At 71.1% G+C, this 57671-nt stretch carries 54 protein-coding genes, 2 tRNA genes and 2 pseudogenes (1 of these 58 running past the window's edge); 39 read left to right on the top strand and 19 right to left on the bottom strand.

Annotation, left to right across the window (positions count from 1 at the left end):
- A protein-coding gene (locus LX12_RS11275) for a 6-phosphofructokinase (RefSeq protein ID WP_253654660.1) crosses the window boundary here: on the top strand, positions 1-634 show its 3' portion. Its footprint begins 398 nt before the window's first position; 634 of the gene's 1032 nt are visible here — the last part of the coding sequence; its start codon lies off the left edge, out of view; the stop codon is at positions 632-634.
- Positions 635-642: 8 nt separating this feature from the next.
- Here LX12_RS11275 and LX12_RS11270 read toward each other — a convergent pair whose 3' ends face one another.
- Together LX12_RS11270 and LX12_RS11265 are read right to left on the bottom strand one after the other, a co-directional pair.
- Positions 643-855 carry a PspC domain-containing protein gene (locus LX12_RS11270; RefSeq protein WP_253654659.1) on the bottom strand — a complete coding sequence of 71 codons (213 nt, stop codon included), beginning with the start codon at positions 853-855 and terminating at the stop codon, positions 643-645.
- A gap of 106 nt (positions 856-961) precedes the next feature.
- Positions 962-3166 carry a S53 family peptidase gene (locus LX12_RS11265; RefSeq protein WP_253654658.1) on the bottom strand — a complete coding sequence of 735 codons (2205 nt, stop codon included), beginning with the start codon at positions 3164-3166 and terminating at the stop codon, positions 962-964.
- 155 nt (positions 3167-3321) lie between these two features.
- Between LX12_RS11265 and gatB the strand changes: the two genes are divergently transcribed.
- From gatB to LX12_RS11250, 3 genes are all read left to right on the top strand, one after another.
- The gene (gene gatB / locus LX12_RS11260) at positions 3322-4824 is read left to right on the top strand and encodes an Asp-tRNA(Asn)/Glu-tRNA(Gln) amidotransferase subunit GatB (RefSeq protein ID WP_253654657.1); all 1503 of its coding nucleotides are present in this window, start codon (positions 3322-3324) and stop codon (positions 4822-4824) included.
- Between the two features lie 119 nt (positions 4825-4943).
- The gene (locus tag LX12_RS11255; RefSeq protein WP_253654656.1) at positions 4944-5318 is read left to right on the top strand and encodes a DUF485 domain-containing protein; all 375 of its coding nucleotides are present in this window, start codon (positions 4944-4946) and stop codon (positions 5316-5318) included.
- Positions 5315-6952, top strand: a complete 1638-nt coding sequence (locus LX12_RS11250; RefSeq protein ID WP_253654655.1) for a monocarboxylic acid transporter — start codon at positions 5315-5317, stop codon at positions 6950-6952. Before LX12_RS11255 ends, LX12_RS11250 begins: the two co-directional genes overlap by 4 nt.
- 253 nt (positions 6953-7205) lie before the next feature.
- Here LX12_RS11250 and LX12_RS11245 read toward each other — a convergent pair whose 3' ends face one another.
- Positions 7206-8342: a PQQ-dependent sugar dehydrogenase gene (locus tag LX12_RS11245; protein ID WP_253654654.1), complete on the bottom strand. Its 1137-nt coding sequence runs from the start codon at positions 8340-8342 to the stop codon at positions 7206-7208.
- Between the two features lie 78 nt (positions 8343-8420).
- Here LX12_RS11245 and LX12_RS22245 point away from each other — a divergent pair, with 78 nt between their 5' ends.
- Positions 8421-9587, top strand: coding sequence for a DoxX family protein (locus LX12_RS22245; protein ID WP_253654653.1), 1167 nt, complete (start codon positions 8421-8423; stop codon positions 9585-9587).
- 30 nt (positions 9588-9617) lie between these two features.
- On the top strand, positions 9618-10310 hold the full coding sequence (locus tag LX12_RS11235) for a hypothetical protein (protein WP_253654652.1): 693 nt from the start codon (positions 9618-9620) through the stop codon (positions 10308-10310).
- Between the two features lie 28 nt (positions 10311-10338).
- Here LX12_RS11235 and LX12_RS11230 read toward each other — a convergent pair whose 3' ends face one another.
- The gene (locus tag LX12_RS11230) at positions 10339-11160 is read right to left on the bottom strand and encodes a crotonase/enoyl-CoA hydratase family protein (protein WP_253654651.1); all 822 of its coding nucleotides are present in this window, start codon (positions 11158-11160) and stop codon (positions 10339-10341) included.
- A 43-nt stretch (positions 11161-11203) separates the two neighbouring features.
- A complete protein-coding gene (locus tag LX12_RS11225) occupies positions 11204-12874 on the bottom strand; it encodes a GMC oxidoreductase (protein ID WP_253654650.1) in 1671 nt (556 codons plus the stop codon).
- Between the two features lie 189 nt (positions 12875-13063).
- On the opposite strand from LX12_RS11225, the gene LX12_RS11220 reads away from it, so the two are divergent.
- On the top strand, positions 13064-14422 hold the full coding sequence (locus LX12_RS11220; RefSeq protein WP_253654649.1) for an LLM class flavin-dependent oxidoreductase: 1359 nt from the start codon (positions 13064-13066) through the stop codon (positions 14420-14422).
- Between the two features lie 10 nt (positions 14423-14432).
- Here the strand turns inward: LX12_RS11220 and ilvD are convergent, their stop codons facing one another.
- The gene (ilvD, locus tag LX12_RS11215; protein ID WP_253654648.1) at positions 14433-16280 is read right to left on the bottom strand and encodes a dihydroxy-acid dehydratase; all 1848 of its coding nucleotides are present in this window, start codon (positions 16278-16280) and stop codon (positions 14433-14435) included.
- Positions 16281-16401: 121 nt separating this feature from the next.
- Positions 16402-16890 carry a PH domain-containing protein gene (locus LX12_RS11210; protein WP_253654647.1) on the bottom strand — a complete coding sequence of 163 codons (489 nt, stop codon included), beginning with the start codon at positions 16888-16890 and terminating at the stop codon, positions 16402-16404.
- 254 nt (positions 16891-17144) lie between these two features.
- Between LX12_RS11210 and LX12_RS11205 the strand changes: the two genes are divergently transcribed.
- The 3 genes from LX12_RS11205 to ilvC are packed head-to-tail and all read left to right on the top strand — an operon-like array spanning position 17145 to position 20614.
- Complete coding sequence (locus LX12_RS11205; protein WP_253654646.1) at positions 17145-19070, top strand: acetolactate synthase large subunit; 1926 nt, start codon at positions 17145-17147, stop codon at positions 19068-19070.
- On the top strand, positions 19067-19567 hold the full coding sequence (ilvN, locus tag LX12_RS11200; RefSeq protein ID WP_253654645.1) for an acetolactate synthase small subunit: 501 nt from the start codon (positions 19067-19069) through the stop codon (positions 19565-19567). Before LX12_RS11205 ends, ilvN begins: the two co-directional genes overlap by 4 nt.
- 45 nt (positions 19568-19612) lie before the next feature.
- Positions 19613-20614, top strand: coding sequence for a ketol-acid reductoisomerase (ilvC, locus tag LX12_RS11195; protein WP_253655083.1), 1002 nt, complete (start codon positions 19613-19615; stop codon positions 20612-20614).
- Between the two features lie 335 nt (positions 20615-20949).
- Here ilvC and LX12_RS22345 read toward each other — a convergent pair.
- A pseudogene (locus LX12_RS22345) lies at positions 20950-21111 on the bottom strand (autoinducer binding domain-containing protein); the annotation flags it as partial.
- An 87-nt stretch (positions 21112-21198) separates the two neighbouring features.
- Entirely contained in the window at positions 21199-21858 is a 660-nt protein-coding gene (locus LX12_RS11190; protein ID WP_253654644.1) for a chymotrypsin family serine protease, read from the bottom strand.
- Between the two features lie 222 nt (positions 21859-22080).
- On the opposite strand from LX12_RS11190, the gene serA reads away from it, so the two are divergent.
- The 3 genes from serA to LX12_RS11175 are packed head-to-tail and all read left to right on the top strand — an operon-like array spanning position 22081 to position 25543.
- Positions 22081-23676 carry a phosphoglycerate dehydrogenase gene (gene serA / locus LX12_RS11185; protein WP_253654643.1) on the top strand — a complete coding sequence of 532 codons (1596 nt, stop codon included), beginning with the start codon at positions 22081-22083 and terminating at the stop codon, positions 23674-23676.
- On the top strand, positions 23673-24680 hold the full coding sequence (locus tag LX12_RS11180; protein WP_253654642.1) for a 3-isopropylmalate dehydrogenase: 1008 nt from the start codon (positions 23673-23675) through the stop codon (positions 24678-24680). The genes serA and LX12_RS11180 overlap by 4 nt, the downstream gene beginning before the upstream one ends.
- 35 nt (positions 24681-24715) lie before the next feature.
- A complete protein-coding gene (locus tag LX12_RS11175) occupies positions 24716-25543 on the top strand; it encodes a class I SAM-dependent methyltransferase (RefSeq protein WP_253654641.1) in 828 nt (275 codons plus the stop codon).
- Here the strand turns inward: LX12_RS11175 and LX12_RS11170 are convergent.
- Positions 25469-26755: an MFS transporter gene (locus tag LX12_RS11170; protein WP_253654640.1), complete on the bottom strand. Its 1287-nt coding sequence runs from the start codon at positions 26753-26755 to the stop codon at positions 25469-25471. The genes LX12_RS11175 and LX12_RS11170 overlap by 75 nt on opposite strands.
- Positions 26756-26863: 108 nt before the next feature.
- Between LX12_RS11170 and LX12_RS11165 the strand changes: the two genes are divergently transcribed.
- The 5 genes from LX12_RS11165 to LX12_RS11145 all read left to right on the top strand — a co-directional run bounded on the left by LX12_RS11165 (position 26864) and on the right by LX12_RS11145 (position 30311).
- Complete coding sequence (locus tag LX12_RS11165) at positions 26864-27637, top strand: fumarylacetoacetate hydrolase family protein (RefSeq protein ID WP_253654639.1); 774 nt, start codon at positions 26864-26866, stop codon at positions 27635-27637.
- Between the two features lies 1 nt (position 27638).
- Entirely contained in the window at positions 27639-28469 is an 831-nt protein-coding gene (locus LX12_RS11160; protein ID WP_253654638.1) for an alpha/beta fold hydrolase, read from the top strand.
- A 5-nt stretch (positions 28470-28474) separates the two neighbouring features.
- Positions 28475-29962, top strand: coding sequence for a glutamate--tRNA ligase (gltX, locus tag LX12_RS11155; protein ID WP_253654637.1), 1488 nt, complete (start codon positions 28475-28477; stop codon positions 29960-29962).
- An 88-nt stretch (positions 29963-30050) separates the two neighbouring features.
- Positions 30051-30122, top strand: a tRNA-Gln gene (locus LX12_RS11150).
- Positions 30123-30238: 116 nt separating this feature from the next.
- Positions 30239-30311, top strand: a tRNA-Glu gene (locus tag LX12_RS11145).
- Positions 30312-30365: 54 nt separating this feature from the next.
- Here LX12_RS11145 and LX12_RS11140 read toward each other — a convergent pair.
- The 3 genes from LX12_RS11140 to LX12_RS11130 form a co-directional block, all read right to left on the bottom strand.
- Positions 30366-30551, bottom strand: a complete 186-nt coding sequence (locus LX12_RS11140) for an Lsr2 dimerization domain-containing protein (RefSeq protein ID WP_253654636.1) — start codon at positions 30549-30551, stop codon at positions 30366-30368.
- A gap of 106 nt (positions 30552-30657) precedes the next feature.
- Positions 30658-31155: a pyridoxamine 5'-phosphate oxidase family protein gene (locus LX12_RS11135; protein WP_253654635.1), complete on the bottom strand. Its 498-nt coding sequence runs from the start codon at positions 31153-31155 to the stop codon at positions 30658-30660.
- A gap of 44 nt (positions 31156-31199) precedes the next feature.
- Positions 31200-31907, bottom strand: a complete 708-nt coding sequence (locus tag LX12_RS11130; protein ID WP_253655082.1) for an IclR family transcriptional regulator — start codon at positions 31905-31907, stop codon at positions 31200-31202.
- 136 nt (positions 31908-32043) lie between these two features.
- Between LX12_RS11130 and leuC the strand changes: the two genes are divergently transcribed.
- The 3 genes from leuC (at position 32044) to LX12_RS11115 (ending at position 34943) form a co-directional block, all read left to right on the top strand.
- A complete protein-coding gene (gene leuC, locus LX12_RS11125) occupies positions 32044-33486 on the top strand; it encodes a 3-isopropylmalate dehydratase large subunit (protein WP_253654634.1) in 1443 nt (480 codons plus the stop codon).
- Between the two features lie 38 nt (positions 33487-33524).
- Complete coding sequence (gene leuD / locus LX12_RS11120; protein WP_253654633.1) at positions 33525-34112, top strand: 3-isopropylmalate dehydratase small subunit; 588 nt, start codon at positions 33525-33527, stop codon at positions 34110-34112.
- Positions 34113-34280: 168 nt separating this feature from the next.
- Positions 34281-34943, top strand: a complete 663-nt coding sequence (locus LX12_RS11115; protein ID WP_253654632.1) for an HU family DNA-binding protein — start codon at positions 34281-34283, stop codon at positions 34941-34943.
- Between the two features lie 214 nt (positions 34944-35157).
- On the opposite strand, the gene LX12_RS11110 is transcribed toward LX12_RS11115, so the two are convergent.
- The 3 genes from LX12_RS11110 to cofC form a co-directional block, all read right to left on the bottom strand.
- Positions 35158-36054 (bottom strand): NUDIX hydrolase, encoded by an 897-nt coding sequence (locus LX12_RS11110; protein WP_253655081.1) that lies wholly within the window; start codon positions 36052-36054, stop codon positions 35158-35160.
- A 12-nt stretch (positions 36055-36066) separates the two neighbouring features.
- Positions 36067-38211, bottom strand: a complete 2145-nt coding sequence (locus tag LX12_RS11105; RefSeq protein ID WP_372505010.1) for an RNA degradosome polyphosphate kinase — start codon at positions 38209-38211, stop codon at positions 36067-36069.
- 121 nt (positions 38212-38332) lie between these two features.
- The gene (gene cofC / locus LX12_RS11100) at positions 38333-39019 is read right to left on the bottom strand and encodes a 2-phospho-L-lactate guanylyltransferase (protein WP_253654630.1); all 687 of its coding nucleotides are present in this window, start codon (positions 39017-39019) and stop codon (positions 38333-38335) included.
- A 155-nt stretch (positions 39020-39174) separates the two neighbouring features.
- On the opposite strand from cofC, the gene LX12_RS11095 reads away from it, so the two are divergent.
- Complete coding sequence (locus LX12_RS11095; protein ID WP_308214009.1) at positions 39175-40173, top strand: NAD(P)H-dependent glycerol-3-phosphate dehydrogenase; 999 nt, start codon at positions 39175-39177, stop codon at positions 40171-40173.
- Here LX12_RS11095 and LX12_RS11090 read toward each other — a convergent pair whose 3' ends face one another.
- Positions 40174-40689: a DUF3515 domain-containing protein gene (locus tag LX12_RS11090; RefSeq protein WP_253654629.1), complete on the bottom strand. Its 516-nt coding sequence runs from the start codon at positions 40687-40689 to the stop codon at positions 40174-40176.
- Positions 40690-40816: 127 nt separating this feature from the next.
- On the opposite strand from LX12_RS11090, the gene LX12_RS11085 reads away from it, so the two are divergent.
- The 3 genes from LX12_RS11085 to LX12_RS11075 are packed head-to-tail and all read left to right on the top strand — an operon-like array spanning position 40817 to position 43048.
- A complete protein-coding gene (locus tag LX12_RS11085) occupies positions 40817-41839 on the top strand; it encodes a thiamine-phosphate kinase (RefSeq protein WP_253654628.1) in 1023 nt (340 codons plus the stop codon).
- Between the two features lie 10 nt (positions 41840-41849).
- The gene (locus LX12_RS11080) at positions 41850-42374 is read left to right on the top strand and encodes a gamma carbonic anhydrase family protein (RefSeq protein ID WP_253654627.1); all 525 of its coding nucleotides are present in this window, start codon (positions 41850-41852) and stop codon (positions 42372-42374) included.
- On the top strand, positions 42371-43048 hold the full coding sequence (locus tag LX12_RS11075) for a uracil-DNA glycosylase (RefSeq protein WP_253654626.1): 678 nt from the start codon (positions 42371-42373) through the stop codon (positions 43046-43048). Before LX12_RS11080 ends, LX12_RS11075 begins: the two co-directional genes overlap by 4 nt.
- Before the next feature lie 11 nt (positions 43049-43059).
- Here the strand turns inward: LX12_RS11075 and LX12_RS11070 are convergent, their stop codons facing one another.
- Together LX12_RS11070 and rpmB are read right to left on the bottom strand one after the other, a co-directional pair.
- Entirely contained in the window at positions 43060-43854 is a 795-nt protein-coding gene (locus tag LX12_RS11070) for an enoyl-CoA hydratase-related protein (RefSeq protein ID WP_253654625.1), read from the bottom strand.
- A gap of 7 nt (positions 43855-43861) precedes the next feature.
- The gene (gene rpmB / locus LX12_RS11065; RefSeq protein ID WP_253654624.1) at positions 43862-44053 is read right to left on the bottom strand and encodes a 50S ribosomal protein L28; all 192 of its coding nucleotides are present in this window, start codon (positions 44051-44053) and stop codon (positions 43862-43864) included.
- A gap of 92 nt (positions 44054-44145) precedes the next feature.
- Between rpmB and LX12_RS11060 the strand changes: the two genes are divergently transcribed.
- From LX12_RS11060 to LX12_RS10995, 14 genes and pseudogenes are all read left to right on the top strand, one after another.
- Positions 44146-45876 (top strand): DAK2 domain-containing protein, encoded by a 1731-nt coding sequence (locus LX12_RS11060; RefSeq protein WP_253654623.1) that lies wholly within the window; start codon positions 44146-44148, stop codon positions 45874-45876.
- On the top strand, positions 45873-48164 hold the full coding sequence (locus LX12_RS11055) for an ATP-dependent DNA helicase RecG (protein WP_253654622.1): 2292 nt from the start codon (positions 45873-45875) through the stop codon (positions 48162-48164). Before LX12_RS11060 ends, LX12_RS11055 begins: the two co-directional genes overlap by 4 nt.
- A gap of 28 nt (positions 48165-48192) precedes the next feature.
- The gene (locus tag LX12_RS11050; RefSeq protein WP_301284493.1) at positions 48193-48873 is read left to right on the top strand and encodes an HNH endonuclease family protein; all 681 of its coding nucleotides are present in this window, start codon (positions 48193-48195) and stop codon (positions 48871-48873) included.
- Between the two features lie 91 nt (positions 48874-48964).
- Entirely contained in the window at positions 48965-50218 is a 1254-nt protein-coding gene (locus LX12_RS11045; protein ID WP_253655078.1) for a glutamate-5-semialdehyde dehydrogenase, read from the top strand.
- The gene (locus LX12_RS11040; RefSeq protein ID WP_253654621.1) at positions 50215-51123 is read left to right on the top strand and encodes an AAA family ATPase; all 909 of its coding nucleotides are present in this window, start codon (positions 50215-50217) and stop codon (positions 51121-51123) included. Before LX12_RS11045 ends, LX12_RS11040 begins: the two co-directional genes overlap by 4 nt.
- Entirely contained in the window at positions 51120-52574 is a 1455-nt protein-coding gene (locus LX12_RS11035; RefSeq protein WP_253654620.1) for a vWA domain-containing protein, read from the top strand. The genes LX12_RS11040 and LX12_RS11035 overlap by 4 nt, the downstream gene beginning before the upstream one ends.
- 41 nt (positions 52575-52615) lie before the next feature.
- Positions 52616-53431 carry a nicotinate-nucleotide adenylyltransferase gene (gene nadD / locus LX12_RS11030; RefSeq protein ID WP_301284492.1) on the top strand — a complete coding sequence of 272 codons (816 nt, stop codon included), beginning with the start codon at positions 52616-52618 and terminating at the stop codon, positions 53429-53431.
- Positions 53428-53790 carry a ribosome silencing factor gene (gene rsfS, locus LX12_RS11025; protein WP_253654619.1) on the top strand — a complete coding sequence of 121 codons (363 nt, stop codon included), beginning with the start codon at positions 53428-53430 and terminating at the stop codon, positions 53788-53790. The genes nadD and rsfS overlap by 4 nt, the downstream gene beginning before the upstream one ends.
- Before the next feature lie 35 nt (positions 53791-53825).
- Entirely contained in the window at positions 53826-54488 is a 663-nt protein-coding gene (locus LX12_RS11020) for a histidine phosphatase family protein (protein ID WP_253654618.1), read from the top strand.
- Between the two features lie 5 nt (positions 54489-54493).
- Positions 54494-55231 carry a diglucosylglycerate octanoyltransferase gene (gene octT, locus LX12_RS11015; RefSeq protein WP_253654617.1) on the top strand — a complete coding sequence of 246 codons (738 nt, stop codon included), beginning with the start codon at positions 54494-54496 and terminating at the stop codon, positions 55229-55231.
- Entirely contained in the window at positions 55228-56088 is an 861-nt protein-coding gene (locus LX12_RS11010) for a DegV family protein (RefSeq protein WP_253654616.1), read from the top strand. The genes octT and LX12_RS11010 overlap by 4 nt, the downstream gene beginning before the upstream one ends.
- Before the next feature lie 361 nt (positions 56089-56449).
- A pseudogene (locus tag LX12_RS22240) lies at positions 56450-56551 on the top strand (DUF2510 domain-containing protein); the annotation flags it as partial.
- Between the two features lie 171 nt (positions 56552-56722).
- Positions 56723-57289: a hypothetical protein gene (locus LX12_RS11000; protein WP_253655121.1), complete on the top strand. Its 567-nt coding sequence runs from the start codon at positions 56723-56725 to the stop codon at positions 57287-57289.
- A 122-nt stretch (positions 57290-57411) separates the two neighbouring features.
- Positions 57412-57671: leucine zipper domain-containing protein (locus LX12_RS10995; protein ID WP_253654615.1), on the top strand; the 260-nt coding region annotated here is incomplete at its 3' end.

Genomic DNA, 57671 nt, shown 5'->3' with positions numbered 1-57671 from the left:
CGCGACCGACTACACGTTCGGCTTCGACACGGCCGTCGAGATCGCCACCGAGGCCATCGACCGGTTGCGCACCACCGGCAACTCCCACAAGCGCTGCATGGTGCTCGAGGTGATGGGGCGGCACGCCGGGTGGATCGCCCTGTACTCGGGGATCGCCGGGGGCGCGCACGCGATCCTCATCCCCGAGCAGCCGGAGAGCCTCGACCAGATCTGCGCGTGGGTGAGCAGTGTGCAGAACCGCGGTCGGTCCCCGATGGTCGTCGTCGCCGAGGGATTCCGTCTGCCGGACATGGACGAGGCGCACTCGACGAAGGGACTCGACGGGTTCAACCGCCCCCGCCTCGGCGGGATCGCGGAGGTGCTGGCGCCGATGATCGAGAGCCGCACCGGGATCGAGACGCGCGCAACCGTTCTCGGTCACATCCAGCGGGGCGGGTCACCCACGGGGTTCGACCGCGTGCTCGCGACCCGGCTGGGTATGGCGGTGACCGACATGGTGGCCGACCGCGACTGGGGGAAGATGGTCGCGCTGCGCGGCACCGACATCGTCCGCGTCGCGTTCGACGAGGCGCTGGCCGCCCACAAGTCGGTCCCGATGGATCAGTACCAGGAGGTGCGGATCATCTTCGGGTGAGGAGATCCTCAGCCGCGGGGGATCACGACCCACAGCAGCAGATAGATCAGCACCTGCGGGCCGGGGAGCACGATCGACAGGACGAACAGCAGGCGCACCAGGCCGCTGCTGAGCCCGAATCGTTGCGCGAGTCCGCCGCACACGCCGCCGAACCACTTGTCGGTGGACGACCTGCGCAGTCGGCGCTGGGGGACCTGTGAGCCGTACGCGGGCTGGTTCATGACGCTCCTGAGGGGACGGTGGCCGCTTCTCGGCCGCGTCCCGCCGACGGTAGACACGCCCGCCGGCGGCGGCATCAGGGTTCACCCGGGGATCGGCCCGGAGCCGTCAGCGCACCTTCGGTGACTTCGAGTCGGGGGTGAACGGCAGCGGGGTCACGGTCCCGAGGGCCGACAGGAACGTCGGGTCGCGTGGGGTCCCGACGCCGGTCGCGGTGTCGTACCCGCGCACCGACCGCAGGCTCTGGTTCGCCGTCTCCAGGGTGCGAACGCTGTAGGTCCGGCCACCCGCCGCGGACACACCGTCGGTGAAGTTCACGCGGAACACCGCCGGGGTGCTGCCGAACTCGGCCGAGCTCGACAGGTCGGCCGCGTCGACGTCGTACAGCGTGCCCGCCGCCTGGCGGTACACGGCGTAGATCCGCGGGTTGAGGAACCCGAGATCGCGTCCCGCCCGCTGGTTCGCCACCGCCGCCATCCCCGCGATGAGCGGCGCGGCCAACGACGTGCCACCGATGCGGTACTCGTCGTAGTAGGTGCCGTCGGGGAAGCGCTGGGTCTGTCCGACGAGGAAGCCGGTGTTCGGGTCGGCGAGGGCGGAGATGTCGGGAACCGCGCGGCCGGTCGTGCCCGCGGCCCCCGACGAGCCGTCGCGGGCGGAGTCGGTGATGCCCTGCTGGTAGCTCGGCTGGGGGAAGACCGCGCTGACGCCGCCACCACCGCCACCGCCGAAGGCGGGCGCGCCGGGGTCGAGGGTCCCGGCGAAGGTGTACCGCGTCGCGGTGGGCGGAGCCGTCCCGGTGGGCGCGGGACTCAGCGTCCCCGTCGCGGCGGTGACGCCGGTCTGCCAGCCCACCTCGAACGCCCGCGTCCAACCGGGCTTGTTCACAGCGTTGTTCGGATCGTCGATGCCGTAGATCCCGCCACCGGACACCGACGACTGCGCGGGGACCGCGGCCGGCGCGCCGCCCGGGGTGAACACCGAACCGCCCGATCCGCGGACGATCGCGGCCGACGTGCCGCCGACGGCGGTGACGTTCGGGGTGTTGGCGTAGAAGTCGACGGCCGTCTTCCCCAGCGTGCTCGCGTTGTCGCCGTCGTCGCCGCTGGACACGAAGACGCCGACGCCGGTCGCCACGGCCTGCGCGAAGATCGCGTTCAGGCTGTTCACGAACCCCTGCGGGACGGTCTCGCCGGAGAACCCGTACGAGATCGACAGGATCGGGGCGAGGTGCCTGTCGACGACGAATTTCACGCTGCGGTCGAAGTCCTGACCCGCGTTGGACGACGCGACGTAGAGCAGCTTCGCGCCCGGCGCCGTCGTGTGGATCGCCTCGGCGTCGAGCGTCTGCTCCCCGAAGAAGGAGCCGGGGTCGTTCTTCGGCGTCGTCGGTCGCTGGTAGATGCCCGGCGGCACCATCTGGCTGATCTGCGGATCGGGCAGGTTGTGCAGCCGGGAGTACTGGGTGACGTCGGCGACGATCGTGGGGGACGCGTTGGCGCCGACGAAGGCGACGGTCTGTCCGGCACCGGTGTCGCCGCTGCCCAGTCCGTAGAGCCCCCGCACCTGGGCGGGTGTGTACCCGCACGGCGCGAGCGGCTTCTCGGTGCTGCCCGCGATCGGCTGCGGCAGGGTGACGGTCTTCTCGCCCCAGGAGGTGGAACACGGTGTGCCCTGCCGGAACCCGACGCCGGGGTCGGCGACCTTCGCCGGCGTGACACCCGACGGGGTCTCGTTCGGAGGCGAGGCGAGGGGCCGGGCCTGCGTGCCGTCGTCGAGGCCGACGATCGCGCTGACCACGTGGGCGAGTGACGCCGGCACCGACGGTGCGGTCTCGGGCGCGCGCAGCGTGGTGCCGAAGGCGTGGTAGCGGCCGAGCGTGGTCGAGAAGGTCCGCTGCGCCTGTGCCACCGTGCCCTCGACGGCGACGTACTGGCCGTCGTCGGAGGTCTCGACGACGCGGAGGCCACCGCGCCGCACCCAGTCCCGGACCCGCGCCACGTCGGACGGGCTCGGCGCGAACCGCTCGCGGAACTGTGCCGGGGTGAGGAACCGTCCGTACCCGACGCTGCCCGGTGTGCTCACCGCCCGGGTGAGCGCGGCGAGCCCGGCGGGGTCACGCCAGGGCAGGTAGACCCGGGCGTGCACGGTCTCGTCGACCGGGGCCGAGCCCACGAGCGCGGCGGGGTGGGCCCATCCGGGGACGCTCGTGGGCAGCGTCGTCCGGGTGTGGTCGTGTGTCGCGGCGGTGGTCACGCCGGTGGCGAGGATCGCCGCCCCGACGACCGCTGCGACGGTCCTCCCGCTCGTCATCCGCATGACGGCTGCCCGCATCGCGTCCCCCGTTCGACTCGGCCAACCCCCGCGGCCGGCGTTCGGAGAAGTCCATCACGCACGAGGTCATTTCTCTGGGTAAAGACCGGAAGGTCCGAATCGGCGCGGTGGGCGGCGGCACCTAAACTGGCGGGATGACCGCGCCCACCGCCGACCTGATGGACTACGACGACGTCGTGGCCGGGTTCGACCCCGTGATGGGCCTCGAGGTCCACGTCGAACTCGGCACGCGCACCAAGATGTTCTGCGGGTGCCCCACCGCGTTCGGGGCCGAGCCCAACACCCAGGTGTGCCCGGTCTGCATCGGCCTGCCGGGATCGCTGCCGGTCGCGAACGCCGCGGCCATCGAGTCGGCCATCCGGATCGGCCTGGCCCTGAACTGCTCCATCCGGCCGTCGAGCCAGTTCGCCCGCAAGAACTACTTCTATCCCGACCAGCCGAAGAACTACCAGATCTCGCAGTACGACGAGCCGATCGCGTACGACGGGCATCTCGACGTGGTGCTGGGCGACGGGACCACCTGGCGCGTCGAGATCGAGCGCGCGCACATGGAGGAGGACACCGGCAAGTCGCTGCACATCGGCGGCAGCGGCCGGATCCACGGCGCGAGTCACTCCCTGCTCGACTACAACCGCGCCGGTGTGCCCCTGGTCGAGATCGTCACGCGGCCCATCGAGGGCGCTGGTGAGCGTGCACCGGAGGTCGCCCGCGCGTACGTGACCGCGTTGCGGGATCTGTTGCGCGCCACCGGCGTCTCCGACGTCCGGATGGACCAGGGCTCACTGCGGTGCGACGCGAACGTGTCGCTGATGCGCAAGGACGCGACCGAGTTCGGGACCCGGACCGAGACCAAGAACGTCAACTCGCTGAAGAGCGTCGAGGTCGCCGTCCGGTACGAGATGCGGCGACAGGCGGCGATCCTGGCCGCCGGCGGCGAGATCGTCCAGGAGACGCGGCACTTCCACGAGTCCGACGGCACCACCTCGGCCGGTCGACGCAAGGAGACCGCCGAGGACTACCGCTACTTCCCCGAACCCGACCTGGCCCCCGTCCGCCCCGACGCCGACTGGATCGAGAGCCTGCGCGGGACCCTGCCGGAGCTGCCGTGGGTGCGTCGCGCGCGCATCCAGTCCGAGTGGGGCGTCTCCGACGAGGTCATGCGTGACCTCGTGAACGTCGGTGCCGTGGACCTCGTGATCGCGACCGTCGACGCCGGTGCGAGTCCCGAGGCCGCACGCGGGTGGTGGGTGAGTTTCCTCGCGCAGCAGGCCAACACGCGTGGCGTCGAACTCGACGGACTCGCCATCACACCCGGGCAGGTCGCCGAGATCGTCGCGCTCGTCGACGAGGGGAAGCTGACGACGAAGCTCGCCCAGCAGGTCGCCGTGGCAGTCCTCGACGGCGAGGGCGAGCCCGCGCAGATCGTCGCCGACCGGGGGCTGGAGGTCGTCCGCGACGACTCCGCGCTGCAGAAGGCGGTCGACGAGGCGCTCGCAGCGAACCCCGACATCGCCGAGAAGATCCGTGGCGGCAAGGTCGCCGCGGCGGGCAAGATCGTCGGTGATGTCATGAAAGCCACACGCGGACAAGCAGATCCGGCGCGAGTGAAAGAACTCGTCATCGCTGCCTGCAGCTGATCGACGGCTACCGTCCGGTAGGGCACGGCCCGAACACGAAATGTCGCATTCGTCCCCTTCGTGACCGTCGTTGCCGCTAGCGTCCGATCCGACCCACACGGTCGAATCGGAGGAGAACGATGTCCAGCGAGACGCAGTCCGCGCGCCCGACCGGCGAGCCGGACCCGCACGTCCCCCATGTCCCCACGCCCGAGGAGTTCGTCGCCGTCCAGGCGAGCCCGGAGTTCGCCGAGCTCAAGCACCGACTGCGCAGGTTCGTCTTCCCGATGGCGGTGGCCTTCCTGACCTGGTACCTCGCCTATGTGCTGCTCGGCGCCTACGCGCACGACTTCATGGCGACGCAGGTCGCCGGCACCGTCAACATCGGGCTGCTGCTGGGGCTCGCGCAGTTCGTCACGACCTTCCTCATCACGGGTCTGTACGTCCGCTACGCCAACCGGGAGATCGATCCGCGCGCGACGGCGATCCGCGAGCAGATGGAGGGCACCCGATGAGCGACACCCTGATCACCGCGGCCGGCGAGACCGTCGGCAACCCCGCGGCCAACATCGCCATCTTCGGACTGTTCGTCGTCGTCACCCTCGTGGTGGTCGTGCGCGCGAGCCGCAACAACGCCACCGCGGCGGACTTCTTCACCGGCGGTCGTGCGTTCTCCGGTCCGCAGAACGGCGTCGCGATCGCCGGCGACTACCTGTCGGCGGCCAGCTTCCTCGGCATCGCCGGGGCCATCGCGGTCTACGGCTACGACGGGTTCCTGTACTCGATCGGATTCCTCGTCGCCTGGCTGGTCGCACTGCTGCTCGTGGCCGAGATGCTCCGCAACACAGGCAAGTTCACGATGGCCGACGTGCTCAGCTTCCGACTGCGCGAGCGGCCCGTCCGCACGGCGGCGGCGGTCACGACGCTGGCGGTGTCGTTGTTCTACCTGCTCGCGCAGATGGCCGGTGCGGGCGGTCTCGTCGCGCTGCTGCTCGACATCTCCGACCGCGCCGGGCAGTCGGTCGTCATCGCCGTCGTCGGGGTGTTGATGATCGTCTACGTCCTCGTCGGCGGCATGAAGGGCACCACCTGGGTGCAGATCATCAAGGCGGCCCTGCTGATCGCGGGCGCTGCACTGATGACGGTCATGGTGCTGGTGAAGTTCGGCTTCGACTTCTCCGGGATGCTCGCCGACGCGCAGTCGATGGTCGCGGGGTCGTCGTCGGAGAAGGTCGCCGCCCGTGACGTTCTCGCGCCGGGTGCCCAGTACGGCGGGTCGTGGCAGAGTCAGCTGAACTTCGTGTCGCTGGGTCTCGCCCTGGTGCTCGGCACCGCGGGCCTGCCGCATGTGCTGATGCGGTTCTACACGGTGCCGACCGCCCGCGACGCGCGGCGCAGCGTGGTGTGGGCGATCGCGCTCATCGGCGCGTTCTACCTCTTCACGCTGGTGCTCGGGTACGGCGCCGCGGCGATCGTCGGGCCCGACCGCATCCTGGCCGCGGCCGGCGGGCAGAACGCGGCCGCGCCGCTGCTGGCGTTCGAGCTCGGCGGGGTGATCCTGCTCGGCATCATCTCGGCGGTGGCGTTCGCGACGATCCTGGCCGTGGTCGCAGGGCTGACCATCACGGCGTCCGCGTCGTTCGCCCACGACATCTACGCGTCGGTCATCAAGAAGGGGGACGTCGACGAGAAGGAACAGGTCCGGGTCTCCCGCGTCGCCGCGGTGGTGATCGGGCTGGTCGCGATCGGCCTCGGCATCCTCGCCAACGGACAGAACATCGCGTTCCTCGTCGCGCTGGCGTTCGCCGTCGCCGCGGCGGCGAACCTCCCGACGATCCTGTACTCGCTGTTCTGGCGGCGGTTCACCACCCGCGGTGCGCTGTGGAGCATGTACGGCGGTCTGATCTCGACGGTCGTGCTCATCGTGTTCTCGCCGGCCGTCACGGGGTCGTCGACGGCGATGATCACCAGCATCGACATCGCCTGGTTCCCGCTGTCCAACCCCGGCATCGTGTCCATCCCGCTCGCGTTCCTGGCCGGGGCGATCGGTACCTGGACGTCGTCGGACACCGAGGACCGTGCCCGGCAGGCCGAGATGGAGGTGCGCTCCCTCACCGGTGTCGGCGCCGAGAAGGCCATCACCCACTGACGCGACGGTCCCTCGCCGACCGTGCCGGAACACCGCGCCGACCGTGCCGAAACGCCGCGTCGACCGTGCCAAAGCACCTCGCCGACCGTGCCGATGATGGCCGCCCAGCGTGCCGAAACGCCTCGCCGACCGTGCACCAGATCCCTTCGACAAGCCGACAACTGCACGCTCGGCGAGATCGAGTGCACGCTCGACGACATCGACTGCCCGCTCGGCGGTGGGTGTGGGCAGGCTCGGCTAGGGGAGTCGCCGCTCAGACCCGGCTCTGTGAACCGTTCGGCGGGAGGAAGCGGACGACGCGGTCGTCGGTGGCGACGGGCCGTCCCGACTGCTTGTTCAGCGTCCCCACCTGGAACAGCCCCGACGGCGTCGCGTCCATCCGTCCGAGCACCCCGTAGCGGCGCTCGAGCACCGTCACCGGGGGAGTGACCGTCGGGTTCTGCCGCGTCGGCTCCCCGAGCAACTCCACCCGCTGCCGTCCGGCCTCGGACACCAGGACACTCCCGCCGGCGGCCGCGCACCCCGACACCCCCGGGCGGTCGGGCCAGGTCCACAGCGGACGCAGCCCGCCCGACGGGTCGATGATCTGGAGCCGGTCGGCGGTGGGTGCGCGGTCGGTCAGGTACAGCCGACCGCTCGACACGTTCGCGCAGATGGTGGCGTTCGTCCCCAGCCCCGACGCCAGGATGCGGGGGCGTGCCGTCGACCCGGAGTCCAGGTCCGTCACCGACAGCAACTTCCCGGCCAGCGAGCTCGGGTCGGCGGCAGCGGCCGGGTCCCCGGTACTGCCCGTCGCCACCAACAGCTCGCCCGGCGAACGGAAGCGGATCGACCCGACGTTGCCCGTCGCGGCGCGCGGGATCCCGGTGAGGATCGGCTTGGCGACGTCTCCGGGGGCGATGCGCACGACGCGGTTGTCGCCGGCCGTGGACACGAGGGCGTAGACGAGCCGGTCCTGGTCGTAGGTGGGTGACATCGCGAAGTCGAGCAGTCCGCCGTCCCCCGAGGCGTCGACGTCGAACTGCGCCACGACCTTCTTCGGGGCGTTGCGCGCGGTCAGGATGATCTTTCCGGTGGTGCGCTCGGCCACGATCGTCGACTCGCCCTGGTCGTCGCCGACCATGACCGAGCTGGTGGCGTCGAGACAGGTGGCGATGACCGCGGGGTCGGGGTCGACGCAGGGTCCGCTCGGCGGCGGGCCGTCACTCGTCGGCGGCTGCGACGGTTCGGTCGGCGACGGTGCGGCGGGGGTGAGCGTCTCGGAGCTGAACGGCCCGGCGGCTCGTTCGCGGTCTTGGGCGCCGAAGTCGGCGCAGCCCGCGGTCAGCATCAGCACCACGGCACCCACCGCGGCGAGTGTGACGCGTGCGCGTCCGGGACGGACCGGCATGCGCCCCAGGGTAGGTGATCGACGGACACTCCCTCGGCGTCCGCGTCCGGGGCCCATCCGGCGCCTAGGGTGAGCTCCGTGAGCGAACGAGAACGGGATCCCCGCGCCCAGGGCGCCAGCCCGTACGACGAGCCGACCGAGACCTTCCGTGTGCCGCGCGATCTCGCCGACCGCGACCGCTCGAGCCGCGACGAGCCGGCCTCCGGTGACGGCACCGCCGACGAGTCCGGTGTCGTCGGGTATCAGCCGTACCGTCGCCCGGGGTCCGATGCCGACTCGGACGCGGATGCCACCCCGACCGTCGCCACCCCGGCCGCCGACCGTTCCGCGTCGAGTGCCGACAGCACGGCCGCGGAGTCGGCACCCCCGACCACCGCGATCGACCGCGACGCGTTCCACCGCGAACACAACCGCCGCGCCGCGTTCGACGACGACAGCCGCACCATGGCCTACTCCGAGCGCGATCTCGGGGCCGACGACGACCTGCCCGAGCTCGCCGACGACGACCTCGCCGACCGTGACGACGATCGGTGGGCCGACGATCGGACCGAGAAGTTCGACGAGACGCCGGCGACGAGGCGGGGACTGCGCCGGGGGCGGGACCGGGATCGTGACCGTGACCGCGTCGCCCGCGTCGACGAGGACGAGTTGGCCGCGGCGCAGGCTGCCGCCCGACGCGGCACCACAGACCTCGGACTGCTCGCCCTGCGTGTCGCGGTGGGTCTCATCGCGATGGCCCACGGCGCGCAGAAGCTGTTCGGGTGGTGGAACGGTCCGCGCCTGAGCGGCTTCGAGGCGTTCCTCGCCAACAACCCCAACCCCGACATCGGGTTCCGCGGCGACGCGACGAAGCCGTTGGCCATCGTCGGTGCGCTGTCGGAGTCGCTCGGCGGACTGATGCTGGTGCTCGGGCTGCTCACCCCGATCGCCGGTGCCGCGGTGCTCGGCGTGATGATCATCGCCGCCACGTACAAGGCGACCCTCGCCGGCGGGGTGTGGTTCTTCGCGTCGGGGCAGGCCGGTCCGGGCATCGAGTACGAGGTCTTCCTCGGCATCGCGGCGGCCGTGATCATCCTCACCGGCCCCGGGCGGATCTCGCTCGACTTCGGACGGGGATGGGCGACACGACCGTTCGTCGGGTCGGTCGCGTGGTTGGTGATCGGGATCGCCGCGCCGGTGGCCATCTGGATCCTGCTCAACGGCACCAACCCGTTCCACTCGCCGGGCAACCCCACGTCTGGCTAGCCTGGCGGGGGTGAACAGCAGGCCGGGCCGATGAACGACGTCCTCCACGTCCTCGGCAACTACTGGTGGCTGGTGTTCCCGTTCAGCGGCACGATCTTCGGCGGGTTCCGTGCGATCGGTGCGGCCAACGAGCGCCGGGCGCAGCGGCGCCAGGAGCGCTACCGCCTCAAGCAGCAGGCGAAGATCGCGGCGGCGGAGGCGGCGGGCAAGACCCGGGTGGACGCGGAGGCGCAGACGCGCGCCATCACCCGGCTGATGACCGAACACGACACCGTCGACGGCCGGTGGTTCGCCTACGAGACCGACGTCGTGTCCCTGCTCGAGTTCCCGATGATGACGAACATGCGTGAGCCGCTGACCGTGGCGTTCCACCGTGCGCGTCGGGAGGCGGACTCACTGCGACCGTCGGCGGCGGCCGACATCGTCGGGGACACCGACGCGCAGACGGCCTACCGGACCGCGGTGCACGACTACGCGGTGGCGTTCGACGCGGCCGAGTCGGAGGCGAAGCGGCGTCGTCGGGGCGATTTCAGCGCCGAGGAGCAGTCGCGTCTGACCCGCGCGCAGAGCCTGCTGCGCCTGGCGATGGACACCGGCGCGACGCCGCAGGAGCGGCAGTCGGCCTACAAGCGGGCTCTCGATGAGCTCGAGGGTCTGGTCACCCTCCCCGCGGTGGTCTACGCCCAGCTCGAACGACGGGTCGCGGGCGAACTCGAACGCTGAGCGCTCATCCGTCGCGGGCGCTGAGCGCTCATTCGCCCTTGTAGACCGGCGGACGCTTCTCGAAGACGGCGGTGATGCCCTCGGTGAGATCGTGCGAGGGCAGGAACGCGGAGTTCCACGCGGCGACATAGCGCAGGCCGTCGGCGACGGGGCCGCGGCGCGGGTGGTCGAGGACGTTCTTCACGCCCTCCACCACGCGCGGCGGGTTCGCGGCGATCTCGGCAGCGGTGGCGCGCGCGGCGGCCAGCGCGGCCTCGGCGTCGTCGAGGACGTCGTTCACCAGCCCGATCCGCAGGGCTCGCTGCGCGTCGATGTCCTTGCCGGTGTAGGCCAGTTCCCGCAGGTTGCCCTCGCCGATGATGGCGGGCAGACGCTGCAGCGACCCGATGTCGGCGACGATGCCGACCTTTGCCTCGCGGACGCTGAACTGCGCGTCGGCGCTGGCGTACCGGATGTCGGCGGCGGCGATGAGGTCGACGCCGCCACCGATGCACCAGCCCTGGATCGCGGCGACGACGGGCACGCGGCTCTCGGCGACGGCGGTCACCGAGGCCTGCATCGACTCGATGAGGGTGTGGAACCGGCTGCGCGGCCCGGCGAGCGCGCGGTCGGCGAGCAGCGGCGCGAACTCGCTGCCCATCTCGGCGAGGTCGAGACCGAAGGAGAAGTGCTTGCCCGACCCGGCCAGGACCACCGCCCGCACGGAGTCGTCCGCGTTCAGCCCGGCGAAGACCTCCGGCAGCTCGCGCCAGAAGTCGCGGCCCATGGCGTTGCCCTTGGCCGGGCCGAGCAGCGTCACCTCGGCGACGTGATCGGAGATGTCGACGGAGAAGGCGCGCCAGTCGGTCATGTCGGCAGCCTAGGGCATCGACGACGAGACGCTGGGCCTCGGCTCAGCCGCCCGCGGCGATGATCGCGGCCATGTTCCGTTCGGCCAGCGCGGTGATGGTCAGCGACGGGTTCGAGGCCCCCGACGATCCCGGCAGCAGCGCACCGTCGGCGACGTAGAGGTTCCGGTAGCCCTTCACCCGACCGTGCGTGTCGGTGCCCGCGCCGAGCGAGGCGCCACCGCACATGTGCGCCCAGAAGAGGTCCGGTTCGTAGAGGACACCGTTCACGGGCAGGCCCGACCGCTCGGCGAGTCGGTGGCCGATCCGCAGCGAGTTCGCCTCGACCGCCCCGTTGCCTCCCGCCGGCCAGTGCAGCACCACGTTCTTCGAGGCGCGGTCGTAGCGGAACGCGCCGCGGGTCTCGTCGACGGAGGTGATGCCGGTCTTGAACGCCGAGACGCCGGCCGCGGCGGCCACCTGATCGAGAGGACCCAGGCTGTAGGTGTTGTTGACGACGACGCGCGCGAACGGGCCGTCGGTGTCGTAGAAGCAGGACGCGCCGACGGCCGACTGTGGGCCCTTGCGGGCGTTGCCGACGGCGACGTCGATGTTGGCGTTGCCGTTGTTGCCCCATCCCGTGCCGATGGCCTCGTTCAGGTCGGGCAGCGTGCCGGTCTCGCGCGCGGTGACCAGCAGTCGGTTGGTGCCCAGCGAGCCCGCGGCGAGGACCAGGCGGTCGGTGGTGAGCACCCGGCGTGCGAGGACGTCCCCGTACGGGCTGAGGTACTCGACCTCGACGACGTAGCGTCCCGACTTCTCGACGTGGATGCCGGTCACCTGGTGCCGTGGATGGATGGTGGCCTTGCCGGTCGCCTCCGCGCGGGGGAGGTAGGAGAACTGCAGCGAGTGCAACGAGCCGTTGGAGTTCGTCGCCGACGAGACGATGGACTCCGCCCGGGCGCGCCCGGCGATCTCGTCGCGCACGATGTCCCAGTTCCAGTTGCCCGGCACCAGATGTGGGGCGTAGCCGGCCGCGCGTGCCACGCGCTCGAAGTCGCGGACGTTGTCGAAGTGTCTGTCGGCCAACACGTCCGGCGGGATGATCGTCGCGCCCAGTCCCGCGAGGGCCTTCGGGTACCACTGCCGGTGCATCTCGTCGTAGTCGACGACGCCGCGGAACACCTCGTCGAAAGGGGTGCGTTCGGGTTCGACGGTGATCCCGATGTACACCGTCGAGCCGCCACCGACCGCCGCGGCACACATGAGCGCGGCGTTGCGGTGCCAGCTGACCTCGAACAGGCCGCCGAAGTCGTCGATACCGGCCATCGCGGCCGCGGCGAATCCGTATGCGGGGAGTGCGAGTGACGACGCCAGGGAGTGCTCGGCGATCGACCGCTGTGCGTGCCAGTACTGGCGGCCGTCGGAGCCGAACACCTCGCGCCGCGGATCGTGCGGCCAGCGCGACCCGCGCTCGAGGACCGTGGTCTGGATGCCCGCCTCGGCGAGGCGGAGTGCGCTGACCGCGCCGCCGAACCCGGAACCGACGACGATGGCCTCGGAGTGCTGCGGTGGTGCGGGCACCGGCCGGAAGATCTCCGGGACCAGCTGTTCGTACCGGCCGCGGGCAGCCGGCGCCGCGGCGGACTGACCTGCGGCTGCCGTGGCGAGCGCCGGCGGGATCGCGAGACCCGCCACGCCGACAGCGGACAACTTCATGAACGTGCGGCGATCCATGCCGTGATTTCCCCCCGAGCTGACGTGCCGGTCCCGTGGGACCCACACCGATCGCCTCCCCAGGCCGACCGATGTGCCGCACTCCCCTCCCTGGTGCGGCGCGGAGAAGTGTACGACACCCCGGGGTCGTTGGGATTGTCGTGAGCGCAAGCCTGGGTGCGCGTCCGATCCGTCCGTAGAACTGCCCGCATGCCTCGCCAACTCCACCTCGGTGGCTTCCAGATCGCCTCCCACGTCACGCATTCGCACGCCGCCTGGCGTCATCCCGGCACCGACCCGGGCTTCCTCACGCCGGAGTACTACCACCGCATCGGCCGCACCCTGGAGCGCGGCACCTTCGACTTCGTGTTCTTCGCCGACCTGCTCGCGTCGCCGACGCGTTTCGGGTCGGGGCTCGACGTGTCGATCAGTCGGGGGACACAGGCGACCGCCACGCTCGACCCCACGGTCGTCGCCGCGTCGATCTCCGCCGTCACCCGCAACCTCGGCATCGCGATCACCAAGTCCACCACCTATTTCCACCCCTACGAGGTGGCGCGGACGTTCGCGAGCCTCGACCACATCTCCCGTGGCCGCGTCGCGTGGAACATCGTCACGTCGTTGTCGCAGGCCGAGGCGGTCAACTTCGGCTTCGCCGAACACCTCCCGCACGACCAGCGGTACGTCCGCGCGACCGAGTTCGTCGAGACCGCGCTGGAGCTGTGGTCGAGCTGGGAGCGCGACGCGCTCGTCCAGGACCGGGCGTCGGGGCTGTTCGCCAATCCCGAGAAGGTCCGCCCGATCGACCACGACGGCGAGTTCTTCAGCGTCCGTGGACCGTTGAACGTCCCGCGCTCACCGCAGGGGCGTCCTGTCCTCATCCAGGCCGGGGCGTCGGACAAGGGCAAGGACTTCGCCGCGCGGTGGGCGGAGGCCATCTTCGAGATCGACCCGACGGCCGAGGGCCGGCGGGCCTACTACGACGACGTGAAGTCGCGCGCGGTGAACCTCGGGCGGCGTCCCGAGGACGTGAAGATCCTGCCGTCGTTCGTCCCGTTCGTCGGGGAGACCGAGTCGATCGCCCGCGAGAAGCAGGCCTTCCACAACGAGCTGGCCGACCCGATCTCGGGTCTGATCACGCTGTCGGTGCACACCGATCACGACTTCTCGCAGCACGACCTGGACGCCCCCGTCGAGCAGGTCGAGGTGCAGGGCACCCAGGGCCTGTTCGACGTCGCCCGCCGACTGTCCCAGCGGGACAACCTGACCCTGCGGGACATCGGGAAGCTCTACGCCCAGGGCGTGCTCCTGCCGCAGTTTGTCGGGACCGCCTCCGACATCGCCGACCAGATCGAGGCCGGCTTCACCGGGGGTGAGGCCGACGGCTACATCCTGTCCGCGGCCCAGTCACCGGGCACCTTCGACGACTTCGTCGACTACGTGGTCCCCGAGCTGCGTCGCCGCGGGCTCTTCCGCACCGAGTACACCGCGGACACGCTGCGGGGCCACCTCGACCTCGACCCCGTCGCCGACGACGAACGCGCCCGGGGACTGGTGTCCGCGGGGTGATCTCGTGCGGTCAGTCGACCCGACGGACGGCCCCGCGGTCGGCCGAGGTGGCGAGCTTCGCGTAGGCACGCAGCGCCGTGGTGACCTTCCGCTCACGGTGCTCTCGCGGCTGCCAGGGCCGTTCGGACGCCTCCATCTTCGCGCGACGCTCGGCGAGGACCTCGTCGTCGACGAGGATCTCGAGGCGACGGGTCCTCACGTCGACGAGGATCGGGTCACCGTCCTCGACGAGCGCGATGTCGCCGCCGGCCGCGGCCTCGGGTGACACGTGTCCGATGGACAGTCCCGACGACCCGCCCGAGAAGCGCCCGTCGGTGACGAGGGCACACTTCTTGCCCATGCCGGTGCCCTTCATGAAGGCGGTCGGGTGCAGCATCTCCTGCATCCCGGGGCCGCCGGCGGGTCCCTCGTAGCGCACGACGAGCACCTCGCCGGCCTGGATCGTCTTCGACAGGATGACCTGGACGGCCTCCTCCTGACTCTCGACGACGCGCGCCGGGCCCTCGAAGTGCCAGAGGTCCTCGTCGATCCCGGCGGTCTTGAGCACGGCGCCGTCGACGGCGAGATTGCCTGTCAGGACACAGAGTCCGCCCTCCGCGGTGTAGGCGTGCTCGAGGTCGCGGATGCATCCGTTGGCGGCGTCGGTGTCGAGTGAGCTCCACCGGTTCGCCGTCGAGAACGGGGTCGTCGTCCGCACCCCTCCCGGGGCCGCGTGGAACAACTCGACGGCGGCGTCGGTCGCCCTGCCCCCGCGGATGTCCCAGTCGTCGAGAAAGGCACCGAGGGTGGGGGAGTGGACGGTGGTCGCGGTGTCGTCGAGAAGGCCCGCGCGGCGCAGCTCACCCAGGATCGCCGGGATGCCGCCCGCCCGGTGCACGTCCTCCATGTGGTAGTCGGAGTTCGGGGAGACCTTCGCCAGACACGGCACCCGACGGCTGATCTCGTCGATCACCGACAGGTCGAAGTCGGCGACCTCGCCCTCCTGCGCCGCGGCGATGATGTGCAGGACGGTGTTCGTCGAGCCGCCCATGGCGACGTCGAGGGCCATCGCGTTGCGGAACGCGGTGGCGGTGGCGATGTTCCGCGGCAGCACGCTCGCGTCGTCGTCGCGATACCACTTCGTCGCCGCCTCGACGACGACGGTTCCCGCACGGGAGAACAACGCCCGGCGTGCCTCGTGGGTGGCGAGCGTGGACCCGTTGCCGGGCAACGCGAGTCCCAGGGCCTCGGTGAGGCAGTTCATCGAGTTGGCGGTGAACATGCCCGAGCACGACCCGCACGTCGGGCAGGCCGACCGCTCGACCTCGGTGAGCGCCTCGTCGTCCACGGCGTCGTTCGCCGACGCCGAGATGGTCGTGATGAGGTCCGACGACGGGTGGACCACGCCGCCGACGGCGACGGACTTGCCCGCCTCCATGGGGCCGCCGGAGACGAAGACGGTCGGGATGTTCAGCCGCATCGCGGCGTTGAGCATCCCGGGCGTGATCTTGTCGCAGTTCGAAATGCACACGAGCGCATCTGCGGTGTGCGCGTTGACCATGTATTCGACGCTGTCGCTGATGATCTCGCGACTCGGGAGCGAGTACAGCATGCCGTCGTGGCCCATCGCGATGCCGTCGTCGACGGCGATGGTGTGGAACTCCCGCGGGACGCCACACGCCGCGCGGACCGCGTCGGCGACGATCTCGCCGACGTCCTTGAGGTGCACGTGCCCGGGGACGAACTGCGTGTAGGAGTTGGCGATCGCCACGATGGGCTTGCCGAAGTCGTCGTCGGTCATCCCCGTGGCGCGCCACAGGGAGCGGGCGCCGGAGGCGTTGCGTCCGTGAGTGGTGGTGCGTGATCTCAACGGCGGCATGGTCACCCTCGATCGGTGGTCGGTGTGCGGACCGACCCGCGTCGCGCGCCGACGGCCCGAAATGGCCCGGCCAGACTACGCCCGTCGACGATGCGTCTTCCCGGGCCCGTCGGCGGTGGACTCAGTCGTCGCGGTCGGCCGGCTCGTCGTCGGAGGCGGCGGGTGCGTCGGGCTTTGCAGCATAGGGGTCGGGGATGCGACCCGCGCTGGTCCTCGACAGGCGCGGGAGGTCGCGGAACGACACCGCGGGCAGTCGGACCCGGGACCCGTCGGCGAGTTCGGCACGCACCGACCCCCAGCGGGGGAAGGACAGTCCGGTCAGCTCGGTCCACGCGAACGCCCGCGTGCGGAACGTCCCGACCGCCCGTACGCCGTCGGCGTCGGCGACGGTGCGGATCCGGTACATCCAGAACGCGACGACGAACGGCACCAGGAGCGTCCAGCCCAGGTAGGCCAGCGACGTCCCGGCGAGGACCAGTGCGGTCACCAGCATCATGATCGGTCCGAAGTAGGCGAGCCCGCCGATGCGGAACACCTCGGGCTGGTCGGTGACCTGCGACGGAGCCGTCGCGGCGGCGTCGGGCGCGGTCTCGTGATCGGGTGCGGACACGCACCGATTGTGGCATCCGGCCACCCGCTTCCCACGATGTGGGACGCGCTGACCAGCAAGTTGACTCGCACACGTGCGCAGACCTACCTTTGCCCACGTGATCCTTCGTGACATTCTCGTACTCGGCCGGCGCGTCATCGCCTGACCGGGTTTCGACGAGACCTCACGAAGCAGACGCGCCACCCTCGCACAGCCACCGGCTGTCGGGGGTTTTTTGTTGCCCGACATCTCCCTGACCAGCAGAGGAAAGTGCAGTGAGCGCACCAGCAACTCGCCCTGCGGACTCCGACCGGCCCGCGGCGCGGCCCGCCCCGTCGGCTCGTCCCCGCACCGTCGGCGCCGCGACCGTGGCGCCCGAGCGTGTCAGCGGCGCACAGGCCGTCGTGCGCAGCCTCGAGGAGCTCGGCGTCGACGTGGTCTTCGGCCTCCCGGGTGGTGCTGTCCTCCCCGTCTACGACCCACTGCTCGACTCGCAGAAGGTCCGCCACGTCCTGGTCCGGCACGAGCAGGGCGCAGGCCACGCCGCGACCGGATACGCGCAGATCACCGGCCGTGCCGGCGTCTGCATGGCAACCTCCGGCCCGGGTGCGACGAACCTCATCACGCCGCTCGCGGACGCGCAGATGGACTCCGTCCCGGTCGTCGCCATCACCGGTCAGGTCGGTCGCGGTCTGATCGGGACCGACGCCTTCCAGGAGGCCGACATCACCGGCATCACCATGCCGATCACCAAGCACAACTTCCTGGTGACCTCGGGTGCCGAGATCGCGCAGGTCATGGCCGAGGCGTTCTACATCGCCGAGAGCGGCCGCCCGGGCGTCGTCCTGGTCGACATCCCGAAGGACATCCTGCAGGCGCAGACCACCTTCTCGTGGCCGCCGCAGATCGACCTGCCCGGCTACCGCCCGGTGACCAAGCCGCACGGCAAGCAGGTCCGCGAGGCGGCCCGCATGATCGCCGCGGCGAAGCAGCCGGTGCTCTACGTCGGCGGTGGCGTCATCAAGGCCGACGCGTCGGACGAACTGCTGGAGCTCGCCGAGCTCACCGGCATCCCCGTCGTCACCACGCTGATGGCGCGCGGTGCGTTCCCCGACAGCCACGCCCAGCACCTGGGCATGCCGGGCATGCACGGGACGGTCGCGGCCGTCGCCGGCCTGCAGCGCAGCGACCTGCTGATCACCCTGGGCGCGCGCTTCGACGACCGCGTGACCGGTCAGCTGTCGTCGTTCGCACCGGACGCCAAGGTCATCCACGCCGACATCGACCCCGCGGAGATCGGCAAGAACCGTCCCGCGGACGTGCCGATCGTGGGCGACTGCCGCGCGGTCATCGTCGAGCTGATCGAGGCGATCCGCGACGAGCGGGCCACCAGCAACCGCACCGCGGACCTCACCGAGTGGTGGAGCTACCTCGACGGCATCCGTCGGACCTACCCGCTCAGCTACGACCGTCCCTCCGACGGGTCGATGTCGCCGGAGTTCGTCATCTCCTCGGTCGGCAAGGCCGCAGGACCGGATGCGGTCTACTGCGCCGGCGTCGGCCAGCACCAGATGTGGGCCGCACAGTTCATCTCCTACGAGAAGCCGCGCACCTGGCTCAACTCCGGTGGCCTCGGGACCATGGGCTACGCCGTCCCGGCGGCCATGGGCGCCAAGATGGCCGCGCCGGAGAAGGAGGTGTGGGCCATCGACGGCGACGGCTGCTTTCAGATGACCAACCAGGAGTTGGCGACCTGCGCCATCGAGGGCATCCCGATCAAGGTGGCGCTGATCAACAACGGCAACCTGGGCATGGTCCGTCAGTGGCAGACGCTCTTCTACGACGAGCGCTACTCGAGCACCGACCTCGCGACCCACTCGCGGCGGATCCCGGACTTCGTGAAGCTGGCGGAGGCGTTGGGCTGTGCGGCGTTCCGCTGCGAGAACGAGGCCGACGTCGACGAGGTCATCGCCAAGGCCCGCGAGATCACCGACCGTCCCGTCGTCATCGACTTTATCGTCGGTGCCGACGCCCAGGTGTGGCCGATGGTCGCCGCGGGCACCGGCAACGACGAGATCATGGCGGCCAAGGGGATCCGTCCGCTGTTCGACGACGACGAGGCCGCCTCGGACCCCGTCGACATCCACGCGGCGATGACCCCGGGCGCCGACGGCAAGACCGAACCGGAGGGCGACCGATGACCACCCACACCCTGAGCGTCCTCGTCGAGGACCGCCCCGGCGTCCTCGCCCGTGTGTCGTCGCTGTTCTCCCGGCGCGGGTTCAACATCGAGTCGCTCGCCGTCGGACCCACCGAGCTCAAGGGCGTCTCGCGCATGACCATCCTGGTCTCGGTGCAGGACTTCCCGCTGGAGCAGGTGACCAAGCAGCTGAACAAGCTCATCAACGTCATCAAGATCGTCGAACAGGACCCGGAGACCTCGGTCTCGCGGGAGCTGATGATGATCAAGGTGCGCGCCGACGCGTCGACGCGCACCGAGGTGACCGGGATCGTGGACCTGTTCCGCGCGAAGGTCATCGACGTGTCCACCGAGTCGGTCACCATCGAGGCGACCGGGACGACGGACAAGCTCGAGGCGCTTCTGCGGATGCTCGATCCGTACGGCATCCGCGAGATCGCACAGTCCGGCGCGGTCGCGCTCGGGCGTGGACCCAAGAGCATCTCGGCCACCCGCTGAGACGCACCGAACGAGAACCGAAGGGAAACAGCAGTGGCAGTCGAGATGTTCTACGACGACGACGCCGATCTGTCGATCATCCAGGGCCGCAAGGTCGCTGTGATCGGATACGGCAGCCAGGGACACGCGCACTCGTTGAGCCTGCGCGACTCCGGCGTCGACGTCGCCGTGGGCCTGCGTGAGGGAAGCGCCTCGCGGGAGAAGGCGTCCGAGCAGGGCCTGAAGGTCATGTCCGCCGCCGAGGCCGCGAAGTGGGCCGACGTCGTCATGCTCCTGGCGCCCGACACCTCGCAGGCGCAGATCTTCACCGACGAGATCGCCCCCAACCTCGAGGACGGCAACGCGCTGTTCTTCGGCCACGGTCTGAACATCCACTTCGGTCTCATCAAGCCCGACGCGCAGATCACCGTCGGCATGGTGGCCCCGAAGGGCCCCGGCCACCTGGTTCGTCGGCAGTTCGTCGACGGCAAGGGCGTGCCCTGCCTCATCGCCGTCGAGCAGGACCCGAAGGGTGAGGGCGAGGCGCTGGCGCTCAGCTACGCCGCCGCCATCGGTGGCGCCCGGGCCGGCGTCATCAAGACCACCTTCAAGGAGGAGACCGAGACCGATCTCTTCGGTGAGCAGGCCGTGCTCTGCGGCGGCACCGAGGAGCTCGTCAAGACCGGTTTCGAGGTCATGGTCGAGGCCGGCTATGCGCCGGAGATGGCGTACTTCGAGGTGCTGCACGAGCTCAAGCTCATCGTCGACCTCATGTACGAGGGCGGCATCGCCCGGATGAACTACTCCGTGTCCGACACCGCCGAGTTCGGCGGCTACCTGTCGGGTCCGCGCGTCATCGACGACGGCACCAAGGACCGGATGCGCGGAATCCTCAAGGACATCCAGGACGGCACCTTCGTCAAGCGCCTCGTCGCGAACGTCGAGGGCGGCAACAAGGAGCTCGAGGGCCTGCGCGCCAAGAACGCCGAGCACCCCATCGAGGTCACGGGCAAGAAGCTCCGCGACCTGATGAGCTGGGTCGACCGTCCCATCACCGAGACCGCCTGAGTCCCAGGCACTCTGCTCGTCACGAGAGCCCCCGCCCTGCTGGGCGGGGGCTCTCGTCGCTCCCGGGTCCGACTCGCCGAGTGTGCCGAAACCACCCGCCGAGTGGGCTGAAACTCACCGCCGGGTGTGCCGAAACTGCACCAGGACAGTGGGTGAGTGGGCCGTCCGCCGCGAGTTCGCCTGCGGTGTCGTGGGTTCGCCACGCGCGGCTGGTCTCGCCCGCGAAGTCCGGCGGGCGAAGCCGCGGTGCGGTGGCGACGTGGCGACACTGCGGGCGAGACCCCGGCCCGAACGTGGGGTGGCACTGGTGACCGCGTTCGCATGCCGTTGTGTCGTTCGCACGCCGCTGAGTTTGTTCGCACGGTGCAGGGGGCGTGCGAACGGTGCAGGAGCGTGCGAACGACATCGTGGCGTGCGAATTCGCCTGCGGTGTAGTGGTCTCGCCACGCGGGCGGGGCTGGTGTCGCCCCTGAGTATTCGTGGGCGAGCCCAGGGTGCGGTGGCGACGTGGTGACACTGCGGGCGAGACGACGAGAGCCCCCACCGGTTTCCGGTGGGGGCTCTCGTCGAGAACGGTCAGGCGATCAGATCGGCCGGAAGTTGTTCACCCCGGCGCGGCTCATTGCGGCGAGGATCGGGCCGATGTTGGAGCCGGTCTCGGGACCGATGCACGCGGTGAAGTAGTAGGCGTTCACCATGCCGATGAGGCGGTCACCGATGACGACCGGGCTGCCGGAGTCGCCCTCGGCGACGCAGACCGCGCTGAAGTGGGAGACGTTGTCGGAGAAGAACGTCACACCGCAGGTCGACCCGGTGGTGCGGCCGGTCTTGCACAGCACCGACGGGAATTGCGGGGCCGCGGTCTGGATGGACCGGATGGTCACGTTGCCGACGGTGCGCAGCGGGATGACCTTGGCGCGGTCGAACTGGATGACGTCGAAGTCGAGGTCGTTGTTCGACACGATGATCCGGCCGGCGGGGCCGAGATTGCCGAAGCGCTCGGAGTAGACGGTCTGTCCGACGCCACCGCAGTGCCCGGCGGTCAGACCGACGAGACGACCGGCGGAATCGTTGCCGATCGTGGTCAGGGTGCAGGCGTCGCCGCTGTTGCCGCTCTTCAGGATGATGATCCCGGAACCGCCGCCGAGCGGGATGTTGGGTGCGGCGGATGCGGTACCGGCGCCCACCATGGACAGCAGCGCAGCCGCCACGACGGCAAGCAGTGCTGCCAACTTCTTCACCATGGGTGCTCCCACTCCTCGTCCCCGGCCCAGCATCGAACACCCGTCCTACACGGGGTCAGGGGCAATGTATCCGTAACCGCCGTCACACCGCCACTTCGTGACCGGTCCGGTACCTGGTCGCTGCAGCATGCTCGCGTGTCGGCGTCGACAACGTCACCTCTAAGCTGAGCGGGGCGTCCGCCCGGACCCCTGACAGCACCGACATCCACAGGAGAACCCCGCGTGAGCACTTCCGGTCGACCAGTCGTCCTGATCGCCGACAAACTCGCACCGTCGACGGTGGAGGCACTCGGCGACGACGTGGAGGTGCGGTGGGTCGACGGTCCCGACCGCCCAGCGCTGCTCGCCGCGGTCGCCGACGCCGACGCGATCCTCGTCCGCTCGGCCACGACGGTCGACGCCGAGGTGCTCGCCGCGGCCCCCACGTTGAAGATCGTCGCCCGCGCCGGCGTCGGCCTCGACAACGTCGACGTACCCGCGGCCACCGAGCGCGGCGTCATGGTCGTCAACGCGCCGACGTCGAACATCCACACCGCCGCCGAGCACGCGATCTCGCTCATGTTCGCCGCGGCCCGCCAGATCCCCGCCGCCGACGCGACCCTGCGCAACCACGAGTGGAAGCGCTCCAGCTTCAACGGCGTCGAGATCTTCGGCAAGACCATCGGTGTGGTCGGTCTGGGGCGCATCGGCCAGCTCGTCGCCGCGCGCCTCGCGGCGTTCGAGACGCAGATCATCGCCTACGACCCCTATGTGTCCCCGGCTCGCGCGGCGCAGCTGGGCATCGAGCTCGTCTCGCTCGACGAACTGCTCGAGCGCGCCGACCTGTTCACCGTGCACCTGCCGAAGACGCCCGAGACCCTCGGGATGATCGGGGCCGACCAGCTGGCGAGGACCAAGAAGGGCGTCATCGTCGTCAACGCCGCCCGCGGCGGTCTCATCGACGAGGCGGCATTGGCCGACGCGATCAAGTCCGGACAGGTCCGCGGTGCCGGCCTCGACGTGTTCGCCACCGAGCCGTGCACCGACAGCCCGCTGTTCGAGCTGCCCGAGGTCGTCGTGACCCCGCACCTCGGCGCGTCGACCTCCGAGGCGCAGGACCGTGCCGGCACCGACGTCGCCAAGAGCGTCCGTCTCGCGCTCGCCGGACATTTCGTCCCCGACGCCGTGAACATCACCGGCGGCCCGGTCGACGAGGAGGTCGGCGGCTGGCTCGAGCTCGTGCGCAAGCTGGGCGTCCTCGTCGGCGCCGTCTCCGGTCAGATCCCGACGTCGATCACCGTGGAGGCCCGCGGCGAGCTCGCCGTCCGCAACGTCGACGTCCTGGGCCTGTCCGCTCTGCGCGGTCTGTTCTCGGCGGTCCTGGAGGACCCGGTGACGTTCGTCAACGCACCGACCGTCGCCGAGGAGCGCGGCGTGACCAGCGAGGTGGTCACCGCCACCGAGAGCCCCAACCACCGCAGTCTGGTCGACGTGAAGGCCGTGTTCGGTGACGGGTCGACGGTCAACGTCGCGGGCACGCTGAGCGGTCCGGCCGAGGTCGAGAAGATCGTCAACATCAACGGACGCAACTTCGACCTCCGTGCCGAGGGGCGCAACCTGGTCGTCTCCTACGGCGACAAGCCGGGCACGCTGGGCAAGATCGGCACCCTGCTGGGCAACGCCGGCATCGACATCGCCGCCGCGGGTCTGTCGCAGGACGCCGAGGGTGGTGGCGCCACCGTGCTGCTGCGCGTCGACCGCGAGATCCCCGCGGCCGTCGTCGACGCGATCGCCGACGCCGTCTCGGCGACGCTGATCCGTCAGGTGGACCTGACGTGAGGCTCGCGGTCATCGCCGGCGACGGCATCGGTCCCGAGGTCATCGGGGAGGCCCTGCAGGTGCTCGACGTCGTCGTCGACGGTGTCGAGACGACCGAGTACGACCTCGGCGCACGCCGCTACCACGCCACCGGCGAGCTGCTGACCGACGCGGACCTCGCGTCGATCCGCGAGCACGACGCGATCCTGTTGGGCGCGATCGGCGACCCGTCGGTGCCGTCGGGTGTGTTGGAGCGGGGACTGCTGCTCACCATGCGCTTCGCGCTCGACCACCACGTCAACCTCCGGCCGAGCGTTCGTTACCCGAACGTCGCGGTCCCGCTCGCGGGCGACCCGTCGATCGACTTCGTCGTGGTGCGGGAGGGGACCGAGGGTCCCTACACCGGCAACGGTGGCGCCATCCGTACCGGGACCCCGCATGAGGTCGCGACCGAGGTGAGCCTGAACACCCGGTTCGGGGTGGAGCGCGTGGTGCGCTACGCCTTCGAGCGTGCGCAGGTGCGCCGGAAGAAGCTGACGCTGGTGCACAAGACCAACGTGCTGGCGTTCGCCGGGTCGCTGTGGCAGCGGACCGTCGACGAGGTCGGCCGCGGGTACCCGGACGTGGCGACGGACTACTGCCACGTCGACGCCGCGACGATCCACATGGTCACCGACCCCGGCCGGTTCGACGTCATCGTCACCGACAACCTGTTCGGCGACATCATCACCGACATCGCGGCCGCGGTGAGCGGTGGCATCGGACTGGCGGCCTCGGGCAACATCGACGCCACGGGCACGAACCCCTCGATGTTCGAGCCGGTGCACGGCTCGGCGCCCGACATCGCGGGCCAGGACAAGGCGGACCCGACGGCGGCGATCCTCTCCGGGGCACTGCTGCTCCGTCACCTCGGTGACACCGCGGCCGCCGAGCGCGTCGAGATGGCCGTCGCGGCCGATCTCGCCGAGCGCACCGGTCCGGTCAGCACCACCGAGACCGGGGCCCGTATCCGCGCTCGGCTCTAGTCCGCGAGCGCGGTCGGGGGCCTACCCTGACAGCCGTGCGAGATGGACAACCGAGCCGCACGGCGTTCGGGGCGGCGCGTCACCGCGCCCTGCACCAGGACCTCGACGGCGGGGTCGTGTTCCGTGATCCGCTCGCCTGGCCGATCCTCGGCGTCGACCGTGCGGCGGTCCTGGCGGGTGTCGGCGACGACCCGCATCGTGCGCTGCGGTTCTTCATCGCGGCGCGCCACCGTTGTGCGGAGGACCGCGTGCACGCGGCTGTCGCGGACGGCGTCGACCAGGTGGTGGTCTTCGGCGCGGGACTCGACACCTTTGCCTACCGGATGGACCACCCCGGCGTCGCGGTGGTGGAGGTCGATCATCCCGCGACCGGGGCGTGGAAGCGAGAACGGTTGCACGAGGCGGGGATCCACGTCCCGGAGCACGTGTGCCACATCGGGGTGGACTTCGAGCGCGACGACCTGGTGACCGCGCTGCGGGGCGGCGGTGTCGACACCGGTCGTCCCGTCGTCGTGATGTGGCTCGGCGTGGTGCCGTACCTGACACGGCGGTCGGTCACGACGACCCTGCGCGCGCTGGGGTCTCTGTCGTGTGTGGTGGTGGCCGACTACCGCGCGCCGCTCACCTCGGCCGATCCCCGGGCCCCGCGCGGGGCGTCGTCGTTGGAGCGCAGGGTTGCGGCGGTGGGTGAACCGTTGACCGACCCGCTGCCCCCGCACGAGATGCGCGCCATTCTCACCGAGGCCGGGTTCGCCGACGTCGACGACCTCGACCGGCCGGCCATCCGGTCACGGCTGCTGGGACTCCCTCCTGCCGGCGACTCCGGTGGCGGCCACATCGTCGTCGCGGCGACCACGGGCTGAGTCGAAGGCGCCCGGTGGGTCCGACGGGACCAGCGGGAGTGCGACGGCGGGTGCGATCGCCATGGCCAGGAACGCGGCGGGGAACCCGAACGCCCCGATGACCGCACCCAGGGCCGGTGTGGCCACGGCGGTGGCGAGGAACTGGCCCGTGTTCTGCACGGCCAGTGCCCGACCGCTCCACCGCGGGCCCGCGTACTCGGCGATGCCCGTGAACGCCAACCCGTTGTCGGCCACGGTGACGACGGTGGCCACCACCATGAGCACGACGGCGACGGGGCTCGACAGCCAGTCCGTGAGCGCGAGCAGCACGGACATGGCAGCGGCTGCGAGGGCGATGACCCGGATCGGTCGCATACGTGAGCCCCACACGTCGGACCACCGTCCCGCGGCGATCCGACCTGCCGCGCCGAGGAACTGGGCTGCCGTCACCACCACACCCGACGATGCGGGTGACCAGTGGTGCCCGACGATCAGCCACGCCGAGGAGAACGTCCACAGCGTCGACTGCGGGATGACCAGCAGGACACTGACGGCGTGCACGCGGGGGAGGAACGACGATGTGCGGTAGGGGTTCTCGCCCTCGGCGACCGACCCCGGCGTCGACGTCGCGCGAGGAGGGTCGACGACGCAGACGGCCACCGCGACCAGCGCGACGACCGCGGCGGCCAGGGGGACGATCAGACCCGCCGTGATCCCGTGGTCGGCACCGAGGACCGGGATCGTCAACGCGCACAGTCCGATTCCCAACGGCTGTGCGGTCTGTCGGACACCCATCGCGGTTCCCCGGGAGTGCGGGGGGAACCACCCGACGACGATGCGACCACTCGCCCCGTTGGTCGCCGCCGACACCACGCCACCGGCGACGAGGGTCGCGGCGAGGGCGACGTAGCCGAGTCCGACGGTCGCGACGGTGACCGATGCCGCCGTGGCGAGCACGGTGAGCACCAACGAGATCAGCAGGATGCGTCGCTCGCCGAAGCGGTCGAGGGCCGCGCCCCACGGGATGATCGAGACCATGAGCCCGACCGTGGGTGCGGTCGCGAGCGTCGACGCGGCGGCGATCGACAGGCCCTCGTCGGTGTGCAGAGCGGGGATGAGGAACCCGGCGCCGGACACCGCACAGGTCGTGGCCATGGCGCCGAGGACCGATGCGGCGAGCATGGCCCACCGCCGTACCGCGCCGACGGTCGTCGTCCCGCCCGACGGATCCATGCCGCTCCCTCCGGTCGTCTCACAAAGTGAGATCTGTGTTTCACATGGTAGTACCGACAGCGGCTCACCCGCGACCGTGCGTCCCGGCCGGTGGGATAGGGTCGGACCATGCGACTGGGACGAATCGCGAGTCCGGACGGTGTGGCCTTCGTGGCCATCGAGGGAGACGACGGGGACGCCCGGGCGAAGGAGATCGCCGAGCACCCCTTCGGCACGCCCACGTTCACCGGGCGGTCGTGGCCTCTCTCCGACGTGCGCCTGCTGGCGCCGATCCTGGCCAGCAAGGTGGTCTGCATCGGGAAGAACTACGCGGCCCACATCGCCGAGATGGGTGGCGAGGCCCCGGCCGACCCGGTGATCTTCATCAAGCCGAACACGTCGATCATCGGTCCGCGTGTCCCGATCGTCCGTCCGCCGAGTTCGTCCCGTGTCGACTACGAGGGCGAGTTGGCCGCGGTCATCGGCCGGCCGTGCAAGGACGTCCCCGCCGCCCAGGCCCGCAGCGCCATCCTCGGGTACACCGTCGCCAACGACGTCACGGCCCGCGACCTGCAGCAGGCCGACGGACAGTGGACCCGCGGCAAGGGGTTCGACTCGTTCTGCCCCCTGGGGCCGTGGATCGAGACCGAGATCGACCCCTCCGACCTCGAGATCCGCACCGAGCTCGACGGCGAGGTGGTGCAGCGCAGCCGTACCTCGCTGATGGTCCACGACATCGGGGCCATCGTGGAGTGGATCTCGTCGATCATGACGCTGCTGCCCGGTGACGTGCTGCTCACCGGCACGCCCGAGGGCGTCGGGCCGATGACGGCGGGTCAGGAGGTGTCGGTCGTCGTCGAGGGCGTCGGGACGCTGACCAATCCCGTCGTCGACCGGAGCTGAGATGCCGCCCACACCACCGCGAACCGCCTCGGTGAACGGCATCTCGATCTCCTACGAGGACGCCGGCCGGGGCCCGCTCGTCGTCATGGTGATGGGCACGGGCAGTCCCGGGCGGGTGTGGAAGGCCCACCAGCAGCCCGCCCTCGTCCGCGCCGGTTACCGCGTCGTCACGTTCGACAACCGCGGCATCGCGCCCTCGAGCGAGTGCGCGGAGGGCTTCACGCTCGACGACATGGTCGCCGACACGGCGGCGCTCATCGAGCATCTCGGCGCCGGACCGGCCGCGGTGGTCGGCACATCGCTGGGTGCGCGGATCACGCAGGAACTCGCGCTCGCCCGACCCGACGTCGTCCGATGCGCGGCGATGATCGCGACCTACGGGCGCAACACCCCGCTGCAGCAGGCGATCTCGGCGGGAGAGCGGGAGATGGTCGACAAGGGGATCGTCCTGCCCGACGCGTACCACGCCGCGATCACCGCGCATCTCAACCTGTCCCCGCACACCCTGCTCGACGACGCGGCGGCCCGCGACTGGCTCGACATCATCGAGTTCTCCGGCCAGCAGCGGACCCCGGGGGTCCGGGCGCAGCTGCAGTTGCACCACGACGAGGCCGACCGCCTGCAGGCGTACCGCGGGATCACGCGGCCGTCGATGGTGATCGGGTTCGCCGACGACCGCACGCTGCCGCCGCACCTCGCGCGTGAGGTGGCGCAGGCCATCCCGACCGCGGAGTACCACGAGGTGGCCGAGGCCGGGCACTACGGCTACCTCGAACAGCCCGACGAGGTGAACCGGCTCCTCATCGACTTCCTGGGCCGGGCGATAGCCTGACGGGCATGTCCGCACCGTCCCACGTCCGCGTCCGTTTCTGTCCGTCCCCGACCGGCACCCCGCACGTCGGACTGGTGCGCACGGCGTTGTTCAACTTCGCCCACGCGCGACACACGGGTGGGGACTTCGTCTTCCGCATCGAGGACACCGACGCCGCGCGGGACTCCCAGGAGTCCTACGAGGCGATCCTCGACGCGCTGCGGTGGCTCGGGCTGGACTGGGACGAGGGCCCCGAGGTCGGCGGGCCGTACGCGCCCTACCGGCAGTCCGAGCGGGCGGATCTGCACCGGGAGGTCGTCGCCGAACTGCTCGCCGCCGGCGAGGCGTACGAGGCGTTCTCGACCGCCGAGGAGGTCGAGGCCCGCCACCGCGCCGCCGGGCGGGATCCGAAGCTGGGGTACGACAACTTCGACCGCGACCTCACCGACGCCGACCGTGAGCGGTACCGCGCGGAAGGACGGACGTCGGTGGTGCGAGTCCGCATGCCCGACCGCGACATCACCTTCGACGACCTGGTCCGCGGACCGCAGACGGTCCGTGCGGGGACCGTCCCCGACTTCGCGGTGACCCGCGGCGACGGCCGTCCGCTGTACACGCTCGTGAACCCCGTCGACGACGCGGCGATGAAGATCACGCACGTGCTGCGCGGCGAGGACCTCCTGTCGTCCACCCCGCGTCAGATCGCGCTCTACGAGGCGTTGATCCGCATCGGTCGCGCCGACGCCGTGCCACAGTTCGGTCATCTGCCGTTCGTGATGGGGGAGGGGAACAAGAAGCTCTCCAAGCGTGACCCGCAGTCGAGCCTGTTCCACCACCGCGACCGCGGGTTCATCCCCGAGGGCCTGCTCAACTACCTCGCCCTGCTCGGATGGGGCATCGCCGACGACCACGACGTGTTCTCGCTCGACGAGATGATCGCCGCGTTCGACGTCCGCACCGTCAACGCCAACCCGGCCCGCTTCGACGAGAAGAAGGCCGAGGCGATCAACGCCGAGCACATCCGTCGCCTCGACCCCGCCGAGTTCGCCCGTCGGCTGCGAGCGTTCCTCGACGGCGCCGGCCTCCTGCCGGCCACGGTCGACGACACCGCGTTCGCGACGGTCGCCGAGCTGGTGCAGACGCGCATCCAGGTCCTCGGTGACGCCTGGGGTCTCATCGCGTTCCTCTACACCGACGACGCCGACCTGCGGATCGACGAGACCGCCGCACGCAAGAACCTGGGCCCCGACGCGGCCCCTGTCCTGGACGCCGCGTCCCGGGCCCTGGAGGACGTGGGGGACTGGTCGACGCACGCCATCGAGGCGGCACTCAAGGAGGCCGTCGTCGACGGTCTCGAGCTCAAGCCGCGCAAGGCGTTCGGACCGATCCGTGTCGCGGTCACCGGGTCGCACATCAGCCCGCCGCTGTTCGAGTCGCTGGAGCTGCTCGGCCGTGACAGCGCGCTGGCGCGTCTGGCCGCCGCCCGCCGTGATCACTGCGAGAACACGGCCTGATCAGCAGATTCGTGTGTCGGGTGAGGCCCTTGCTATCCTGCTTCTCGGCGCTTTTCGCGGTCGCTCTGCGGCAGCGATGAGCACGCCGTGGGGTATGGTGTAATTGGCAACACAGCTGATTCTGGTTCAGCCATTCTAGGTTCGAGTCCTGGTACCCCAGCGTCGCGCGACCCCCGGTCGGACGGATTTGGTCCGGTCGGGTCGCGCCGATAAGCTTCTCGGAGCCCGACGGGGGTCACCCCCGGTCGAGCCGAGCAGCACAGAACGAAAGTTCCTGGCCCCGTCGTCTAGCGGCCTAGGACGCCGCCCTCTCAAGGCGGTAGCGCGGGTTCGAATCCCGTCGGGGCTACAACGCACGAGCCCCCCGACAGTGTCGGGGGGCTCGAGTCGTCTGGAGGGGCGTTCAGCCGGCGCGGCGGGCGCGGACCGGGCGCGAGGCGCGCAGGTAGGGCTCGATCTCGGCGCGGAACCGGGCGGCCTCCTCGGCGCTCACGGTCAGCGCGTACTCCACGCCGTCGAACCCGTAGCGGATGGTCTCGTCGTGTGCGCGCGCCTCACGCGCCTCCCCGACCTCGTCGATGTGTCCCACGGCGCCGTGCCCCCTTGCGAAGAATCGTTGATCGTCGGGGACGTTACCGAGGGATGCGCGGGCGTGCAGTACGACGTTCGCACCACATGCACGCGTTGTCGGTCGTTCAGAGGAACGCGGCGGTGCTCCCGGCGACGGGCATCTCGGGCAGACCGAGTTTCGCGTGATCCCAGCTGCGCACCCGCGTCGGCACGACCCGGACGGCGACGCGCTTGTTCATCATCTGGTCGACGAAGGGCCGCATCTCGTCGGTGTACTCGCCGTTGTAGCGCTCCCAGACGCTGATCCCCACACGGAGCAGCGCGTCGGGGTCGTCGACGATCTCCGCGGTCCCCTCGATGGCGACGCCCCGCAGGCGGTCGTAGGTGACGCCGTCCTCGACCATCACCGACACCGCGGGATCGCGCCGGATGTTGACCGCCTTCTGTGACTTCGCCTTGGTCTCGAACCAGATCTCGCCGTCGACCAGGGCGTACCACATGGCGACGAGGTGGACCGCTCCGTCGCGACCGCGGGTGGCCAGGGTCGCGGTCCGGCTGCGGCGCAGGAACTCCTCGATCTCGGTGTCGTCCATGACGATCTGTGCACGCTGGTTCGTTCCCACGCGGGGCCTCCTCGGGTCGACTCGTCGCCGAACTTACGCCCCGGTCATCCGTGGAGGAGACGCGCGTGGATCGCGTCGGCCGCGGCGAGCAGGTCGGCCGCCCACCGTGCGCCGGGCCGCCGCCCCATCCGGTCGATGGGACCCGACACCGAGATCGCGGCGACGACCTCGCCGGCGGCGTCCCGGACGGGCGCGGAGACGCTCGCCACCCCCGGTTCGCGTTCCCCGGCGCTCTGCGCCCACCCGCGTCGACGGATGTCGACGAGAGACCGGTCGGTGAAGGAACTCTCGGGCAGCAGCGTCCGCTGCGTCGCCGGATCCGCCCACGCCAGCAGGACCTTCGCGCCGGAGCCCGCGGTCATCGGCAGACGCGACCCCACGGGAACGGTGTCCCGGAGTCCGGTCGGCGGCTCCATCGCCGCGATGCAGACCCGTTGCGCACCCTCGCGCCGGTAGAGCTGGACCGACTCCCCGGTGATCTCCCGCAGTCGCGGCAACACCATCAGGGCCGCGTCGCGGACGGCGTCACCCGCCCCGGCCGCGAGCTCGGCGAGTGCGGGACCGGGGCACCACCGGCCCGCGCCGTCGCGGGTGAGCAATCGGTGCGTCTCCAGGCCCATCGCCAGGCGGTGCGCCGTCGCGCGGGGGAGTCCGGTGTGCGCGCACAGTTCCCCGAGGTTCCGCGGTCTCTCGGCGATCGCCCGCAGCACGGCGACCGACTTGTCGAGGACGCCGACGCCGCTGACCGTCATCTCCGCGGTGGGCGCGGACCGAGCCGGCGATGCGCTAGGATGTCCCATAGACCGATACTAACGTCCCGAATGCTGAAACGCCCGATTCCGGGTGTGTCGACGGCACGGGACTGACGTCGAGATGTGGGGTACGGAGATGACTGCAGCCGAGACGACCGCTCCGCGGACGCTGGCCGAGAAGGTCTGGGACGAGCACGTGGTGCGTGCCGGCGAGGCGGACGCCAGCGGGCAGCGCGACCCCGACCTCATCTACATCGATCTCCACCTCGTGCACGAGGTCACGAGTCCCCAGGCGTTCGAGGGTCTCCGGCTCGCCGGACGGTCCGTGCGTCGCCCGGATCTGACGATCGCGACGGAGGACCACAACGTCCCCACGGTCGACATCGACAAGCCCATCGCCGATCCCGTGTCGCGGACCCAGGTCGAGACCCTGCGTCGCAACTGCGAGGAGTTCGGGATCCGGTTGCACCCCATGGGTGATGCCGAGCAGGGGATCGTCCACATCATCGGCCCGCAGCTCGGCCTGACGCAGCCCGGCATGACGATCGTGTGCGGCGACAGCCACACCTCCACCCACGGCGCGTTCGGCGCGATCGCGATGGGCATCGGCACGTCGGAGGTCGAGCACGTCCTGGCGACGCAGACGTTGTCGCTGCGGCCGTTCAAGACCATGGCCATCACCGTCGACGGCGAACTGCCCGTCGGCGTGACGAGCAAGGACCTGATCCTCGCGATCATCGCGAAGATCGGGACCGGTGGCGGGCAGGGCCACGTCCTGGAGTACCGGGGCAGCGCCATCGAGAAGCTGTCGATGGAGGCGCGGATGACCATCTGCAACATGTCCATCGAGGCCGGTGCGCGTGCAGGGATGATCGCACCCGATCAGACCACGTACGACTACCTGCGCGGCCGTCCACACGCCCCGTCCGGGGACGACTGGGACGCCGCGGTGGCGCACTGGGATTCGCTCCGCTCCGACCCGGGTGCCCGGTACGACACCGAGGTGCACATCGATGCGAGCACGCTGACCCCGTTCGTCACGTGGGGCACCAACCCGGGGCAGGGTGCCCCGCTGGGTGACACCGTCCCCGATCCCGCCAAGATCTCCGACGAGACCCGGGCACAGGCGGCCGAGAAGGCGCTGGCCTACATGGATCTCACGCCCGGTACACCGTTGCGGGACGTGAGCGTCGACGCGGTGTTCCTGGGCTCGTGCACCAACGGACGCATCGAGGACCTGCGGGCCGCCGCGAGCGTGCTCGAGGGTCGACGCGTCGCCGACGGTGTGCGGATGCTGGTGGTGCCCGGGTCGATGCGCGTCAAGAAGCAGGCCGAGGACGAGGGTCTGGACGCCGTGTTCCGCGCCGCCGGGGCGGAGTGGCGGCAGGCCGGGTGCTCGATGTGCCTGGGCATGAACCCCGACCAGCTCGCGCCCGGTGAGCGATGCGCCTCCACGTCGAACCGGAACTTCGAGGGACGGCAGGGCAAGGGCGGTCGTACGCACCTGGTCTCGCCGGCCGTGGCCGCGGCGACCGCGGTCCGGGGACGGCTCGCCGCGCCCGCGGATCTCGCGCACTGACACCCTTCGCCGACCACCCAGCACCGAAAGGCACCGGAATGGAACCGTTCATCGACCACACCGGGATCGGCGTCCCGCTGCGCCGCAGCAACGTCGACACCGACCAGATCATCCCGGCCGTCTACCTCAAGCGGGTGACGCGCACGGGGTTCGAGGACGGCCTCTTCGCCGCCTGGCGCAACGATCCCGACTTCATCCTGAACAACGAACCGTGGTCCCGCGGCTCGGTGCTGGTGGCCGGTCCCGACTTCGGGACCGGGTCGTCCCGGGAGCACGCCGTGTGGGCGCTGTCGGACTTCGGGTTCCGCGTGGTCATCTCGTCCCGCTTCGCCGACATCTTCCGCGGCAACGCCGGCAAGGCCGGTCTGGTGGCCGCCGAGGTCGAGCAGCCCGACGTCGAACTGATCTGGAAGCGCCTCGAGGAGGCCCCCGGGACGGAAATCACGGTCAGTCTTGAGGATCGGACCGTGACCGTGGGTGACCTGGTGGTGCGCTTCGCCATTGACGACTACACGCGGTGGCGTCTGATGGAGGGTCTCGACGACATCGGATTGACGTTGCGGCAGGTAGAGGCCATTTCCGAGTTCGAGGCGACCCGTCCGGACTGGAAGCCGGTCACCCTGTAACCGGGGGCCGCGACAACCGCTGTGGGGAGCGGATTCTAGGATCGCGGTACCAGAAAGACCGCGCCACGCCCGCAATTTCGTGCGAGGGTCATGGAAGTTTGCCACCTCGGCGTTTACCGTGTGCTGTAGCTGGCTCAACGTGGGCCACCAGCTTGCGGAGGTTGATCCATGAACAAGGCAGAGCTCATCGAAGAGCTGACGAAGAAGTTGGACACCGACAGGCGGACGGCCACCGACGCCGTCGAGCACGTCGTGGACACGATCGTTCGCGCGGTGAACAAGGGTGAGAGCGTGACGATCACCGGCTTCGGTGTGTTCGAGAAGCGCAAGCGCGCCGCTCGCGTCGCCCGTAACCCGCGCACCGGCGAGACGGTCAAGGTGCGTCCGACGTCCGTCCCGGCGTTCCGTCCGGGTGCCCAGTTCAAGGCCGTGGTCGCCGGCAAGCAGAAGCTCAGCGCGACAGGCCCGGCCGTGAAGCGCGGCAGCAGCACGGCCACGCCCACCAAGACGGCGGCCAAGAAGGCCACCACCGCGGCCAAGAAGACCACGGCGGCCGCGAAGAAGACCGCCACCGCGGCCAAGAAGACGACGCCCGCGAAGAAGACCACGACGGCGGCCAAGAAGACCACCGCCGCAGCGAAGAAGACCGCCACCGCAGCGAAGAAGACCACGGCGGCGAAGAAGACCACGGCGGCCGCGAAGAAGACCGCCACCGCGGCCAAGAAGAGCGCGCCGGCCAAGAAGGCGACCGCGGCCAAGAAGACGGTCGCCAAGAAGACCGCACCGGTGAAGAAGGCCGCGGCCAAGAAGGCCCCGGCCCGCAAGCGCTGATCGCCTGGCGCGACCGCTCGACACCGACGACCCCCGGACGGGACTTCCCACCGTCCGGGGGTCGTCGTCTGTCCGGGGCCGACCGTGAGCGACGCTCGACCGTCAGCGGAGAGGGTCGACCGTCGGCGGAGCGGGCTGTCGACCGTCGGCGGAGCGGGCTGTCGACCGTCAGCGGAGCGGGCTGTCGACCGTCAGCGGAGCGGGCTGTCGACCGTCAGCGGAGCGGGCTGTCGACGTGGTCGGCGGCGACGACGGCGCCGTCGAGCATCGACACGACCCACATGCTGGCCTTGCGATTCCGGGCCCGCGGCAGCGAGACACCGTCGGCGCCGACCCAGCTCTGCATGAGGCCGGGGATCACCTTGCCCTGACTGCAGACGATGTGGGTGCCGTCGAGCGCGGCGATCTCGCGGATCCGCGCGAGGGCGGGCGCCGGATCGCTCCGGTAGGCCTCCTCGGACAGGGTGCGCTCGACCGTGATCCCCGTGTCGAGTGCGAGCGCGAGCGGTTCCACCGTCTGCAGGCACCGCGTGCGGTCGGCGGAGTGCACGTGTCGGGCTCCGAAAGCCCGTGCCTGGTCGACGATCTTCTCGGCCTGCAGCCGTCCGACCCGTTCGAGGGGCCGCAACCGGTCGTCCCCGCGGTAGCGCGACGCCCGCCCGGCCTTCGCGTGGCGGACGACGAGCACCGTGTGCAGATCGGCGGGCAGTCGGGTGAACTCGGCGAGCACCTTGCGATCCGCCTTGTAGCTCAGCCCGCCCGCGGCGTCGGCGGGCGACATCCAGCGGAGCTCGTCGACCTCGTCGTTGACCCGGAACTCACCTGCACACCAGCGTGCCGACCAGTAGTGGACGACCTTGCGCCCGGCTCCGATGTCGTAGGCGACGGTGGACAGCCGCCGGCCCAGTCGTGTCGAACACCCGGTCTCCTCGGCGATCTCGCGCACCGCGGTGGCGACGAGGTTCTCGCCGCTCTCGCGCTTGCCCTTGGGGAGGGTCCAGTCGTCGTAGCGCGGGCGGTGGATGAGCGCGATCTCCACACCCTTGCCGCCGTGTGTGGGGCGCCAGAGGACCCCACCGGCGGCGAACACGGTCCGCTTCTGTGCTGACATCACGGCCGCGGTCTAGTCGGCCCTGCTGTGATGCCGACGCATCAGCTGCTGTTGGTGGTCACGAACGTCCTCGCCCGCAGCGGGTGAGGCCGTCCAGCTGCCGCTGGACTCCAACACCCAGCAACGGGTCGTCGGGTCGAGCGCGGAGGCGAAGATGTCCCCGAGCTCGCGGGTGAGGCGCTGGTCCTTCACCTGTGCCATCACCTCGATACGCCGATCGAGGTTGCGGTGCATCATGTCCGCCGACCCGATCCAGTACTCGTCGAGCGCGCCGAAGTGCAGGATGCGCGAGTGCTCCAGGAACTGGCCGAGGATGGATCGCACGGTGATGTTCTCGCTGACCCCGGGCATCCCGGGACGCAGCGCGCAGATCCCGCGGACGACGACCTCCACCGGGACCCCGGCTTGCGAGGCGCGGTAGAGCGCGTCGATCACCTGCTCGTCGACGAGTGCGTTGGCCTTCAACTGGATCCGCGCGCGGGTGTCGCCCGCCGCGTGCCGTTCGATCTCGGCGTGGATGCGCGCGACGATCCCCGCGCGGACGCCGTGGGGTGCCACCAGGAGATTGCGGTACTCCTGCTTGCGGGAGTACCCGGTCAGCGTGTTGAACAGATCGGTCAGGTCGGCGCCGATGTCGGGGGCCGCGGTCAGCAGGCCCACGTCCTCGTAGAGCCGCGCGGTCTTCGGGTTGTAGTTGCCCGTGCCGATGTGGCAGTAGCGCCGGATCGTCGATCCCTCGCGTCGCACGACGAGGCATGTCTTGCAGTGGGTCTTGAGTCCGACGAGCCCGTATACGACGTGGACGCCGGCCTGTTCCAGCTGTCGTGCCCACTTGATGTTGGCCTGCTCGTCGAAGCGCGCCTTGATCTCCACCAGGGCGACGACCTGCTTGCCCGCCTCCGCGGCGTCGATGAGTGCGTTGACGATCGGCGAGTCGCCCGACGTGCGGTAGAGGGTCTGCTTGATGGCCAGCACCTGCGGATCCGAGGCGGCCTGTTCGATGAACCGCTGCACGCTGGTGGAGAACGAGTCGTAGGGGTGGTGCACGAGCACGTCGCCCTCGCGCAGCGTGGCGAACACGGACTTGGGTGTCTCGCGCTCGCCGAAGGCCGGGTGTGTGGCCGGCACGAACGGACGGTCCTTGAGCAACGGCCGATCCAGCCCGTAGACCTGGAACAGGCAGGAGAGGTCCAGCAGGCCCGGCACCTCGATCACGTCGGCGGGGTTCACGTCGAGCTCACGCAGCAACAGCTCGAGCATGTGCTCGCTCATGTCGTCGGCGACCTCGAGGCGCACCGGCGAGCCGAAACGTCGTCGGGCGAGCTCGCGTTCGAGTGCCTGCAGCAGGTCCTCGTCGCGGTCCTCCTCGACCTCGAAGTCGGCGTTGCGGGTGATGCGGAAGACGTGGTGCTCGACGATCTCCATCCCCGGGAAGAGGTGGTCGAGGTTGGCCGCGATGAGCGTCTCCATCGGCAGCAGGATGGTGCGCGCCGGCCCCTCGCCGGCGGGCATCAACCGGTCGACCTCGACGAAACGACTGACGTTGTCGGGCACCTTGACCCGGGCGAAGTGCTCGCCGCCCTCGTTCACGTCGCGGACGGTGACGGCGAGGTTGAGCGAGAGACCGGAGATGTAGGGGAAGGGGTGCGCGGGGTCGACGGCGAGCGGCGTCAGCACCGGGAACACCTCGTCGTGGAAGTACTCCGCCATCCGGGCGCGCTCGGCGTCGGACAGGCCGTCCCAGGTGACGATGTCGATGTTGTTGTCGGCCAGCGCCGGACGCACCGAGTCGAGGAACACCCTCGCGTGCCGCTCGGCGATCGTCTGGGTGCGGCGGGCGATCATCGCCAGCTGCTCGCGCGGGGACAGGCCGTCGGCGGAACGGACGGAGAGCCCGGTCTCGTCTCGGCGCTTGAGCCCGGCGACGCGGACCATGAAGAACTCGTCGAGGTTCGAGGCGAAGATGGCGAGGAACTTCGCGCGGTCCAACAGCGGGAGCGACGTGTCCTCGGCGAGTGCCAGGACGCGGGAGTTGAAGTCGAGCCAACTCAGCTCGCGGTTGAGGTACCGGTCGTCGGGCAGGTCCGCGCCCTCGTCCGGGAGGAGCGTGGCCGCCGGCGGCGCGACGGGCAGGCTGGTCGTCTCCGTGGGTGTCACCGAACCGGTCGCGGACTCGGTCTGCTGGCTGTCCGTGGTCACCGCACCATCATGACGCATCGATGTGGTGTCGCGGGGGATCGCGGTGGCCCGACCGTCCGCGAGCCCGGGCACCGACGGGTCAGCGGCCGCAGACCGGCGCGTCGAGCCCCCGCAGCACGCGATCGGTGCGGACCCCGACCCCGAGGCGGCGGGCCGCCGCCAGGTCCTCGACGGTGTCGACGTCGGTGCGCATGTCCGGCCACCGCTCGTCACCCCCGGTGAGGTCGTGTGCCCCGGAATCGCGATGTGCGGCAGCGGATCTTGTCCCGAACAGGATCGTCCGGTCCGACGGGTCGGCGAGCACGAGTGCGGCGGTGCCCTCCCCGGATCGATCAGGTACGACCGCCCGGCGCAGTCCACGCGCCGCCCCGACCGCGGCGCGCAGCGAATCCGGGCGCAGGGTGGGCAGATCCGCCTGCAGGACCACCGCATCCGCCTGCGGGACGGCCATCCGCACCGTGTCGACGCCGTGGGCGAGAGCGGCGTTGAGCGGCCCGGGGGCGCCGGGTCGCGTGCCCGGCGACGGGTCCGCGACAGCCCGCGCACCGACGGCCTGCGCGGCGGCGGCGACGGTGGCGTCCGGGGTCACGACGACGACGTCGCAGGCGCCGGCGGTGCGGGCCGCGTCGACGGTGTCGGCGAGCATCGCGAGCACGAGGTCGCGGCGGTCCGCGGGCCCGAGCACCGCGGCGAGGCGGGATTTGGCGTCGGCGAGCCCCTTCACGGCGAGCACCACCGTGAACGCGTCGGTCGCCGGGACGGGCATCCGCCCATGATGCGCCTGCGGCCGGGCGGGCGACCACTAGGGTGTCGGGCAGCGCCCGCCGGGCGCCGCAGACCGTGAGGGGAGGCCGCGTCGTGTCGACGAGTGCAGGGACGCCGACCGAGGGGAGCGCCCCGCCCGGCGGAGGGGACCGCGTCATCGCGCGCGCGGCGGTGTTGGGATCGGGGTCGTGGGGGACCGCGATGGCCGCCGTGCTCACCGACGCCGGGACGTCGACGACCCTCTGGGCGCGTCGTCCGGAGTTGGCCCGGACCATCACCGACGACCACGCGAACCCGGACTACCTGCCCGGCATCGACCTGCCGCCGGCGCTGCGGGCCGTGTCCGACGTCGACGAGGCGCTCGACGGCGCCGACCTCGTGGTGTGTGCGGTGCCGTCGCAGTCGTTGCGCGCCAACCTCGCCCGGTGGCGGGGCACGTTCCCGTCGGACGCCGCCGTGCTGTCGCTGGCGAAGGGCATCGAGAGCGACACCCTGCTGCGGATGACCGAGGTCATCGCCGACGTGTCCGGCACACCCGACGACCGGGTGGCCGTGCTGTCGGGGCCGAACCTCGCCCGCGAGGTCGCGCTGCGACAGCCGGCCGCGACGGTGGTCGCGTGCCGGGACGAGTCGGTCGCGCGCTCGATCCAGAACGCCTGCACGACGGGGTACTTCCGCCCGTACACCAACACCGACGTCGTCGGGTGCGAGATCGGCGGCGCGGTCAAGAACGTCATCGCGCTGGCCTGCGGGATGGCCTCGGGCGCCGGTCTCGGGGAGAACACCCTCGCCTCGATCATCACCCGTGGCCTGGCCGAGACCATCCGGCTCGGTGAGGCGCTCGGGGCGCGCGCGGAGACGTTCGCGGGGTTGGCCGGGGTCGGTGACCTCGTCGCGACCTGTTCCTCACCGCTGTCCCGCAACCGGTCGTTCGGCGCCCGGCTGGGGGAGGGCCGCTCCCTCGACGAGGCGCAGGAGGCCACGCACGGTCAGGTCGCCGAGGGCGTCAAGTCGTGCTCGTCGGTGCGGGCGCTCGCCGCGGCGCACGGCGTCGACGTCCCCCTCACCGACGCCGTCCACCGGGTCTGTCACGAGGGGCTGCCCGTCCGCGACGCGATCGTCGCCCTGCTCAGCCGCAGCACGAAGCCGGAGTGATCACCCCAGGTCGAGCGACGCGCGCGGCAGGACCCGGTCGATCACCGTCGACACGTCGGTGATCGGACCGTTGCCCACGTTGACCGGCAACCACAGGGCGACGTAGGGGCGGTGGTCCACGGCGACCCACAGCGTGCCGCGCGCGTCCTGGGTCGAGGAGAACCACTGCACCGGGTCGACCACCTGCAGCGCCGACGTCGGTGCGAGGCCCGTCGGTCGCGCCACGCCGCACCGCAGCTGCACCGGTCCGGTCGCGTCGGAGCCCGACCGCGTCGACGGCCACTGCACGAGACCGCCGTCCTCCGATCGCTTCCCGTACCCGTCGAAGGTCTGCGGCAGCGCGGCGAGCAGTCGGGTGCACTCCGGTGACGGGGTCGCCGACGCGTCGGCGAGCGGGAGCGACCTGTCGTCGCCGCCGGTGCGGGTCGCCGCGACGGCGATGAACAGCACCACGACCACCACCGGGATGGCCACCAGGGTGGCGATCAGTGCCGGGCTGCGGCGTTCGTCGGCCACCGGTCTGGCTCCTCTCCGACGTGCATAGACTCGACCCGATTCTGGCCGACGCCGCGACGTCCGGGCCACCCCGGGTCGTCGGCGTCACACCGCGCCGCCCACCCGCAGCCGAGACGAGAGGACCCGCGTGGACGAGCAGTCGTGGCGGGACAGCACGGTCGCCGAGGTGGGGGAGCGGGACATCCTCGCCCGTCTGCGCGCCGTCGCGCAGCAGCGCCGTCCGCAGGCTCCGGCCGCCGATCCGGTGGTGGTGGGGCCGGGTGACGACGCGGCGACGCTCACCGTCCGCCCCGATCTCGTCGTCAGCACCGACACCGTGGTGCAGGACAGGCATTTCCGTCTCGAGTGGAGCTCGCCGTACGACGTCGGCCGCCGTGCCACCGTGCAGGCCGCGGCCGACGTCGCGGCGATGGGTGCCGCGGGTGTGGGTGTCGTGGTGTCACTCGGATGCCCGTCGACCACGCCGGTCGGGGTCCTCCTCGACATCGACGACGGGATCACGACGGCCGCGGCGGACTGGGGCGTGCCGGTCGTCGGGGGAGACCTGGTCGCGACCGCGGAGATCGTGGTGACGGTCACCGTCCTCGGCACGACGGCAGGACGCCCGGCCACGCGGCTGGACGGCGCGGCGATCGGCGACAGGCTCGCGCTGAGCGGCCCCGTGGGATCGTCGGCGGCGGGGCTGGCACTTCTCGTCGCCGGGGTGGAGGATCACCCGGACCTCGTTGCCGTGCACCGTGTCCCGGACGTGGACCTCGCGCAGGGCGTCGTCGCGGCCGCCCACGGGGCCACGTCGATGACCGACGTGTCCGACGGCCTCGTCGAGGAGCTGCTCACGATGACCGCGGCGGCCGGCGTGGCGATGGACGTGGACTCCTCGCGCATCCCCCGTGATCCGGACCTCGCCCGCGCGGCGGACGTCCTCGGCGTCGACCCGCTGGAGTGGGTTCTCGGCGGGGGCGAGGACCACCAGCTCCTGGCCACGTTCGGCGGGCCGGTGCCCGACGGGTGGTCGGAGATCGGCGTCGTGGTCCCCGCGCGCGACGACGACCCCGTGCGCATCGACGGCCGCGGGCCGCAGGTGCACGGGTGGTCGAGCTTCGGCGACGCCCCGGCGTCCGACGCGGGGAGCCCGACAGCCCACGGATAGATTGAACGCCATGGCCATCTATGCCCTCGACGACCGCGTGCCGGAGATCGCCGACGACGCCTACGTCCATCCCGACGCCTGCGTGATCGGGGCGGTGGTGCTCGGCCCGGGGGCATCGGTGTGGCCCGGGGCCGTGCTGCGGGGCGACTACGGGACCATCACCGTCGGGGCGAAGACCAACATCCAGGACGGCACCGTCATCCACTGCACGCCGATCGACCCGACGGTCATCGGGGAGCGGTGCGTGGTGGGGCACAACGCCCACGTCGAGGGGGCGACGATCGGCGACGACTGCCTGATCGCCTCCGGGTCGGTCGTCCTCAACGGCTCGACGGTCGGGGACGGCGCGATCGTCGGTGCGGGTGCCGTGGTGCCCTTCCGGTTCGTCGTCCCGCCCCGCGCGATGGCCCTGGGTGTCCCAGCGAAGGTCCGCGACGGCCACGAGGTCCCGGAGGGTCACGTGGCGATGAACGTCGAGATGTACCACGCCAACGCCGAGTACTACCGCACCGCGCTGCGCCGGATCGACGGATGACCGCGCGTCCGCTCGCCGATCTCGTCGACCCGGGGTGGGCACAGGCGTTGGCCCCCGTCGAGGACCGCATCGCCGAGATGGGGCAGTTCCTGCGGGACGAGGTCGCCGCCGGTCGGCGCTACCTGCCCCCGGGTGACATGGTGCTGCGTGCGTTCACCCGGCCGATGCGCGACGTGCGCGTCCTCATCGTCGGTCAGGACCCCTACCCGACGCCGGGACACGCTGTGGGACTGAGCTTCTCGGTCTCGGCCGAGACGCGCCCGGTCCCGCGGTCGCTGCAGAACATCTTCACCGAGTACACCGAGGACCTGGGTCTGCCCCGGCCGCAGTCGGGAGACCTGTCCCCCTGGGCCGACAACGGCGTGCTGCTGCTGAACAGGGTGCTGACCGTGGCTCCGGGGTCACCGGCGTCGCACCGCGGGAAGGGGTGGGAGGCGGTCACCGAGTGCGCGATCAAGGCGCTGGTGGCGCGCGACGCCCCGCTCGTCGCGATCCTGTGGGGCAAGGACGCCGGGTCGCTGCGGGAATGGATGCCCGACGTCCCGACGATCACGTCGGCGCACCCGTCGCCGATGTCGGCGTCGCGCGGGTTCTTCGGGTCGCGCCCGTTCTCGCGGGCGAACGCCGCGCTCGCCGAGCTGGGCGCGGACCCGGTGGACTGGCGTCTGAGCTGACCCGACCGGGCTCAGCGCCCGACGGTCCAGTCGGGGCGTCGCTTCTCGACGAAGGCGTCGACGCCCTCGACGCCCGCGGGGGTGCCGGCGAGGTGGGAGATGGCGTCGGCCTCGGCGTCGAGGTGGGCGTCGAGACCGGACTCCGCACTCGCGGCGAGCAGTCGACGGGCGGCTCGCAGTGCCGGCCTCGGACCCGCGGCCAACGCCGAGGCGATCGCGGTGGCGTTCGGCAGGACCTCGTCGTCGTCGGCGACGATCTCGGACAGCAGCCCCCAGGCGAGCGCGTCCTGCGCGCCGACGACGGCGTCGGTGAGGATCACGCGGTGGGCACGGGCGCGGCCGATGATGCGGGGCAGAGCCCAGCTCATCCCACCGTCGGGGGACAACCCGATACCCGGGTAGGCCGGTCGCAGACTGGTGCCCGGCCCGCCGACGGCGATGTCGGCGTGACACACGATGCTGAGCCCGGCACCGGCGGCCCATCCCCGCACCGCGGCGACCACCGGCACCTCGGCCGCGTGGAGCCCGCGGAGGAACGCGTGGAAGGCGTCGGCGACGGACCGGATGAAGGCGGGGCGATCGGGTGCAGCGGCGAACGACCGGACGTCACCGCCCGCGCAGAAGTTCGATCCGCCACCGTGCAGCAGCACCGCGCCCGCGTCGAGCGACCCGGAAGCCACGTCGACGAGCGTCGCCGTGGCGGCGAGGAGCGCGTCGGGGTCGAGCGGGTTGCCCGGGCGTGACGTCGACACCCGGACATGGAGGACCCCGTCGACCAGCGACGTGGCGGCGGGGGCCTCGGTCACGGCAGCGTCAGCCGCGGGTGACCTTGCCGGCCTTGAGGCACGAGGTGCAGACGTTCATCCGCTTGCGGTTGCCCGGGGACACCTCGGCGCGCACGGTCTGGATGTTGGGGTTCCACCGGCGGTTGGTGCGGCGGTGCGAGTGGGAGACCGACTTGCCGAAGCCGGGGCCCTTGGCACAGACGTCACAGACGGCAGCCATCGTCGAACTCCTCGGGTGGGGAACAGGTGTGCTCGTCGGGGCCGGTCGAAGGTGTTCGACGCGCCGCACGACAACCCTGGAAGGATAGCCGCATGAGCGCGATCGGGCCAAATGACGCCGGCGCCGGGTCCGCCGGCGGGGCCGACCGTGTCGTGTCCGCGGCCGGGTTGGACGCGGGGGTGCTCCGCGACTGGTTCGACGTCTGCGTCGACCACCTCACCACCCTGCGCGCCGAGATCAACGACCTCAACGTGTTCCCCATCCCGGACTCCGACACCGGCAGCAACATGCTGCACACCATGTCGGCGGCGGCGGGTGCTGCCCGCTACACCGATCCCGCGGCGACCGCGGCGGACGTCCTGCGGGCCGGGGCCGACGCCGCCGTCGGGCAGGCGCGGGGCAACTCGGGGATCATCCTCTCGCAGGTCCTGGTCGGTCTGGCCGACGCGGCCGGGATCGAGACGGTCGACGACGTGCTCTCGTTCAACCGCCTCTGGGCCGCCGGACTCGGGCTGGCCGGGCTGTCCGCGACACGGGCCGTCAGCGAGCCGCGGGAGGGCACCGTCCTGACCGTGCTGCGCGAGACGGCGCACACGGCCTCGGCCGAGGCGTCCACGGCTGCGCCGGGTGACCTCGCCCGCGCCGTCGCCGACGCGTGCGCCGACGCACTCGACCGCACCACCGACCAACTGCCGGAGCTCGCCGCGGCGGGGGTCGTCGACGCCGGCGGACGCGGTCTGCTCGTCCTGCTCGACGCCATGGTCGAGGTGCTGACCGGCGTCACCACCCCGCGCCGGCGGTACGAGGGTGCCCTCTCGGGCGGCGGCGACCCGCGTGCCCACGCGATCGTCGAGGACGGGTGCGACGAGGTCAGCTCGGAGATGGACTACGAGGTGATGTACGTCATCACCGGAGCCGCCGCGCAGCGCATCCCGACGCTGCGGGCCGCGCTCGACGAGCTCGGCGACGCCGTGGTCATCGTCGGGGACAGCGGCGCGGACACGGGCGAGCGGTTCTCCGTGCACGTGCACACGTGCGACGCGGGCGCCGCCGTCGAGGCGGGGCTCGCGGTCGGCGAGGTCAGCGACATCCGCATCACCTGTTTCGTGCTCGACGCCCACAAGGCGTCGACCGACACCTCCGACCGGCTCCCGGCCCGTCGTCGTGCCGTGGTGACGGTGGTGGCCGGTGACGGCGCCGCGGAGCTCTTCGCCTCGGAGGGCGCCCACGTGGTGCGGGCCGGTCCCGACGGCACCGCCGTCGACGCCGAGGCGATCGCCGCGGCCATCAGGGACGTCGACGCGGCGCACGTGGTCGTGATGGCCAACGGCGCGGTGCCGGCGCAGGATCTGGTGACGGTCGCGGCGTCGGCGCGGTCGGCGCACCGGGCCGTCGTGTTCCTCCCGACGCTGTCGATGGTGCAGGCGCTGTCGGCGCTGGCCGTCCACGACATCTCCGCCTCGCCCGACGCCGACGCCTACGCGATGGCGGAGGCCGCCGCGTCGACGCGGCGCGGATCGGTCGTCATCGCCACCGAGACCGCGCTCACCCTGGCGGGCACCTGCGAGCCGGGTGACCTCCTCGGGCTGATCGGTGTCGACGTCCTCGTGATCGGGTCGGACCAGGTGTCCGCGGCGACGGCGCTGGTCGACCTCATGCTCGGCACCGGTGGCGAACTGGTGACCGTCCTCGCCGGGTCGGAGATCGCCGACGGTGTCGTCGACGCGGTCGAGCGGCATGTCTCCTCCGCACATCCCGGCGTGGAGTTCGTCGCGTACCCCACGGGTCAGCCGGGTGAGGTGCTGCAGGTGGGCGTCGAATGAGCCTGCGCCCCTCCGATTCCCCGGCCGCGGCGGTGGGCCCGGCGCTCGCGCTCAAGCTGTCCGACGAACTCGGCATCGAGACCGTGGGCGAGCTGCTGCGGTACACGCCGATGCGCTACGTGCGTCGCGGCGAGTCCAGCGGCGACAGCGCCCCGGAGAAGGGCGACTGGATCACGCTGGTGGGCACCGTCACCCGTGCCGACGAACGTCGGATGCGGCAGCGGTCGGGCACGTTCCTGTCGGTGACCGTCGACGACGGTCTGCGGACCTACGTCGTCACCTTCTTCAACCCCCGTGTCATCAAACGGGTCCTGCGCCCCGGGGTGCGGCTGATGGTCGCCGGGACGGTCGGGTATTTCCGCGACCAGATCCAGCTCACCCATCCCGACTGGTTGGTGCTGCCCGAGGCCGGCGCCCCGCGCCTCGACGCGGTCGGGTCACCGATGCTCGCGGCGATGGCCGCGGACGCGACGGCCAAGAAGGAGGGCGCGGGCACGTCGGCGGACGGCGTGGAGATCGACCCCGCCGACTTCGACCGGCCCATCCTCCCGATCTACCGCGCGACGAAAGCGCTGCAGACGTGGACGATCTGGAAGGCGATCCAGCTCGCACTCGACGCCGTCGAGTGGGGTGAGGACGCACTCGACGACGCGCACCGGGCGGAGCGCGGCCTCGTCACGACGGCCGAGGCGATCCGCGGCATCCACGTCCCCGAGACGCAGGAGGACATCGACGCCGCGTCCGAGCGGCTCCGGTTCGACGAGGCCCTCGCGATGCAACTCGCGCTGGCGCAGCGCCGTTTCGCCGACCGTGGCCGGGTCGGACCGGGATGCGACTACGTCCCCGGTGGCCTCGAGGACCGTTTCGCCGATCGTCTCCCGTTCACCCTCACCGACGGTCAGCGGACGGTGCTCGACGAGGTCCGCGCCGACCTGGCGGCGGGGGAACCGATGAGTCGGCTCCTGCAGGGTGAGGTCGGTTCGGGCAAGACCCTCGTCGCCCTGCTGTGCATGTTGCGCATGGTCGACAACGGACGCCAATGCGTGCTGTTGGCCCCGACGGAGGTGTTGGCCGCGCAGCACCACCGCACCATCACCCGCATGCTCGGCGACCTCGCGATCGCCGGGGAGCTCGGCGCCGACCCCGACGCGACCGCCGTCGCGCTGCTCACCGGGTCGTTGAAGACGCAGGCGCGCAAGGAGGCGATGCTCGCCACGGTCACCGGCACGGCGGGGATCGTCATCGGCACGCACGCGGTGTTGGAGGAGAAGGTCGAGTTCTTCGACCTCGGGCTGGTCGTCGTCGACGAACAGCACCGGTTCGGTGTCGAGCAGCGGGACACCCTGCGCTCGCGGGGCCGCGGCGACGTCGTGCCGCACATGCTGGTCATGACCGCCACACCCATCCCGCGGACCGTCGCGATGACCGTCTACGGCGACCTCGAGACGTCGACGCTGCGCCAGCTGCCCGCCGGTCGGCAGCCGATCACCACCAACGTCGTGCCCGCGGGCAAGGAGAAATGGGAACGCCGGCTCTGGGAGGTCGTCGACGAGGAGGTCGGCGAGGGCCGTCAGGTGTACGTCGTCTGCTCGCGCATCGGCGACGACGGGACGCCGGAGGGCCAGCGATCGGCCAGACGCGCCGCCGAGGGAGCCGGTGGTGACCGAGCCGCCCGTCCCACCACCTCGGCGGTCGACATGTTCGCCGAACTGACCGCCGGCCCGCTCGGACGGCACCGCGTCGAGCTGCTCCACGGACGGCTGCCGGCCGACGAGAAGAACGCGGTCATGGACGCGTTCACCCGTGGCGAGATCGACATCCTCGTCTCCACCACGGTCATCGAGGTCGGCGTCGACGTCGCGAACGCGACCACCATGGTCATCGTCGACGCCGACCGGTTCGGGGTCAGCCAGTTGCACCAGCTCCGCGGGCGCGTCGGCCGCGGTGGGCTGCCCGGACGCTGCTTCCTGCGGACCTCCGCAGGGGAGTCGTCGCCGGCGATGGAACGGCTGAGGGCGGTCGCTGCGTCCAATGACGGGTTCGAGTTGGCGCGCATCGACCTCATCGCGCGCCGGGAGGGGGACGTGCTCGGTGCGGTGCAGTCCGGTGTGGCGTCGTCGCTGCGATTCCTCTCGCTGGTCGAGGACGCCGACGTCATCGACGACGCGCGCGAGTTCGCCGCGGAGGTCGTCCGCGACGATCTCACCCTGGCCGACCACCGACCTCTCGCCGACCTCGTCGACGCCGTCATGGGACCGTCGCGGATCTCGTACCTCGACAAGTCCTGACGGCCCACCGGCGCGCCGCGTCCGACCGTTGACCGCGCGGACCTGGGTGGCCCTCGTCGTCTGTACGGCGCTCGCGGCCGCCGTGGCCGCGCAGACCGTGTGCACCCGCCCGGCGCCCGGACCCCGGGTCGACGCCCGCCCGGCACTGGCGGCGCTCGCGGCACTGGCGACCGTCCCGGCGCGGACACATCGCGACGACTACGACCGCGCGGCGTTCGGGCCCGCGTGGGACGACGGGTCGGATGCGGCGCTGGCGGGCAACGGCTGCGACACCCGCGACGACATCCTGGCCCGCGACCTGCGGGACACCACCCACGTCGCGACCACCGCCTGCCCGAGGGCGGTGGCCGCCGGTGAGATGCGCAGCCCGTACACCGGCGACCGGGTCGACTTCCGACGCGGTCGGGAGCGCGGGGGGACGGTGCAGATCGACCACATCGTCCCGCTGGCGTACGCGTGGGACTCCGGTGCTCACGCATGGGGTGCGCGGCTGCGGCTGACCTTCGCCAACGACCCCGCGAACCTCGTCGCCGTCGACGGCCGGTCGAACCAGGACAAGGGCGACTCGCCGCCGGCGGAGTGGATGCCGCCGAACGCGGGGTTCCGCTGCCGGTACGCCGTGCAGTTCGTGCTGGTCGCGTCGACCTACGGTCTGGCGGTCGACGAACGGTCGGTGGCGGTGCTCCGCGACGCGCTGGGGCAGTGCTGACACCCAGGGGAGACCACAGGGGACGCAGGTCGCGCGCGTTACGCTCGTCCGCGTGAGTGCTCCCACCGTCCTCGACGCCGCCGGCTCCGAGGTGTCGCGTCCTGACCCCACCGTGATCGAGCAGGTCGAGGGGGCCGCGCGCGCCGCCCGGACCGCTGCCCGTGCGCTGGCGCGCGCGACGACCGTCACCAAGAACGCGGTCCTGTCGACGGCGGCCGACGCGCTGCTGGCGCGCAGTGACGAGATCCTCGCCGCCAACGCCCGCGACATCGCGCGTGCCGAGGCGGCGGGCACCTCCGGCAGCCTCCTCGACCGGCTGCGCCTGACCGCCGAGCGCGTCGCCGGTATCGCCGACGGTCTGCGTCAGGTGGCGGTCCTGCCCGACCCGATCGGCGACGTGATCGCCGGCAAGACCCTCCCCAACGGCCTGCGCCTGCGTCAGGTCCGGGTGCCGCTCGGGGTGATCGGGATGGTCTACGAGGCCCGCCCCAACGTCACGGTCGACGCGTTCGGGATCGCCTGCAAGTCGGGCAACGCGGTGCTGCTGCGCGGTTCGTCGTCGGCGGCGGACTCCAACGCCGCGCTCGTCGCGATCCTCCGTGACGCGCTGACGTCGCACGGTCTGTCGGCCGACTGCGTCTCGCTGTTGCCGTCGCAGGACCGCTCCAGCGTCACCGCCCTCATCCGGGCCCGCGGACTCGTCGACGTCGTGATCCCGCGCGGGGGAGCAGGTCTCATCGCCTCGGTCGTGCGCGACGCGACCGTCCCCACGATCGAGACGGGCACCGGCAACTGTCACGTGTACGTCGGTGCCGCAGCCGATCTCGACGTCGCGGAGCGGATCGTCGTGAACGCCAAGACCCGTCGCCCGAGCGTGTGCAACACGGCCGAGACGCTTCTCGTCGACGCCGCGGTCGCCCCCACCGCCCTGCCCCGACTGCTGTCGGCGCTGCAGGCGCACGGCGTCGTCGTCCACGGCGACGAGGACGGCATGGTCCCGGCCGGCGACGCCGACTGGGCCGACGAGTACCTGAGCCTTGACATCGCGGTGAAGGTCGTCGACGGCCTCGACGCCGCGATCGAGCACATCGAGCGGTGGGGCACCGGGCACACCGAGGCGATCGTCACCCAGGACCTCGCCGCGGCCACCGAGTTCACCGACCGAGTCGACGCCGCCGCGGTGATGGTCAACGCGTCCACCGCGTTCACCGACGGCGAGGAGTTCGGGTTCGGTGCCGAGATCGGCATCTCCACCCAGAAGCTGCACGCCCGCGGCCCGATGGGCCTGCCCGAGCTCACCTCGACGAAGTGGGTCGTGTGGGGCGAGGGCCAGGTCCGCGCGTGACCGCCGCCGCCGCGACCGGGCCCGCCGTCGAGCCGTTCTTCACCGACACCGCGCAGGTCCGTGCGCGTCTCGCCGAGACGGGCTATCTCGCCGACGACGCCAGCACCACCGCGGTGTTCCTCGCCGACCGCCTCGGCAAGCCGCTGCTCGTCGAGGGTCCCGCGGGTGTCGGCAAGACCGAACTCGCACGGGCGATCGCCACCACCGCCGGCGCCGAGCTGATCCGGCTGCAGTGCTACGAGGGCATCGACGAGGCGCGCGCGCTCTACGAGTGGAACCACGCCAAGCAGATCCTGCACATCCAGTCCACCGGCAACCGCGGATGGGACGAGACCAAGGCCGACATCTTCTCCGAGGAGTTCCTGCTGCCGCGGCCTTTGCTGCGGGCGATCGCCCGGGAGGACCCGACCGTCCTGCTCATCGACGAGGTCGACAAGGCCGACGTCGACGTCGAGGGCCTGCTGCTGGAGGTGCTCAGCGACTTCGCCGTGACCATCCCCGAGATGGGCACGGTCGCCGCGCGCCGGCGGCCCGTGGTGCTGCTCACCTCCAACGCGACCCGCGAGCTGTCGGAGGCACTCAAGCGCCGCTGCCTCTACCTCTACATCGATTTCCCCGACGCCACCCGCGAGCGGGAGATCCTCGCCTCCCGGGTGCCTCAACTGCCGGACGCGATCGCGCGGGAGATGATCCGGATCGTCGGCGTCCTGCGGTCGTTGGACCTGCGCAAGAAGCCGTCCGTCGCCGAGACCATCGACTGGGGACAGACCCTGCTCGCACTCGGTGTGGCCGAGTCGAAGCGTGCCCGCCTCGACGACGACGTCGTCGAGCGCACGCTCGGGGTGGTCCTGAAGCACCGTCCCGACCTCGCCGCCGCCGTCGCGGAGCTGAAGCTGGGCCGATGAGGCTGCCGATCCGCGGCGCCGAGCGGCACGGCCGGGAGGACGAGGCCGACCCGGGACCCGACGGCGTCGTCGACCAGCTCACCGGGTTCGTCGACGCGTTGCGGGAGCGCGGCATCGAGGTGGGCCCGTCGGCGCTCATCGACGCCGCCGCGGCCACCGGCGTCCTGGACCTGCTGGACCGCAGCGCATTCCGTGAGGGGCTGGCGTGCACGCTGCTCAGCGAGCAGATGCACCGGCCGGCGTTCGACGCGACCTTCGACCTCTGGTTCCCGGCGGGCACGGGTGCCCGCAGCGGTGCGACCGACCTGCCCAGCGGGGACGACGGGTCACTCGACGTCGAGCAGATCCGGCAGATGGTCGCCGACGCGCTCGCCGACGGCGACGCCGAGAACGACGGACGCCTGGCCGATCTCGTCGCGGCGATCGTCGACCGGATCGGGCGGTACGAGTCGACCCGGGGCGAGGCCTTCTCGACCTACCAGGCCATGTCGACGATCCGACCGCAGACGCTCATCGCGCGGATCGCCGCGGCGATGGCCGCCGCGTCGGGTGACGACGACGGTGGGACGCAGGCCCGCTACCGGCGTTCGGCGGCCGGACGCGTCGACCGGCTCGGCGAGCTGGTGTCCGAGGAGACCCGACGACGCATGGTGGAACGGTCCGGGCGTGACCGCGTCGCCGAGTACGCCGTGCCCACGCTGCCGGAGGACATCGCGTTCCTCTCGGCGGGGCGGGCCGAGATCCTCGAACTCCGCAAGACCATCGACCCACTCGCGCGGTTGCTGGCCGCGAAGCTGGAGATCCGACGCCGCCGCGCCAACCGCGGCGTGGTCGACGTCCGCAAGACGCTGCGGGCGTCGATGTCGACCGGCGGTGTCCCGATCGAACTGACCTACCGCAAGCCGCGGCCCGGACGGCCCGAGCTCGTGATCCTCTGCGACGTCTCGGGATCGGTCTCCGGCTTCAGCCAGTTCACCCTGCAGCTCGTCGCCGCGCTGCGACAGCACTTCTCGGCCGTCCGCGTGTTCGCCTTCGTCGACACCGTCGACGAGGTGACCGAGTACTTCGCGCGCAGCGCCGACACCGACGTCCACCTGGGATCGGTGATCCACGAGATGCTCTCCCGCGCACGGTTGATCACCCGCGACGGCCACTCCGACTACGGCCACGCCCTGGAGGGTTTCGTCGCCGAGCACGCGGACTCGCTCACCCACCGGGGGGCTCTGCTGGTGCTCGGCGACGGGCGCACGAACTACCACGACCCCCGCTTCGGGGCGCTGCGGACACTGGTCGACCGCGCGCGGCACGCCTACTGGCTCAACCCCGAGTCCCGCGACCTGTGGGACTCGGGCGACTCCATGGCGGCGGACTACGCGAGGATCATCGAGATGCACGAGTGCCGCAACGCCCGCCAACTCGCCGAGGTCATCGGCGGACTCCTGCCGGTGTGAGCGTGCCGTCCTCCCCGCAGCCACCCGTAGACTCCGCAGGCATGCCCGTCGACGGCGGCCGCGCGCCCACCACCCCCGGCGACCGTCGCCGCCTCGCCGGAGGCGAGCGTCGACGTCGTATCGGTGTCATGGGCGGCACCTTCGACCCCATCCACAACGGGCACCTGGTGGCGGCCAACGAGGTGGCCGACCGCTTCGACCTCGACGAGGTCGTCTTCGTCCCGACCGGGCGACCGTGGCAGAAGACCGGCGACGGTGACCGTCCCGCCGAACCGTCGGCGCGCCCGGTCAGCCCCGCCGAGGACCGCTACCTGATGACGGTGGTCGCGACGGCCGCCAACCCCCGGTTCTCGGTGAGCCGGGTCGACATCGAACGCGAGGGCAACACCTACACCGTCGACACCCTGCGCGACCTGCACCGGATCCACCCCGACGCCGACCAGTTCTTCATCACCGGCGCCGACGCGCTCGCGTCGATCCTGACGTGGCACGACTGGGAGGAACTGTTCTCGCTGGCCACCTTCGTCGGCGTCAGCCGCCCCGGGTACGAGCTCGGTGCCGCGCACCTCGGTGCCCATCTGCAGAACCTGCCGCCGGACTCGCTGCACCTCATCGAGGTGCCGGCGCTGGCGATCTCCTCCACCGACTGCAGGGACCGTGCCCGCGAGGGCAGGCCCATCTGGTACCTCGTGCCCGACGGGGTGGTGCAGTACATCAGCAAACGTCGTCTCTACCGGACGAAGCCGGGCCGACGTGGGGTGTCCGGTCCCTCGGCACACGAGGAACCACCCCACGAGCGGCCGGCCCCGCAGGACCCGGCGCCAACCCCGCCGCTCACCACGAGAGGAACACCGTGACAGCGACACCCGAGGCGTTGGCCATGGCCAAGATCGCCGCCGACGCCGCGTCGGACAAGCTCGCCGACGACGTCGTGGTCATCGACGTGTCCGAACAGCTCGTCATCACCGACCTGTTCGTCATCGCGTCGGCGAACAACGAGCGACAGGTCGGCGCCATCGTCGACGCCGTCGAGGAGAAGCTGCGCGAGGCCGGACACAAACCGCTGCGCCGCGAGGGTGCGCGCGAGGGACGGTGGACACTGCTCGACTACGCCGAGATCGTCGTCCACATCCAGCACAGCGACGAGCGTGAGTTCTATGCGCTGGAACGACTCTGGAAGGACTGCCCCGTCGTCGACCCCGAGACGCTGCGGTGAGATGTCCCGACTCCGGTGACAGCGCGGTCGAGCGGATGACCCCGGTCGTACGTCGTCTGATCCTGCTGCGCCACGGCCAGACCGAGTACAACGCGACGGGTCGGATGCAGGGTCAGCTCGACACCGATCTGTCAGAACTCGGTGTGCGCCAGGCGGCGTCGGCCGCCGTCACCCTCGCCGCCCGCGCGCCCAGGATGATCATCTCCTCGGACCTGCGGCGCGCCTACGACACCGCCGTGGCCCTGGCCGATGCGTGCGGGGGCGTCGTGACCACCGACCGACGCCTGCGGGAGACGCACCTGGGGGAGTGGCAGGGGTTGTCGCACACCGAGGTCGACGGCCGGATGCCCGGCGCCCGGTCCACGTGGCGCGACGACGCGACCTGGCGCCCGCCGGGCGGCGAGAGCCGTGTCGACGTCGCCGACCGCAGCACGCCCCTCGTCGCGGAGCTGGTCGCCAGGATCGCGGGGTGGGGCAGTGGCCCCGACGCCGACAACCCGGTGGTCCTCGTCGCGCACGGCGGGGTCATCGCGGCCATGACCGCGTCGCTGCTCGGCCTCCCGGTCGACTCGTGGCCGGTGTTCGGTGGCCTGGCCAACACCAGCTGGGTGCAGCTCAGCGGGCACGGCGAGACGCCGACATGGCGTCTCGACGTGTGGAACGCCTCCGCCGCGGACGCCGACGCCGCCGTCCAGTGAGCCCGGTGTCCCCGCCCGACGGACACCTGCTCGTCCTGTCGGACTCGCTCGCCTACTACGGACCCACCGGCGGGTTGCCCGCCGACGATCCCCGCATCTGGCCGAACCTCGTCGGCGCCGCGGTGGGACGCGACGTCGAGCTGTTCGGTCGGATCGGGTGGACCACCCGCGACGTCTGGTGGGCGCTGACGCAGGACCCGCGCATCTGGGCGGCGGTCCCGCGCGCCCGGGTGCTGGTGCTGGCGATCGGCGGCATGGACACGCTGCCCTCGCCGCTGCCCACCGCGCTGCGCGAACAGATCCGCTACCTCCGTCCCGGCCGGCTGCGCCAGCTGGTGCGCGACGCCTACGGATGGGCGCAGCCGACGTTCGCCCCGCTCGGCTGGCCGGTCGCGCTGCCGGCCCGGGTCACCGTCGAGTACCTCGAGAAGATCCGGGACGCGGTGTCCACCATCCGGCCGGACCTGCCGATCGTGCTGTGCCTGCCGTCCACGCACGACAGCGAGTACTACGCCCGCGTCCACACCGCCCGGGCCGGACACACCGCGGCGATGCGGCGGTGGGCGACCCACCACGACGTCGTCACGGCCGACTTCTACCCGGCGACCGCACGGTGGTTCGCGGCCGGCGGTGAGCAGAACCCCGACGGGATCCACTGGGGGTTCTCCTGCCATCGCGACATCGCCGACGAGGTCACGCGCGCGGTGGCGCCGCTCGTCGCATCGCCTAGGCTGGCGCCGTGACCGTCGTCGTGGTGACCGATTCCTCGGCGCGCCTCCCCGCCGCGATCCGTGAGCACTACGACATCCGACAGGTGCCCCTGCACGTCCTCACCGGTGACGCCGACCTCGCCGAGGGGATCGACGAGATCGGCGCGGACGTCCTCGACCGGCCGACCACGACGACCTCGGGTGCCACACCTGCCGACCTGTCCGCCGTCTTCGAGACGGCCGTCGCCGACAGCGACGGCGACGGCGTCGTCGCGGTCTCGATGAGCCGGAAACTCAGTGGCACGTGGAGTTCGGCGCGCCTGGCCGCCGAGGCGTTCCCCGGCCGTGTCCGCGTCGTCGACACGCGGTCGGTGGGTCTGGCGGTCGGGTTCGCCGCGGTCGCCGCCGCGCAGGCCGCGCGGGCGGGCGGGGAGATGGACCGCGTGTACGAGGCGGCGATCCGTGCCGCATCGACCAGTGAGACCCTCGTGTGCGTCGCCGACCTCGGCAGACTGCGAGCGAGCGGTCGGATCGGCGCGGCCACACGACTTTTCGGCACCGCGCTGTCCATCAAGCCAGTGCTGCGCGTCGTCGACGGCAGCCTCGTGCTCGCCGAGCGGCAGCGCACGTTCTCCAAGGCGTTGACGTCCATGGTGTCGACGGCGGTCGCGTCGGCCGACCGGCAGCCGACCACCGTCGGGATCGTCCACGCCGACGCCGCCGACACCGCGAGAGACGTGCTGGAGAGACTTACCGAGAAGCTGCGCGTGGTGACGTCGGCGGTGGTCACCGACCTGGGACCGGTCCTCACCGCGCACACCGGGCGTGGTGCCGTCGGTGTCGTCGTGTGCCCGGGACTCGAGCCGATCGAGGGGCACACGCCCTCCTGAGACCGGGTCTCCCCAGGACCGTGACACCGCGACACCACCCCAGCGTCGCGATCTCACCGCAGCGTCGTTGCGTGCGACGGCCGCGCCGCGCGACGTCCGCATCCCACCGCAGCACCAGCGGTGGGCGGCGGGGGTGCGTGATCGCCTGAACACCGTCAGCCGAATGGCGCTGCCCGCCCCGGAGTCGGGCCTGCTGCCCGGCATGGTCGTCGGCGACACCCGTTCCGGCGGTGCGGCCGGAGTCACCTGCTCGCCGTGTCCGGGGAAACGACTCGATTGGGGGGCGGAATCAAAAGGTGGGTGTCGTCTGATCGTACGAACGCCGGGTCCGATTGTCGTCCTGTCTGGGTAGATTCCGCGTATGACGACACCGCCACCGGCAGGGTGGCACCCCGACCCCGAGGGCTCCGGCCAGCTGCGCTGGTGGGATGGGGCCCAGTGGACCTCTGCGACGAGGTCCCCCGACGCCGATCCGACGCCGGCGACCACACCGGCGTGGGCCTCGGCCCCGCCTCCGTCGACGAGTGCCGCGAGCACGCCACCGACCGCATCGTTCGGTTCCGCGGGACCGCCCCCTCCGCCGGCGAAGCGAAGCCGTCGGGGGTTGTGGATCGCGCTCGGGCTCATCGTGCTGGTGATCATCGCCATCGCAGCGGTGTCCGGCGGCTCGAGCGGCGACAGGGACTCGACCAAGGCGTCGCCGTCCACGGTGACGAACACCACGACGATTGACCCGACGACTGAGGATCCCGCGGCGGCTGCAGCGGCATCATCCAGTCGGGCCGCGGAGGCATCGGCGATCGCGGCAGCGGCCGCCGCCGAGCGTGCTCGGCAGACCGACAAGTCTCAGTACAAGGAGCTCACCGATCGCGAGTGGCAGTTAATCGCGAAGAACCCGGACGCGCACATCGGCGAGAAGGTCGTGGTGTACGGCAAAGTGACCCAGTTCGACGCGGCCACCGGCAAGGATCAGCTCCGGGCGAGTGTCGACGGGCAGCCCCAGGACTACAACATATTCACCACGAACACGGTGGTGAAGGAAGGCATCTCCGGAATTCTCGACAATGTGGTGCAGGACGACCTCGTCACCTTGTACGCCCGGGTCGACGGGTCGCTTTCCTACGACACCTCGATCGGCGGGAACACGACCGCACCGAAGCTGACCGCATACGTCGTCGACGTCACGGGGTCAGACAACTAGCTGTGATGTCCAGGGACGTTGTGTTGGGTTGAGGTGATGTCGGCCTGTTGTCGAGACAGGCGAGGACCCCCGGTTGTGAAGTGGAGCTGTCTAGGAACCGCTTCACAGGACCGGAGGCCCTCGTGTCCCACGCTAACGCTGCTCTGACCCCGCGTGCCCGGCTACGCCTGGCCCGGCTGATCATCGACGAGGGCTGGACCCGCACCACCGCTGCGGAAATGTTCATGGTGTCCCCGCGTACCGCGGCCAAATGGGCTGACCGCTACCGCGACGAGGGTCCTGCCGGGATGGTCGACCGCAGCTCGAGACCCCACACAAGCCCGACCAAGACCCCGCCGGGCACCGTTCGTCAGGTCGTGCGGTTGCGGTGGCGCCACCGCCT

This window comes from Williamsia serinedens, assembly GCF_024171725.1.
Lineage (GTDB): Bacteria > Actinomycetota > Actinomycetes > Mycobacteriales > Mycobacteriaceae > Williamsia_A > Williamsia_A serinedens.
Note: the sequence above shows the minus strand (reverse complement) of the source record. Positions and strands in the feature narration are given on the sequence as shown.

Excerpts from the sequence above, each read along its gene's own strand:
- LX12_RS11255 (WP_253654656.1), top strand. The coding sequence starts at position 4,944 with ATGTCCAGCGAGACGCAGTCCGCGCGCCCGACCGGCGAGCCGGACCCG.
- LX12_RS11080 (WP_253654627.1), top strand. The coding sequence starts at position 41,850 with ATGGCCATCTATGCCCTCGACGACCGCGTGCCGGAGATCGCCGACGAC.
- nadD (WP_301284492.1), top strand. The coding sequence starts at position 52,616 with ATGCCCGTCGACGGCGGCCGCGCGCCCACCACCCCCGGCGACCGTCGC.
- LX12_RS11250 (WP_253654655.1), top strand. The coding sequence starts at position 5,315 with ATGAGCGACACCCTGATCACCGCGGCCGGCGAGACCGTCGGCAACCCC.
- LX12_RS11075 (WP_253654626.1), top strand. The coding sequence starts at position 42,371 with ATGACCGCGCGTCCGCTCGCCGATCTCGTCGACCCGGGGTGGGCACAG.
- LX12_RS11235 (WP_253654652.1), top strand. The coding sequence starts at position 9,618 with ATGAACGACGTCCTCCACGTCCTCGGCAACTACTGGTGGCTGGTGTTC.
- LX12_RS11190 (WP_253654644.1), bottom strand. The coding sequence starts at position 21,858 with ATGGTGAAGAAGTTGGCAGCACTGCTTGCCGTCGTGGCGGCTGCGCTG.
- gltX (WP_253654637.1), top strand. The coding sequence starts at position 28,475 with ATGTCCGCACCGTCCCACGTCCGCGTCCGTTTCTGTCCGTCCCCGACC.
- LX12_RS11265 (WP_253654658.1), bottom strand. The coding sequence starts at position 3,166 with ATGACGAGCGGGAGGACCGTCGCAGCGGTCGTCGGGGCGGCGATCCTC.
- leuC (WP_253654634.1), top strand. The coding sequence starts at position 32,044 with ATGACTGCAGCCGAGACGACCGCTCCGCGGACGCTGGCCGAGAAGGTC.
- LX12_RS11245 (WP_253654654.1), bottom strand. The coding sequence starts at position 8,342 with ATGCCGGTCCGTCCCGGACGCGCACGCGTCACACTCGCCGCGGTGGGT.
- LX12_RS11130 (WP_253655082.1), bottom strand. The coding sequence starts at position 31,907 with ATGACGGTCAGCGGCGTCGGCGTCCTCGACAAGTCGGTCGCCGTGCTG.
- LX12_RS11160 (WP_253654638.1), top strand. The coding sequence starts at position 27,639 with ATGCCGCCCACACCACCGCGAACCGCCTCGGTGAACGGCATCTCGATC.
- LX12_RS11230 (WP_253654651.1), bottom strand. The coding sequence starts at position 11,160 with ATGACCGACTGGCGCGCCTTCTCCGTCGACATCTCCGATCACGTCGCC.
- LX12_RS11055 (WP_253654622.1), top strand. The coding sequence starts at position 45,873 with ATGAGCCTGCGCCCCTCCGATTCCCCGGCCGCGGCGGTGGGCCCGGCG.
- ilvD (WP_253654648.1), bottom strand. The coding sequence starts at position 16,280 with ATGCCGCCGTTGAGATCACGCACCACCACTCACGGACGCAACGCCTCC.
- cofC (WP_253654630.1), bottom strand. The coding sequence starts at position 39,019 with ATGCCCGTCCCGGCGACCGACGCGTTCACGGTGGTGCTCGCCGTGAAG.
- LX12_RS11270 (WP_253654659.1), bottom strand. The coding sequence starts at position 855 with ATGAACCAGCCCGCGTACGGCTCACAGGTCCCCCAGCGCCGACTGCGC.
- LX12_RS11220 (WP_253654649.1), top strand. The coding sequence starts at position 13,064 with ATGCCTCGCCAACTCCACCTCGGTGGCTTCCAGATCGCCTCCCACGTC.
- LX12_RS11165 (WP_253654639.1), top strand. The coding sequence starts at position 26,864 with ATGCGACTGGGACGAATCGCGAGTCCGGACGGTGTGGCCTTCGTGGCC.
- leuD (WP_253654633.1), top strand. The coding sequence starts at position 33,525 with ATGGAACCGTTCATCGACCACACCGGGATCGGCGTCCCGCTGCGCCGC.
- LX12_RS11060 (WP_253654623.1), top strand. The coding sequence starts at position 44,146 with ATGAGCGCGATCGGGCCAAATGACGCCGGCGCCGGGTCCGCCGGCGGG.
- ilvN (WP_253654645.1), top strand. The coding sequence starts at position 19,067 with ATGACCACCCACACCCTGAGCGTCCTCGTCGAGGACCGCCCCGGCGTC.
- LX12_RS11170 (WP_253654640.1), bottom strand. The coding sequence starts at position 26,755 with ATGGATCCGTCGGGCGGGACGACGACCGTCGGCGCGGTACGGCGGTGG.
- ilvC (WP_253655083.1), top strand. The coding sequence starts at position 19,613 with ATGTTCTACGACGACGACGCCGATCTGTCGATCATCCAGGGCCGCAAG.
- LX12_RS11020 (WP_253654618.1), top strand. The coding sequence starts at position 53,826 with ATGACCCCGGTCGTACGTCGTCTGATCCTGCTGCGCCACGGCCAGACC.
- LX12_RS11115 (WP_253654632.1), top strand. The coding sequence starts at position 34,281 with ATGAACAAGGCAGAGCTCATCGAAGAGCTGACGAAGAAGTTGGACACC.
- gatB (WP_253654657.1), top strand. The coding sequence starts at position 3,322 with ATGACCGCGCCCACCGCCGACCTGATGGACTACGACGACGTCGTGGCC.
- LX12_RS11110 (WP_253655081.1), bottom strand. The coding sequence starts at position 36,054 with ATGTCAGCACAGAAGCGGACCGTGTTCGCCGCCGGTGGGGTCCTCTGG.
- LX12_RS11035 (WP_253654620.1), top strand. The coding sequence starts at position 51,120 with ATGAGGCTGCCGATCCGCGGCGCCGAGCGGCACGGCCGGGAGGACGAG.
- LX12_RS11225 (WP_253654650.1), bottom strand. The coding sequence starts at position 12,874 with ATGGATCGCCGCACGTTCATGAAGTTGTCCGCTGTCGGCGTGGCGGGT.
- rpmB (WP_253654624.1), bottom strand. The coding sequence starts at position 44,053 with ATGGCTGCCGTCTGTGACGTCTGTGCCAAGGGCCCCGGCTTCGGCAAG.